This is a genomic window from Streptomyces sp. NPDC003393 (genome assembly GCF_053589015.1).
Genome location: NZ_JBSFRB010000007.1, coordinates 169,204 through 225,925, shown reverse-complemented (window position 1 = coordinate 225,925; position 56,722 = coordinate 169,204). Strand labels below are relative to the sequence as shown.

At 72.2% G+C, this 56,722-nt stretch carries 48 protein-coding genes, 1 tRNA gene and 1 pseudogene (1 of these 50 cut by a window edge); 21 read left to right on the top strand and 29 right to left on the bottom strand.

The genetic code is table 11. The annotated features are described in order from the left end of the window. A protein-coding gene (locus ACWDUZ_RS10410) for a DUF5937 family protein (protein WP_451631388.1) crosses the window boundary here: on the top strand, window positions 1–802 show its 3' portion. It extends 305 nt beyond the left edge of the window; only the last 802 of its 1,107 coding nucleotides appear in the window; its start codon lies off the left edge, out of view; its stop codon occupies window positions 800–802. A gap of 66 nt (window positions 803–868) precedes the next feature. On the opposite strand, the gene ACWDUZ_RS10405 is transcribed toward ACWDUZ_RS10410, so the two are convergent. The 3 genes from ACWDUZ_RS10405 to ACWDUZ_RS10395 form a co-directional block, all read right to left on the bottom strand. Beyond that, on the bottom strand, window positions 869–1,501 hold the full coding sequence (locus ACWDUZ_RS10405) for an AAA family ATPase (RefSeq protein WP_451631440.1): 633 nt from the start codon (window positions 1,499–1,501) through the stop codon (window positions 869–871). A gap of 48 nt (window positions 1,502–1,549) precedes the next feature. Next, entirely contained in the window at window positions 1,550–2,221 is a 672-nt protein-coding gene (locus tag ACWDUZ_RS10400; protein ID WP_451631387.1) for a response regulator, read from the bottom strand. Window positions 2,222–2,309: 88 nt separating this feature from the next. Continuing rightward, window positions 2,310–3,515, bottom strand: a complete 1,206-nt coding sequence (locus tag ACWDUZ_RS10395) for a DUF7134 domain-containing protein (protein WP_451631386.1) — start codon at window positions 3,513–3,515, stop codon at window positions 2,310–2,312. A gap of 259 nt (window positions 3,516–3,774) precedes the next feature. Here ACWDUZ_RS10395 and ACWDUZ_RS10390 point away from each other — a divergent pair, with 259 nt between their 5' ends. Further along, window positions 3,775–4,737: an SAM-dependent methyltransferase gene (locus tag ACWDUZ_RS10390; protein ID WP_451631439.1), complete on the top strand. Its 963-nt coding sequence runs from the start codon at window positions 3,775–3,777 to the stop codon at window positions 4,735–4,737. A 25-nt stretch (window positions 4,738–4,762) separates the two neighbouring features. Here ACWDUZ_RS10390 and ACWDUZ_RS10385 read toward each other — a convergent pair whose 3' ends face one another. Then, window positions 4,763–5,914 carry an NADH-quinone oxidoreductase subunit D gene (locus ACWDUZ_RS10385; protein WP_451631385.1) on the bottom strand — a complete coding sequence of 384 codons (1,152 nt, stop codon included), beginning with the start codon at window positions 5,912–5,914 and terminating at the stop codon, window positions 4,763–4,765. Window positions 5,915–5,945: 31 nt separating this feature from the next. Here ACWDUZ_RS10385 and ACWDUZ_RS10380 point away from each other — a divergent pair, with 31 nt between their 5' ends. Next, the gene (locus ACWDUZ_RS10380; protein WP_451631384.1) at window positions 5,946–6,449 is read left to right on the top strand and encodes a PH domain-containing protein; all 504 of its coding nucleotides are present in this window, start codon (window positions 5,946–5,948) and stop codon (window positions 6,447–6,449) included. A gap of 62 nt (window positions 6,450–6,511) precedes the next feature. Then, the gene (locus ACWDUZ_RS10375; RefSeq protein ID WP_451631438.1) at window positions 6,512–7,846 is read left to right on the top strand and encodes a PH domain-containing protein; all 1,335 of its coding nucleotides are present in this window, start codon (window positions 6,512–6,514) and stop codon (window positions 7,844–7,846) included. Window positions 7,847–7,967: 121 nt separating this feature from the next. Here ACWDUZ_RS10375 and ACWDUZ_RS10370 read toward each other — a convergent pair whose 3' ends face one another. Together ACWDUZ_RS10370 and ACWDUZ_RS10365 are read right to left on the bottom strand one after the other, a co-directional pair. Next, on the bottom strand, window positions 7,968–9,296 hold the full coding sequence (locus tag ACWDUZ_RS10370) for a hypothetical protein (protein ID WP_451631383.1): 1,329 nt from the start codon (window positions 9,294–9,296) through the stop codon (window positions 7,968–7,970). A gap of 170 nt (window positions 9,297–9,466) precedes the next feature. Further along, window positions 9,467–10,594, bottom strand: coding sequence for an alpha/beta hydrolase (locus ACWDUZ_RS10365; RefSeq protein ID WP_451631382.1), 1,128 nt, complete (start codon window positions 10,592–10,594; stop codon window positions 9,467–9,469). Window positions 10,595–10,821: 227 nt separating this feature from the next. Here ACWDUZ_RS10365 and ACWDUZ_RS10360 point away from each other — a divergent pair, with 227 nt between their 5' ends. The 6 genes from ACWDUZ_RS10360 (at window position 10,822) to ACWDUZ_RS10335 (ending at window position 16,081) form a co-directional block, all read left to right on the top strand. Beyond that, window positions 10,822–12,633, top strand: coding sequence for a phosphatidylglycerol lysyltransferase domain-containing protein (locus ACWDUZ_RS10360; RefSeq protein ID WP_451631381.1), 1,812 nt, complete (start codon window positions 10,822–10,824; stop codon window positions 12,631–12,633). Window positions 12,634–12,805: 172 nt separating this feature from the next. Next, complete coding sequence (folP, locus tag ACWDUZ_RS10355; RefSeq protein WP_451631380.1) at window positions 12,806–13,738, top strand: dihydropteroate synthase; 933 nt, start codon at window positions 12,806–12,808, stop codon at window positions 13,736–13,738. After that, window positions 13,735–14,247: a nuclear transport factor 2 family protein gene (locus ACWDUZ_RS10350; protein WP_451631379.1), complete on the top strand. Its 513-nt coding sequence runs from the start codon at window positions 13,735–13,737 to the stop codon at window positions 14,245–14,247. The genes folP and ACWDUZ_RS10350 overlap by 4 nt, the downstream gene beginning before the upstream one ends. Before the next feature lie 261 nt (window positions 14,248–14,508). Continuing rightward, window positions 14,509–14,868, top strand: a complete 360-nt coding sequence (gene folB, locus ACWDUZ_RS10345; protein ID WP_451631378.1) for a dihydroneopterin aldolase — start codon at window positions 14,509–14,511, stop codon at window positions 14,866–14,868. Beyond that, the gene (gene folK / locus ACWDUZ_RS10340) at window positions 14,865–15,476 is read left to right on the top strand and encodes a 2-amino-4-hydroxy-6-hydroxymethyldihydropteridine diphosphokinase (RefSeq protein ID WP_451631377.1); all 612 of its coding nucleotides are present in this window, start codon (window positions 14,865–14,867) and stop codon (window positions 15,474–15,476) included. The genes folB and folK overlap by 4 nt, the downstream gene beginning before the upstream one ends. Window positions 15,477–15,586: 110 nt before the next feature. Continuing rightward, window positions 15,587–16,081, top strand: a complete 495-nt coding sequence (locus ACWDUZ_RS10335; protein ID WP_451631376.1) for a DUF3180 domain-containing protein — start codon at window positions 15,587–15,589, stop codon at window positions 16,079–16,081. Window positions 16,082–16,117: 36 nt separating this feature from the next. Here the strand turns inward: ACWDUZ_RS10335 and folE are convergent, their stop codons facing one another. From folE to dacB, 6 genes are all read right to left on the bottom strand, one after another. Continuing rightward, a complete protein-coding gene (folE, locus tag ACWDUZ_RS10330) occupies window positions 16,118–16,723 on the bottom strand; it encodes a GTP cyclohydrolase I FolE (RefSeq protein WP_030177353.1) in 606 nt (201 codons plus the stop codon). Between the two features lie 164 nt (window positions 16,724–16,887). Next, on the bottom strand, window positions 16,888–18,927 hold the full coding sequence (gene ftsH, locus ACWDUZ_RS10325) for an ATP-dependent zinc metalloprotease FtsH (protein WP_451631375.1): 2,040 nt from the start codon (window positions 18,925–18,927) through the stop codon (window positions 16,888–16,890). Between the two features lie 184 nt (window positions 18,928–19,111). After that, window positions 19,112–19,672 carry a hypoxanthine phosphoribosyltransferase gene (hpt, locus tag ACWDUZ_RS10320; protein ID WP_451631374.1) on the bottom strand — a complete coding sequence of 187 codons (561 nt, stop codon included), beginning with the start codon at window positions 19,670–19,672 and terminating at the stop codon, window positions 19,112–19,114. Between the two features lie 80 nt (window positions 19,673–19,752). Beyond that, complete coding sequence (gene tilS, locus ACWDUZ_RS10315; RefSeq protein WP_451631373.1) at window positions 19,753–21,003, bottom strand: tRNA lysidine(34) synthetase TilS; 1,251 nt, start codon at window positions 21,001–21,003, stop codon at window positions 19,753–19,755. A gap of 193 nt (window positions 21,004–21,196) precedes the next feature. After that, window positions 21,197–22,297, bottom strand: coding sequence for a zinc-dependent metalloprotease (locus ACWDUZ_RS10310; RefSeq protein WP_451631437.1), 1,101 nt, complete (start codon window positions 22,295–22,297; stop codon window positions 21,197–21,199). 155 nt (window positions 22,298–22,452) lie between these two features. Then, window positions 22,453–24,084 carry a D-alanyl-D-alanine carboxypeptidase/D-alanyl-D-alanine endopeptidase gene (dacB, locus tag ACWDUZ_RS10305; RefSeq protein ID WP_451631372.1) on the bottom strand — a complete coding sequence of 544 codons (1,632 nt, stop codon included), beginning with the start codon at window positions 24,082–24,084 and terminating at the stop codon, window positions 22,453–22,455. 79 nt (window positions 24,085–24,163) lie between these two features. Here dacB and ACWDUZ_RS10300 point away from each other — a divergent pair, with 79 nt between their 5' ends. Then, complete coding sequence (locus tag ACWDUZ_RS10300) at window positions 24,164–24,655, top strand: inorganic diphosphatase (RefSeq protein WP_451631371.1); 492 nt, start codon at window positions 24,164–24,166, stop codon at window positions 24,653–24,655. A gap of 129 nt (window positions 24,656–24,784) precedes the next feature. Next, window positions 24,785–26,560, top strand: a complete 1,776-nt coding sequence (locus tag ACWDUZ_RS10295; protein WP_451631370.1) for a threonine/serine exporter family protein — start codon at window positions 24,785–24,787, stop codon at window positions 26,558–26,560. A gap of 51 nt (window positions 26,561–26,611) precedes the next feature. On the opposite strand, the gene ACWDUZ_RS10290 is transcribed toward ACWDUZ_RS10295, so the two are convergent. The 5 genes from ACWDUZ_RS10290 to ACWDUZ_RS10270 all read right to left on the bottom strand — a co-directional run bounded on the left by ACWDUZ_RS10290 (window position 26,612) and on the right by ACWDUZ_RS10270 (window position 30,491). Continuing rightward, on the bottom strand, window positions 26,612–27,622 hold the full coding sequence (locus ACWDUZ_RS10290; RefSeq protein WP_451631369.1) for a VTT domain-containing protein: 1,011 nt from the start codon (window positions 27,620–27,622) through the stop codon (window positions 26,612–26,614). A 151-nt stretch (window positions 27,623–27,773) separates the two neighbouring features. Next, window positions 27,774–28,550 carry a MerR family transcriptional regulator gene (locus ACWDUZ_RS10285; protein ID WP_451631368.1) on the bottom strand — a complete coding sequence of 259 codons (777 nt, stop codon included), beginning with the start codon at window positions 28,548–28,550 and terminating at the stop codon, window positions 27,774–27,776. A 179-nt stretch (window positions 28,551–28,729) separates the two neighbouring features. Further along, window positions 28,730–29,371 carry a PadR family transcriptional regulator gene (locus ACWDUZ_RS10280; RefSeq protein WP_451631367.1) on the bottom strand — a complete coding sequence of 214 codons (642 nt, stop codon included), beginning with the start codon at window positions 29,369–29,371 and terminating at the stop codon, window positions 28,730–28,732. A gap of 111 nt (window positions 29,372–29,482) precedes the next feature. Next, on the bottom strand, window positions 29,483–29,704 hold the full coding sequence (locus ACWDUZ_RS10275) for a DUF397 domain-containing protein (protein WP_451631366.1): 222 nt from the start codon (window positions 29,702–29,704) through the stop codon (window positions 29,483–29,485). Next, window positions 29,682–30,491, bottom strand: coding sequence for a helix-turn-helix domain-containing protein (locus ACWDUZ_RS10270; RefSeq protein ID WP_451631365.1), 810 nt, complete (start codon window positions 30,489–30,491; stop codon window positions 29,682–29,684). Before ACWDUZ_RS10270 ends, ACWDUZ_RS10275 begins: the two co-directional genes overlap by 23 nt. Before the next feature lie 165 nt (window positions 30,492–30,656). Between ACWDUZ_RS10270 and ACWDUZ_RS10265 the strand changes: the two genes are divergently transcribed. Beyond that, window positions 30,657–30,986, top strand: a complete 330-nt coding sequence (locus ACWDUZ_RS10265; protein WP_451631364.1) for a hypothetical protein — start codon at window positions 30,657–30,659, stop codon at window positions 30,984–30,986. Further along, on the top strand, window positions 30,983–31,315 hold the full coding sequence (locus ACWDUZ_RS10260) for a hypothetical protein (protein ID WP_451631363.1): 333 nt from the start codon (window positions 30,983–30,985) through the stop codon (window positions 31,313–31,315). The genes ACWDUZ_RS10265 and ACWDUZ_RS10260 overlap by 4 nt, the downstream gene beginning before the upstream one ends. A gap of 10 nt (window positions 31,316–31,325) precedes the next feature. Here the strand turns inward: ACWDUZ_RS10260 and ACWDUZ_RS10255 are convergent, their stop codons facing one another. Together ACWDUZ_RS10255 and ACWDUZ_RS10250 are read right to left on the bottom strand one after the other, a co-directional pair. Then, the gene (locus ACWDUZ_RS10255; RefSeq protein ID WP_451631362.1) at window positions 31,326–32,786 is read right to left on the bottom strand and encodes an aldehyde dehydrogenase family protein; all 1,461 of its coding nucleotides are present in this window, start codon (window positions 32,784–32,786) and stop codon (window positions 31,326–31,328) included. Window positions 32,787–32,862: 76 nt separating this feature from the next. Then, entirely contained in the window at window positions 32,863–33,687 is an 825-nt protein-coding gene (locus ACWDUZ_RS10250) for a helix-turn-helix domain-containing protein (RefSeq protein ID WP_451631436.1), read from the bottom strand. A gap of 372 nt (window positions 33,688–34,059) precedes the next feature. Between ACWDUZ_RS10250 and ACWDUZ_RS10245 the strand changes: the two genes are divergently transcribed. Then, the gene (locus ACWDUZ_RS10245) at window positions 34,060–34,554 is read left to right on the top strand and encodes an ATP-binding protein (protein ID WP_451631361.1); all 495 of its coding nucleotides are present in this window, start codon (window positions 34,060–34,062) and stop codon (window positions 34,552–34,554) included. A gap of 106 nt (window positions 34,555–34,660) precedes the next feature. Here ACWDUZ_RS10245 and ACWDUZ_RS10240 read toward each other — a convergent pair whose 3' ends face one another. After that, a complete protein-coding gene (locus ACWDUZ_RS10240) occupies window positions 34,661–34,930 on the bottom strand; it encodes a DUF397 domain-containing protein (RefSeq protein ID WP_451631360.1) in 270 nt (89 codons plus the stop codon). Between the two features lie 456 nt (window positions 34,931–35,386). Between ACWDUZ_RS10240 and ACWDUZ_RS10235 the strand changes: the two genes are divergently transcribed. Continuing rightward, a complete protein-coding gene (locus ACWDUZ_RS10235; protein WP_451631359.1) occupies window positions 35,387–35,881 on the top strand; it encodes a hypothetical protein in 495 nt (164 codons plus the stop codon). A gap of 93 nt (window positions 35,882–35,974) precedes the next feature. Then, on the top strand, window positions 35,975–36,517 hold the full coding sequence (locus tag ACWDUZ_RS10230; RefSeq protein ID WP_451631358.1) for a DUF4232 domain-containing protein: 543 nt from the start codon (window positions 35,975–35,977) through the stop codon (window positions 36,515–36,517). Between the two features lie 44 nt (window positions 36,518–36,561). On the opposite strand, the gene ACWDUZ_RS10225 is transcribed toward ACWDUZ_RS10230, so the two are convergent. Continuing rightward, window positions 36,562–37,695, bottom strand: coding sequence for a DUF2786 domain-containing protein (locus tag ACWDUZ_RS10225; protein ID WP_451631357.1), 1,134 nt, complete (start codon window positions 37,693–37,695; stop codon window positions 36,562–36,564). A gap of 169 nt (window positions 37,696–37,864) precedes the next feature. Between ACWDUZ_RS10225 and ACWDUZ_RS10220 the strand changes: the two genes are divergently transcribed. The 3 genes from ACWDUZ_RS10220 (at window position 37,865) to ACWDUZ_RS10210 (ending at window position 41,061) form a co-directional block, all read left to right on the top strand. Next, on the top strand, window positions 37,865–38,491 hold the full coding sequence (locus ACWDUZ_RS10220; RefSeq protein ID WP_451631356.1) for a LysE family translocator: 627 nt from the start codon (window positions 37,865–37,867) through the stop codon (window positions 38,489–38,491). A 63-nt stretch (window positions 38,492–38,554) separates the two neighbouring features. Then, window positions 38,555–39,295 (top strand): Clp protease N-terminal domain-containing protein, encoded by a 741-nt coding sequence (locus ACWDUZ_RS10215; RefSeq protein ID WP_451631355.1) that lies wholly within the window; start codon window positions 38,555–38,557, stop codon window positions 39,293–39,295. 50 nt (window positions 39,296–39,345) lie between these two features. Then, entirely contained in the window at window positions 39,346–41,061 is a 1,716-nt protein-coding gene (locus ACWDUZ_RS10210) for a bifunctional 3'-5' exonuclease/DNA polymerase (protein ID WP_451631354.1), read from the top strand. A 201-nt stretch (window positions 41,062–41,262) separates the two neighbouring features. Here ACWDUZ_RS10210 and ACWDUZ_RS10205 read toward each other — a convergent pair whose 3' ends face one another. Together ACWDUZ_RS10205 and ACWDUZ_RS10200 are read right to left on the bottom strand one after the other, a co-directional pair. Beyond that, the gene (locus ACWDUZ_RS10205) at window positions 41,263–44,484 is read right to left on the bottom strand and encodes a BTAD domain-containing putative transcriptional regulator (RefSeq protein ID WP_451631353.1); all 3,222 of its coding nucleotides are present in this window, start codon (window positions 44,482–44,484) and stop codon (window positions 41,263–41,265) included. 365 nt (window positions 44,485–44,849) lie between these two features. Continuing rightward, window positions 44,850–44,969 (bottom strand): annotated as a pseudogene (locus tag ACWDUZ_RS10200) (glycosyltransferase family 2 protein); the annotation flags it as partial. A 39-nt stretch (window positions 44,970–45,008) separates the two neighbouring features. Here ACWDUZ_RS10200 and ACWDUZ_RS10195 point away from each other — a divergent pair. Next, window positions 45,009–45,974, top strand: coding sequence for a D-2-hydroxyacid dehydrogenase family protein (locus ACWDUZ_RS10195; protein WP_451631352.1), 966 nt, complete (start codon window positions 45,009–45,011; stop codon window positions 45,972–45,974). Between the two features lie 217 nt (window positions 45,975–46,191). Here the strand turns inward: ACWDUZ_RS10195 and ACWDUZ_RS10190 are convergent. The 6 genes from ACWDUZ_RS10190 to ACWDUZ_RS10165 form a co-directional block, all read right to left on the bottom strand. Further along, a tRNA-Thr gene (locus ACWDUZ_RS10190) sits at window positions 46,192–46,268 on the bottom strand. 129 nt (window positions 46,269–46,397) lie between these two features. Next, entirely contained in the window at window positions 46,398–47,978 is a 1,581-nt protein-coding gene (locus ACWDUZ_RS10185) for an alpha/beta hydrolase (RefSeq protein WP_451631435.1), read from the bottom strand. A gap of 410 nt (window positions 47,979–48,388) precedes the next feature. Continuing rightward, window positions 48,389–49,594, bottom strand: coding sequence for a DNA polymerase III subunit delta' (locus ACWDUZ_RS10180; RefSeq protein WP_451631351.1), 1,206 nt, complete (start codon window positions 49,592–49,594; stop codon window positions 48,389–48,391). A 181-nt stretch (window positions 49,595–49,775) separates the two neighbouring features. Beyond that, the gene (gene tmk, locus ACWDUZ_RS10175; RefSeq protein WP_451631350.1) at window positions 49,776–53,192 is read right to left on the bottom strand and encodes a dTMP kinase; all 3,417 of its coding nucleotides are present in this window, start codon (window positions 53,190–53,192) and stop codon (window positions 49,776–49,778) included. 143 nt (window positions 53,193–53,335) lie between these two features. Continuing rightward, window positions 53,336–56,179, bottom strand: coding sequence for a type I DNA topoisomerase (topA, locus tag ACWDUZ_RS10170; protein ID WP_451631349.1), 2,844 nt, complete (start codon window positions 56,177–56,179; stop codon window positions 53,336–53,338). Between the two features lie 256 nt (window positions 56,180–56,435). Beyond that, entirely contained in the window at window positions 56,436–56,633 is a 198-nt protein-coding gene (locus ACWDUZ_RS10165) for a hypothetical protein (RefSeq protein WP_451631348.1), read from the bottom strand. Window positions 56,634–56,722 lie beyond the last annotated feature (89 nt).

The window sequence follows — 56,722 nt, the reverse complement described above, 5'->3', positions numbered from 1 at the left end:
GTCCGACGAGCAGTTCGTGGACGCGGCCCTGGAGTTCACCTGCGCCCTGCCCTACGACGCTCCGGGTCCCGGCCCGCTCACCGACGACGCACTGCGCCGCCGCGCCCTGGAACTGGCCGCCGCGCGCGGGCCCGCACAGGTCCGCTTCGGCGAGCGGCTGCTCACCGACCCGCCCCGGATCCGGGACTGGCTGCGGCAGTTCCTGCAGGACTGCGACGAGGCCTTCTTCGCGGAGACCTGGTCCCGGCTGCGCCACCAGCTCGCGGCAGACGCCCGCCACAAGACGGAGCTGCTGCGCCGCAAGGGGCTGCCCGAGGCGCTCGCCGCGGTCTCCCCCGCCGTGTCCCTGGACGAGGCGGCCGGCCGGATCACGGTCGACAAGCTCGGCGAGGGCCGTACGGCCACGGCGGACGGCGGCCTGCTGCTCGTCCCGACGAGCCTCGGCTGGCCCCATCTGATGGTCCTGCACCGATACGACTGGCAGCCGGTGCTGCACTACCCGGTCGGCTCCCCGGAGCTCGCCGCCCCGCCCTCGGTGGAGCAGCTGACCCTGCGGATGGCCGCGCTGTCCCACCCCGTGCGGATGCGGCTGTGCCGCAGCCTGGCCCGCAGCGCCTTCACCACCGGCGAGCTGACCCAGGTGCACGGCATGACGGCGCCCGAGATATCGCGGCACCTGAGCGTTCTGAAGAAGGCGGGCCTGGTCACCACCCGGCGTCGCGGCCGGTACGTCTACCACCAACTGGACGTGGCGATGGTGGCCCGCCTGGGCAGCGACTTCCTGGAGGGGATACTCCGCTGACACCGGACCGCGCGACGAGGCGGCTTCGCGCGGGCTCGTTCGCGCGGGCCGCCCCCGGCCGCGCCGTCAGTCGAACCGGATGTGCCGCACTCCCACTCCGGCCTGCCGCAGCCGGGTCCGCACCCGGCCCTCGTTGTTGGGCCGCAGGGTCAGCCCGGCGAGCACCGCGATCCGGTCCGCGATCTTCGGCACGCTCGAGTGGTCCGTCCACAGGTGCTCGGCGAACTCCGGCTCGCGCAGCCGCTCGAGGCAGTGGTCGAGCTTCCGGACGGCCCAGCTCTCCCTGCGCAGCCCGGCGTTCTTCCCCGCCATGAACTGCAGGAGATGCCCCACACCGCGTTCGTTCAGCCGCCTCAGCACGGTCTCGCGCTCCGCGAGCAGGGCGAAGTGCCGTACGTCGTGTCCCAGTTCGCGCAGCCTCCCGACGGTCTCGGCGAAGTGGCCGGGGTCGGTGACGGTCATGGGGGCGATCACCACGCCGTCGCGCTCGGTCAGGGCCAGGTCGAGGACCTCGACGACGCCCTGCCGCCAGGACGCCAGGTCCTGGAAGTCGCCGCGCAGTTCGGGCGGCATCATGCGGCGCAAGCCGAAGCCGGGGTGTTCGGGGTCGCAGATGACGCTGCCCGGCAGACGGCGCTGGATCTCGTGTGCGGTCTGTGTCTTGCCGCCGCCGAAGGGGCCGTTGATCCACAGGAGGATGCGCAGACCCTACCGACGTCCGGCGCCTGCGGCAGGCGGTCCGTCCCTTCAGCCGTGCCCGCCGGCCCGGACCAGGCCCGTCTCGTAGGCGAGGACCACCACCTGCACCCGGTCCCGCAGGTTCAGCTTGGTCAGGATGCGACCCACGTGGGTCTTCACGGTGGCCTCGGACAGCACCAGCCGGGCGGCGATCTCACCGTTCGACAGGCCCTGCGCGACCAGCACCATGACCTCGCGTTCACGCTCGGTGAGCCGCTGGAGTTCCTTGTGCTGGGGCTCCTTGCCGGCGGTGGGCAGCATCGGCGCGAACCGGTCGAGCAGACGGCGCGTGGTGGAGGGGGCGACGACGGCGTCGCCGCTGTGCACGGCGCGGATCGCGGCGAGCAGGTCGCCGGGCGGCACGTCCTTGAGCATGAACCCGGAGGCGCCCGCCTTCAGCCCGGAGAAGGCGTACTCGTCGAGGTCGAAGGTGGTCAGGATCAGCACCTTCGGCGGGCTCGGCTCCGCGCAGATGCGGCGGGTGGCCTCCACACCGTCCAGCTTCGGCATGCGCACATCCATCAGCACCACGTCGACGGCGGTGGACCGCAGCACCTGAAGGGCCTCGACCCCGTCGCCCGCCTCGGCGACGACCTCCATGTCCGGCTGGGCGGCGAGCACCATCCGGAATCCGGTGCGCAGCAGCACCTGGTCGTCCACGAGCATCACGCGGATCGTCATCGGGTCCTCTTCCCTCTTCTTCGGCTACTCGGGGGGTGTTCAGCTGCTCAGGCGGCGTGAGACGTGGCGGCAGGGGCTCCACCGGGCGTCAGTGCACCGGTTTGAGCGGCAGCAGGGCGCTGATGCGGAAGCCCCCGCCGGGGCGCGGGCCCGCGTCCAGGGTGCCGCCGACCATGCCGACGCGTTCGCGCATGCCGATCAGGCCGTGGCCCCGCCCGTCGGCGCCGCCGTCCTCGTACAGCTCGTGCGGAGCGCCCTTGCCGTCGTCCTCGACGAGCAGGCCCAGGCCGTCGTCGAAGTAGACCAGGCGCACGCTCGCGCCCGCGTTCGGTCCGCCGTGCTTGCGGGTGTTGGTCAGGGCCTCCTGCACGATGCGGTACGCGGTCAGTTCGACGCCGCTGGGCAGGGAGCGCGGGGTGCCCTCGATCCGGAAGTCGACGGGCAGCCCCGAGCTCCGGCATTGCTCGACCAGCTCCTTGATCTGCTCCACGTCGGGCTGCGGCACGTACTCGCCGCTCTCCTGGTGCTCGCCGGTGCGCAGCACGCCCAGCAGGCGACGCATCTCGGCGAGCGCCTGGCGGCCGGTGGAGGAGATGGTCTCCAGGGCCTTCTTCGCCTGGTCGGGGGCGGCGTCGAGGACGTATGCGGCGCCGTCGGCCTGCACCACCATCACCGACACGTTGTGCGCCACCACGTCGTGCAGTTCGCGCGCGATCCGGGCGCGCTCGGCGGCCACCGCGACCTTGGCCTGCGCCTCGCGCTCCTTCTCCAGGCGGGCCGCGCGCTCCTCCAGCTGGGCGAAGTAGGCGCGGCGGGTGCGCATGGAGTCGCCGAGCACCCAGGCGAGGGCGAAGGGGACCGTCTGGAAGACGGCTATAGCGGCCTGGCCCGCGAAGGTGTCGTGCACGGCCGGCCAGCGAATCTGCGCCAGGGTCGCCGCGAACAGGCTGACGCCGAGCGCGAGTCGGGAGGCCCAGCGCGCGCCGACCGCGGCCACGGTGTAAGTGGCCACCAGCATGGCGAAGTCGGCGACTGTCGTCTCGATGTCCAGGACCAGTTGGGCCAGCCCCGTCGCGAAGGCCAGCAGCAGCATCGGCTCCGGGAAACGGCGGCGCAGCGCGACGACGAGACACAGGACGGCGGACACCGCGAGCCCCGGACCGATGGGCATGTGATGGCCGGGCGCCCCGTTGATGCTGAACACGCTCACGCCGGAGATACCGAACAGGACGACGGCCCAGAAGGCGTCGACCGATGTCGGATGCCTGCGGAGGAAGTCATAGAGGCGCTGCACGTAACCCAGAGTAGGGAAGCGGGATAGGTGCAGAGGTCAACCGGAGGGCCGATCCGGACGCGGCCCTCGTACTCCCCAAGGTGGAGGCACTGATCACCTGTGCGCCTAGTCTGGCGGTGTGAGCAACGGGACAGCGGACGGCTCCACGACGCGTGCGACGGGCGACACGGCGGACCGTACGCCTGACCGCGGGGCGGACCGTGCCCCCGACCGCGCGGCCGGTGAGTGGCGCGGCTGGCGGGCGGCGGCCGAGGAGGCCCTGTACGGGCCGGACGGCTTCTACCGGCGTCCCGAGGGGCCGGCCGGGCATTTCCGTACGTCCGTGCACGCCTCGACGCTGTTCGCGACGGCCGTGGCGCGGCTGCTGTGCCGGGTCGACGAGCTGCTGGGCCGCCCGGCGGAGCTCGGTTTCGTGGACATGGCGGCCGGACGGGGCGAACTGGCCGCCGGGGTGCTCGCCGCGCTGCCCGCCGAGGCGGCCTCCCGCGCGCGTGTGTACGCGGTCGAGATCGCCGGGCGGCCGACGGGCCTCGATCACCGGATCGAGTGGCTGAGCGAGCCCCCGGAGCGGCTCACCGGGCTGCTGTTCGCCAACGAGTGGCTGGACAACGTACCGGTGGAGGTGGCCGAGGTGGACGCGTCGGGGGTGCCCCGGCACGTCCTCGTCCGGCGGGACGGCACCGAGCGGCTCGGGGAGCCGGTGTCGGGAGCGGAGGCCGCGTGGCTGGGGCGCTGGTGGCCGCTGCCGCCCGAGCCGGGGCTGCGCGCCGAGATCGGACTGCCGCGGGACGACGCCTGGGCCGCCGCGGTCTCCCGGGTCGAGCGGGGCCTCGCGGTCGCCGTCGACTACGCGCACCTGGCCGGGGCCCGCCCACCCTTCGGAACGCTCGCCGGCTTCCGCGAGGGACGCGAGACGGCCCCCGTGCCGGACGGCTCGTGCGACATCACGGCGCACGTCGCCCTGGACGCGTGCGCCGTCGCGCTCCCCGGCGCACGCCTGTGCTCCCAGCGCGAGGCGCTGCGCGCCCTAGGGGTCAGCGGCGCACGCCCTCCCCTTTCGCTCGCCTCCACGCGCCCCTCGGAGTACGTGCGCGCCCTCGCGAGCGCCGGTGAGGCCGCCGAGCTCACCGCGGCGGGCGGCCTCGGCGACTTCGGCTGGCTGCGCCAGCCCGTCGGGATCGCGGACCCGCTCCCCGGCATCGCCGGCCCGCCCTCCGCATGAGCGGTGGCGCCGCGCGGACGGCGCCCTACTTGTCGATGTCCCCGACCACGAAGAACATCGAGCCCAGGATCGCCACCATGTCCGCCACCAGCGTCCCCGGCAGCAGCTCGGTCAGCGCCTGGATGTTGTTGTACGAGGCCGAGCGCAGCTTCAGCCGGTACGGGGTCTTGTCGCCCTTGCTGACCAGGTAGTAGCCGTTGATGCCGAGCGGGTTCTCGGTCCAGGCGTAGGTGTGCCCCTCGGGGGCCTTCAGCACCTTGGGCAGCCGCTGGTTGATCGGGCCGGGCGGCAGCTCGGCCAGCCGGTCCAGACAGGCGTCGGCCAGGTCCAGCGCGTTGTGGGTCTGCTCCAGCAGGCACTCGAACCGGGCGAGGCAGTCGCCCTCCCGCCGGGTCACCACCTCGAGCGTGTCCGCCAGCTCCCCGTACGCCAGGTACGGCTCGTCGCGGCGCAGGTCGAAGTCGACGCCCGAGGCGCGCGCGATGGGCCCGCTCACGCCGTAGGCGTGCACGGTCTCCGGTGCCAGCTCTCCCACGCCCCGCGTACGCCCCCGGAAGATCTCGTTGCCGAGCACCAGGTCGTCGAAGACGTCCATGCGGGACCGCACGGCGGCGACGGCGGCACGCGCGCGCGTGGCCCACCCGGCGGGCAGGTCCTCCTTGAGCCCGCCGACCCGGTTGAACATGTAGTGCATCCGGCCGCCGGAGACCTCCTCCATGACGTTCTGGAGGACCTCCCGCTCGCGGAAGGCGTAGAAGACCGGCGTGATGCCGCCCAGCTCCAGCGGATAGGAGCCGAGGAACATCAGGTGGTTGAGCACCCGGTTCAGCTCCGCGAGCAGGGTGCGCGTCCACACCGCGCGCTCGGGGACCTCCATGCCGAGCATCCGCTCCACGGCGAGGACCACGCCCAGCTCGTTCGAGAACGCCGACAGCCAGTCGTGCCGGTTGGCGAGCATGATGATCTGGCGGTAGTCCCGCGCCTCGAACAGCTTCTCCGCGCCGCGGTGCATGTAGCCGATCACCGGCTCCGCCCGCATGATGCGCTCACCGTCCAGCACCAGCTTCAGCCGCAGCACGCCGTGCGTGGACGGATGCTGCGGTCCGATGTTGAGCACCATGTCGGTGCTTTCCGCGGCGCCGCCGATCCCGATCATGGTCTCCGTCATGGGAGTCATGGACACAGTCTTGCGTACGTACGCTTGCGGTATGGAGACGGGGAGCCTGGACGAGGAGCGGGCGGCCGCGGCCGAGCCCGCGTGGACCGCGCTGCCGCCGGGACTGCTGCGGATACGCCGGCTGCTGCTGGTGCTGTGGCTGAGCCCGCTCACCCTGGCCGTGGGGGTGCTGCTCGGTGCGCTGGCCGGTCCCGCCTGGGCGGCGTTCGCGCTGCTGCCGCTGGCACTGCTGGCCTGGGGCTGGGTGCTGCTGGGACGCAACTGGCGCTCCTGGCGCTACGCCGAGCGCGCGGACGACCTCCTGATCAGCCGGGGGGTGCTGTGGCGCGAGGAGACCGTCGTGCCGTACGGCCGGATGCAGCTGGTCGAGGTGACCTCCGGGCCCCTCGAACGGCGCTTCGGGCTGGCCACCGTGCAGCTGCACACGGCGGCCGCCGCGACCGACGCGACCATCCCCGGCCTCGACCCGGCCGAGGCGGAACGCCTGCGCGACCGGCTCACCCGGCTCGGCGAGGCACGATCGGCGGGGCTGTGACGGCGGACGACGGCGTCGGCACCACGCACGGCGACGACAAGGGCGAGGGGGTCGTCGAGGCCGTGGACCGGGGCGACGAGGCCGTGGACCGGAACGAGCCCGGCGTGATCGAGCGGCGGCTGCATCCCGTGACGCCGCTCCGGCGCGCGTGGGCGCCGGTCGCCGTGCTCGCCGGGTGGGCGGTGCACGACCCGAGCCAGGCGCAGCAGCAGCTGACGCGGCTGACGACGACGATGCTGCTGGCCGGGCTCGCGGTGCTCCTCCCGGCGGCCGCCCTGTACGGCTTCCTGTCCTGGTGGTGCACGCACTTCGCGGTGACCGACACCGAACTGCGCATCCGCACCGGCCTGTTGTTCCGCCGCACCGCGCACATCCGGCTGGAGCGGATCCAGGCCGTCGACGTCACCCGGCCGCTGCTCGCGCGCGTCGCGGGCGTGGCCAAGCTGAAGCTGGACGTCATAGGGACGGACAAGAAGGACGAACTCGCCTTCCTCGGCGAGGACGACGCCCGCGCCCTGCGCGCCGAACTGCTGGCGCGAGCCGCCGGTTTCGCTCCCGAGACCGCGCGAGAGGTCGGCGAGGCGCCCGCGCGGGAACTCGTCCGTGTCCCGGGGCGGGTGATCGCGCTCTCGCTGTTGCTGATCGGCGCGACCTGGGGCTCGCTGGCCACCGCGGTGGTCGTGCCGCCGCTGGTGTGGCTGGGCACCCACAGCCTGTGGACGGTGCTGGCCGTCGGGCTGCCGCTGTTCGGCGGGGCCGTCACGAGCAGCGTCGGGCGATTCGTCAGCGCCTATGGCTGGACGGTGAGCGAGTCGCCCGACGGACTGCGCATCGACCGGGGGCTGCTCGACCGTACGCACGAGACGGTGCCGCCGGGGCGGGTGCAGACCGTACGGATCGTGGAGCCGCTGCTGTGGCGGCGGCTCGGCTGGGTGCGGGTGGAGCTCGACGTGGCCGGGTCGTCGAACTCCGTGCTGCTGCCGGTCGCTCCGCACCGGATCGCCGAGTCGGTGATCGCGCGCGTGCTGCCCGGAGTGGCGGTGCCGGAGGCCACCTCCTTGGTACGTCCCCCGCGGCGCGCCCGGTGGTGCACGCCGGTGTGGTGGCGCGGGCACGGGATAGCCGTCACCGACACGGTGTTCGCCGCCCGGCACGGGCTGCTGAGGCGGCGGCTCGCGCTGGTCCCGCATGCCAAGGTGCAGAGCGTACGGCTCACGCAGGGGCCCTGGCAGCGGGCTTGGCGGCTCGCCGACGTGCACGTGGACACGGGCGCGAACAAGACCGTCGCGGCACGCCTGCGGGACGCCCGAGAAGCGTCCCGGCTGCTGCTGGCACAGGCGGAACGGTCGCGGACCGGGCGGCGCGAGGCCCGGCCGGACCGGTGGATGCAGGGGTGACACGGCGGTGATGCAGGTGGCGCGGGGTGAGGTGACGGCGCAGCGGTAAGGGCCGTGGTCCAGGTGCCACGCCCCTTGCCTTCGGCTGCTGTGTCCGCTTCTTCGGTGGAGGCCGTCCGTCTCAGGAGGCCGCGGTGCGCAGACGCTGGACGTCGATCTGCTCCGTCTCGTCGTGGGCGGTCAGGTCGATGACCTGACCCACGCCACGGGCGTCGGCGTCGGCCCGCTTGTACCGCGACTCGGACTCGGCCTTGTGCAGGGCCAGGGCCTCCTGGCCCACGACATCGGCCAGGTCCTCGTTCTGGACGGTCTCCAGGGCGGTGGACGGCGACCCGTTCTTCGTGCCGAAGAAGTCGAACCCGCCTTCGACCGCCGGGCGCCGTGCGGGCGCGGACGGCACCACGGCCACGGCGGTCGGCACGGTGAAGTGGCCGGTGGGCTGCTGTCCGGCGGGCCTGCCCGGCGCGGGCGGCTCGGGCGTGGCCGTCGTCGTCGCGGCACCGGGAGTCGACTCCGCGGTCGTTCCGGCAGCGGCCGCGGCCCCCTCGGCCGCCGTGGTCGTCCCGGTCTCGGCCGGCCCGGCGGAACCGCCCGGCCCGCGCCCGCCCGCCTCGGTCGTCGGGGTGGCGGCCGCGTGCCCGTGCGCGTCGGCCGCCTCGGGCTGCCCCTGTGGTTCGTCCTCCGCCGCCGCGTCCGCGTCGCCGCCGACGGCCCTGCCGGTCTCCGCACCGTCGACCGCTTCCCTCGCGGGCTCGTCATCCCCGGCGAACCGCGACAGCGCCGTCCTGGCGCGCAGGAACAACGCGGAACCCTCCGGGGAGAACACGCCCGGAGCCGCGTCGAGGGGCTTGTGGGCCGCAACCTCCGCAGCCTCCGTGTCCTCCATGACTTCCGAGGCCTCAGCGGCCTCAGCGGCCTCCGTGTCAGCGGCCTGGCCGGCGGTCGTGGCTCCCGTCCGGTCGGCGGGGGCGGCCTCCAGCGCGCGGGCGTCCGGCGCGGCCTCCAGCTCCAGCAGACGGCGGCCCTCCAGGGCACTGGCCCGCTCGGTCTCCGCGGTGGCGTAGCGGCGCAGCAGGGCCGCGTGCTCGTTGCGCAGCCCCGCCAGTTCCTTGCGCTTGGCCCGCAGCTTGTGCTCGAGGCGGAGGCGGAGTTCGCGCGACTCCTCCAGATCGGACTCGAGTTCGGCGACCCGTTCCTCGAAGCGCCACTCGTCGCTCGCCCGCGCGCGCGTGAGGTCGGCGACCTTGCGGCCGGCCTGAGCGTCCCAGCGGCGCATGACGACCGCACCGGTGAGCGTGGTCAGTGCCGCGGCCGCGGCGAGGGACCGCAGCACCACCGGTGCCGTGAACACCCAGGGACCCAGGGCGCAGACAAGGGAGACGCCGGCGATCGCCGAAGGAGGCAGCAGCCTGTGCAAGGGCGGGGAATGGCGGTGACGTCCACGTGGCATGGCCAGAAACTTACCGCGAGTAGGCGAATCGTGGTGGCCCGCCCCGCAAAAAGACGGCCATCGGAACCGGGCCCTTTTCCCGTTCTTCCCCGCGGGCCCGCTCCCGGCCTTCTCGGAAGAGCGCGCACCGCCCTCTTCCGAGAGCCCGTGACCCTTCGACAAGATCGTTTTCAGCGGTCGCTCAGCCGCCCGCTGAGCCACTGCAGCATCGCCGGGATCTCGCGCTTCCAGGTGTTGAAGTTGTGGCCGCCGCTGTCCAGGATGATCGAGGCGATACGCGTCTTGTTCGTCGCCCTGACGGCGTCTATGAACCTGAGCGTGGCCCTGTAGTCGGACTCGCCGTGCCTGCTGCTCGTGACGAGCAGTGAAGTGTTCGGAGCCGGACGGTGCTTGATGCTCCACATCAGGTCGGCTCGATTCCTCAGATTCCTCTTCCCGTGGAAGAGATCGCCGGTCGTCGGATCGAGCGCCGCCTTGTAGTACGGCGACAGCCCCGCGCCGGCCGCGTACACGTCGGGATGATGCATGGCCAGTTTCAGCGCGCAGTAACCGCCCGTGGAATCACCGGCGATGCCCCAGCTGCCCGGCTTTTTCCCGACCCGGTAGTGGGCGAGGACGGCATCGGGAAGATCCCTGGCGAAGAACGACTCGGTCTTCGGGCCGCCGGGGATGTCCACGCACTCGGTGTCGCGCGGCGGCGCCACGGTGGGCCGCAGCATCACCAGGATCATCGGCTGCATGCGCCCGTCCTTGGCCAGATCCAGGGCCGTACTCGGGTAGTCGAGCTTGCTGACGAGCGACTGGGCGATGCCCGGATATCCGGTGAGGACCACGGTCGCCGGGAAGGTGCGCGTGCGGTACTGCGGCTGGAAGTACTCCGGCGGCAGGTAGATGAAGGCGGAGGTGGCGATGTGGGTCGTACGACCGACGATGTCGACCTTCTGGATCTGCCCGGTCAGTTGCGGCCGCGATCCGCCGGTCGCCTTCATCGCCTGGGTGTCGACCACCTGGAGCGGGCCGCCGGGGGCGCCGTTGGCCGAGTGGTCGACGACGACACCCTGATCGGTCTCCTGTCCGAACAGGTCCGCCCAGCTGGCGTAGAAGCCGAAAGCCTGGTTGGCGCCGAGGCCGACGCAGGCGAAGATCATCGTCTGCGTGGCCAGCAGGATGCCGACGCGTCCGCTGACGGCCCGCCAGTTGCGGCGCGCCAGGCGGGGCCACAGCCACACCGTGGCGACGAACAGCAGCACGGCGAGCGCCACCGCCAGTACCAGCACTTTTTTGCTCGTGAGACCCATGGACTCTTTCCTGCCTGCACTTCCCCCGGGCACCGCCGACGCATCCTTGGCGAGGCCTTGCCCCGGGCTTTCCCTGGCCTTTGGCCCGGTTTTCCGGAGGGGAGTGAACCTTGCTCCCCAAGACACCGTCCTAGAGGGCGCAATGTCGCCGGATGCCCCGATCGGCACCGGATTCAAGGTCTCTCGCAGAACTACGGGATGCGATGTCTGTCAGGATAGATGGGGAAATGTCGGGCGAGGTTCCGGGTCGATCCCGTCGGATGCACCGCATATTCCGCGGTCCGCGCCCCGAGACCGTCCCCGTTCTCGTCGGCAGGGCCGCCGCCGTGGTGGGTCTCCTGGACATCGCGGCGGGTGTCTTTCCGCGCTTCCGGCACAGCCGGATGCACGCCCTCGCCGAGGTGCTGCCCGGATCGTTCGGCCCGTTCGCCGCGGCGCTGTCGCTCAGCGCGGGCGTGCTGTTGCTGCTGCTCGCGCACGGGCTGAAACGGCGCAAGCGGCGGGCCTGGCGCGCCGCCGTGGCGCTGCTCCCGGCGGGCGCCGTGGCCGAGTTCGTCTACCGGCACTCCGTGGTGGGGGCGGCCATCTCACTGGCGCTGCTGGCGCCGCTGCTGGTCCACCGCAGGGAGTTCTCGGCCCTGCCGGACCCGCGCAGCCGGTGGCGGGCGCTGGCCAACTTCGTACTCATGAGCGCGGGTTCACTGGCGCTGGGCATGCTCATCGTGAGCGTCCACACGCACCGCATGGTGGGCGACCCGAGCGTGGCGGACCGTCTCACCCACGTCGTGTACGGCCTGTTCGGCTTCGAGGGCCCGGTCGACTACCAGGGCAACACCTCGTGGACGGTCGCCTTCTCGCTCGGCGCGCTCGGCTGGCTCACCGCGGTCACCACGATCTACCTGGCGTTCCGCCCCGAGCACCCGGCCGCGCGGCTGACCGAGGAGGACGAGAGCAGGCTGCGCGCCCTGCTGGCCGAGCACGGCGGCCGGGACTCCCTCGGCCACTTCGCGCTGCGCCGCGACAAGGCGGTGGTGTTCTCGCCCAGCGGCAAGGCGGCGGTGACGTACCGCGTCGTCTCCGGTGTGATGCTCGCCAGCGGTGACCCGATCGGCGACGTCGAGGCCTGGCCGGGTGCCATCGAGCGGTTCATGGACGAGGCCAGGGCGCACTCCTGGACACCCGCCGTCATGGGCTGCTCCGAGACCGGCGGCCAGGTGTGGACCCGGGAGACCGGCCTGGACGCCCTGGAACTGGGCGACGAGGCGGTGGTCGACGTCGCGGATTTCTCGCTCGCCGGACGGGCGATGCGCAACGTCCGCCAGATGGTCAAGCGCATCGAACGGGCCGGCTACGAAACGCGGGTGCGGCGCGTCGGTGACCTCGGCGACGGCGAACTGGAGCGGATCCGGCGGGCCGCCGAGGACTGGCGGGGCACCGACACCGAGCGGGGCTTCTCCATGGCGCTCGGCCGCATCGGCGACCCGTCCGACGGGGACTGCCTCATAGCGACCGCGCACAAGCAGGACGACGAGCCGGGCGCGTACGGCGACCTGAAGGCGATCCTGCACTTCGTGCCCTGGGGCGCGGACGGCGTCTCCCTGGACCTGATGCGCCGCGACCGCTCGGCCGACCCCGGTATGAACGAACTGCTCATCGTGGCGGCGCTGCAGGCCGCGCCGAAGCTCGGCATCACCCGGATCTCGCTGAACTTCGCGATGTTCCGCTCGGCGCTGGCCCGCGGCGAGAAGATCGGTGCGGGTCCGGTGCTGCGGGCCTGGCGCGGGCTGCTGGTGTTCCTCTCGCGCTGGTTCCAGATCGAGTCGCTGTACAAGTTCAACGCCAAGTTCCGGCCGCGCTGGGAGCCGCGGTTCGTCGTCTACCGTGCCTCCGCCGACCTGCCCCGCATCGGCTTCGCCGCCATGCAGGCGGAGGGCTTCGTCGACCTCGCCCTGCCGCTCCCGCGCTTCCTGCGCCGCCACCGCACCGCACAGCGCCCGTGCCCCCACGCGGTCGCCGAACGCGGCGTCCGCGCCGCCTGACCCCGCACCGGTCCGAGAGAGCGCCCCGCCCACGGCTCAGGCGCCCTCTCGGGCACCGGGCCGATCGGTCTCCGCAACCCCGGCCTGTGGACGGCGTGCCTGGTCGAGGGCGCGTGGGGACGGCGTCCGGGTCCCGGGCGTGGTGGGCGCAGCCTGGGCCTACGCTGAACATATGAGCAACCTGAGCGGGCGCGGGACAGTGACGGGGCTTCCGGCGTGGGACCGGTGTGCGGTCATGGGGGTCGTGAACGTGACTCCCGACTCCTTCTCCGACGGCGGCCGCTGGTTCGACACGACCATCGCCGTCAAGCACGGCCTCGACCTGGTCGCGCAGGGCGCCGACCTGGTCGACGTCGGTGGCGAGTCCACCCGTCCGGGCGCCACCCGCGTCGACGAGGACGAGGAGCTCCGGAGGGTCATCCCGGTCGTCCGCGGCCTCGCCGCCGAGGGCGTCACGATCTCCGTCGACACCATGCGCGCCCGCGTCGCCGAGCAGGCCCTCGCGGCCGGGGCCGTGCTCGTCAACGACGTCAGCGGCGGTCTCGCGGACCCGGCCATGGTCCCCGTGGTGGCCGCCGCGGGCGTCCCGTTCGTCGTCATGCACTGGCGCGGCTTCCTCCAGGGCAGCGGCGTCAAGGGCGTGTACGCGGACGTCGTCACCGAGGTCGTCGACGAGCTGCACGCGCGCGTGGAGGCCGTTCTGGGCGGCGGCATCGCCCCCGACCGGATCGTGATCGACCCCGGCCTCGGTTTCTCCAAGGACGCCGTGCACGACCTGGAGCTCCTGGCCCACCTCGACCGGCTGCTCGGCCTCGGCCACCCCGTGCTGGTCGCCGCCTCCCGCAAGCGGTTCCTCGGCCGGGTGCTGGCCGGCCCGGAGGGCGCGCCTCCGCCCGCGCGCGAGCGCGACGCCGCCACCGCCGCCGTCTCCGCGCTCGCGGCGCACGCCGGCGCATGGGCGGTGCGCGTCCACGAGGTACGCGCGACGGCGGACGCGGTACGGGTCGCACGCGCCGTGGAGCAGGCACGCGGCCGCCGGAACGCCCCCACCGACGGCACGCACACCCCCGAGAGCACCCCCCACTCCCCCGAAGGACACCGGTGAGCGCCCCCCACACCGACGTCGAGGAGGTCCAGGCCGCCAACACGGCCTTCTACGAGGCACTGGAGCAGGGTGACTTCGAGGAGCTGTCCTCGCTCTGGCTCACCCCGTCCGACCTGGGCGTGGACGAGGAGTACCACGATCCGGCCGACACCGGGGTGGTCTCCTGCGTGCACCCCGGCTGGCCGGTGCTCACCGGCCGCGGCGAGGTGCTGCGCTCCTACGCGCTGATCATGGCGAACACCGACTACATCCAGTTCTTCCTCACCGACGTGCACGTCTCCGTCACGGCCAACACCGCCCTGGTGACCTGCACCGAGAACATCCTCAGCGGCGGCCCCGCCCCCGACGAGGGCGGCGAGCTCGGGCCGCTGGTCGGCCAGTTGGTCGTCGCCACCAATGTGTTCCGGCGCACACCGCTCGGCTGGAAGCTCTGGTCCCACCACGCCTCCCCTGTCCTGGCCGAGAGCGACGAGAACGAGGAGGCCGGGGACGACGAGACACCCGCCTGAGCGGGTAGGCGCACCACGGAGGAACGCCGGCGAGCGCCGGACGTGGCCGGAATCACGGGCGCGGCGGCAGAGGCGGCAGTCGGCCGGTGCGCATGCGGGTTCTCCAGGGGAAACGCCGGACGGAACCTGCCCGGCCCGGCCCACGGGACCGCGCCCGCGACCCGGCGCTGTCAGTGTCCGCAGGTAGATTCGTTGGCGACCGGTGTGCCGCCCGCACGCGGCAGCAGCCGGCCGTCACCGACGATTGCAGGAGTGATTCGCGTGGATCGTGTCGCGCTGCGCGGCCTGAAGGCTCGCGGGCACCACGGTGTGTTCCCCAAGGAGCGCGAGGAGGGCCAGACCTTCCTGGTGGACCTCGTCCTGGGCGTGGACACCCGCCGCGCCGCGGCCGACGACGACCTGGCGAAGACCGTGCACTACGGCATCGTGGCCGAGGAGGTCGTCGCCGTGGTGGAGGGCGAGCCCGTGAACCTCATCGAGACGCTCGCCGAGCGCATCGCCCAGGTCTGCCTGAAGCACGCGGGCGTCCAGGAGGTCGAGGTCTGCGTCCACAAGCCGGACGCGCCGATCACCGTCCCCTTCGACGACGTGACCGTCACCATCACCCGGAGCCGAGTATGAGCGCATCTTTCGCCCAGGGCCCCACCGACCCGACCGTCCAGCCGGTGCCCGCCTCCGTCGTCGAGAAGGTCGACGCCGCCGACACCACTCTGCAGAACCCGAAACGGGCCGTGATCTCCCTCGGGTCCAACCTCGGCAACCGACTGGAGACCCTTCAGGGCGCCGTCGACGCGCTGGAGGACACCCCGGGCGTCCGCATCAAGGCGGTCTCCCCCGTCTACGAGACGGAACCGTGGGGCGTCGAGCCCGGCTCCCAGCCGTCGTACTTCAACGCGGTCGTGGTCCTGAAGACGACGCTGCCGCCGTCCTCCCTGCTGGAGCGCGCCCACGCCATCGAGGAGGCCTTCCACCGGGTCCGGGACGGACGCTGGGGTCCGCGCACCATCGACGTCGACATCGTCGCCTACGCCGATGTCGTCTCCGACGACCCGCGTCTCACGCTCCCTCATCCGCGCGCCCACGAACGCGCCTTCGTCCTCGCCCCGTGGCACGACGTGGACCCCGAGGCCCAGCTGCCCGGCCGCGGCCCGGTGGCGGCCCTGCTGACCGCTCTCACCCGTGCGGGCGTGGAACCGCGCGGGGATCTGGAACTCCGGCTGCCCGAGTAGTCGTTAAGGTCGAGAAAGATCGGACGACGTACGGCACGGACGGACCCGTCGGCGGGCCGGGCCGAGCCGCTCACACCCGACCCAGGGTCCGGGGGAGCTGAAGGGACACCGTGAAAGAGCTGCGCATCAGGGTGCTGATCGGCGTGTTCGTCGTCGCCGGAGTGCTGTCCTGGGCAGGCGCCCGCCTGTGGAACGGGGTGGGGACACTGCCCAGCGTCCCCTTGGCCGCCCCCATCGTCCTCGCCCTGATCGCCGCGGTCCTGCTGTCCACGGCCCTCTCCCTGCGCGCCCGGCTGAAGGCCCAGCGCGAGCGCCGGCCCGGCGCCAAGGGCGTCGACCCGCTGATGGCCGCCCGGGCGGTGGTCTTCGGTCAGGCCAGCGCCCTGGTCGCCGCCCTCGTCGCCGGCATGTACGGCGGCACCGGCGTCTTCCTCCTGGAGCTCCTGGACATCCCCGCCCGCCGCGATCAGGCGATCTACGCCGGCTTCTCGGTCGTCGCGGGCCTGGCGGTGATAGTGGCGGCCCTGTTCCTGGAACGCGTCTGCAAACTCCCCGAGGACGACGACCAGGACCACGACCACCCGGGAGCGGAACCGGTCGCCTGACGGCTCCGGCCCAGCGCGCTGCCGGTCGGTACGCCGTCAGTGCGCCATGATCAGGCTCATCGCCTCGTTGCGCGTCGCCGCGTCCCTCAGTTGACCGCGCACCGCCGAGGTGATGGTCTTGGCCCCGGGCTTGCGGATGCCCCGCATGGACATGCACATGTGCTCGCACTCCACGACGACGATCACGCCGCGCGGCTCCAGGATCTCCATCAGCGAGTCGGCGATCTGCGTGGTGAGCCGTTCCTGCACCTGCGGGCGGCGGGCGTAGACGTCCACGAGCCGGGCCAGCTTGGACAGGCCCGTGATCTTGCCGCTGGTGGACGGGATGTAGCCGACGTGCGCGACGCCCCGGAACGGAACGAGATGGTGCTCGCAGGTCGAGTACACCTCGATGTCCTTCACGAGCACCATCTCGTCGTGCCCCAGGTCGAACGTCGTCGTCAGGACGTCCTCGGGCGTCTGCCACAGCCCCGCGAATATCTCCTTGTACGCCCGCGCCACCCGCGCCGGGGTGTCCCGCAGACCCTCGCGGTCCGGGTCCTCGCCGACCGCGATGAGGAGCTCGCGCACGGCGTTCTCGGCGCGCTTCTCGTCGAACTCGCCGAAGGTGCTCTCGCCGTCCAGCGTCACGGGGTCGGTCATGTGAAGCCTCGTTCCTGTCTGTCTCAGCCGCGGCCACGCGAAATGCCGGGGCATCACGACATGCCGGGGCATACGGAATGCCGCGCCCCCCAGGCTAGAACCCGGGGGGCGCGGCGTGCATTCCGGGGCCGTGCGGGGCCGGTGGGCCCCCGCACGGCTCTTCGTCAGGTCTCCGGACGCTCCTCCGGTGCCTGCTCAGGCGCCGGGGTGGGGTCCGTGGCGGTGGACTTGACCGTGCTGATCGCCGCCGTCGCGCCGTTCGCCCCGTTGGTCAGGGCCAGCTCCTTGGGGGAGAGCACCGGCGGACGGGTGGACGGCGTACGGCGGGAGGAGCCGGTCCAGGCGGGTCGCGGCGGGCGCTTGACGACCGGGGCGAAGATCTCGGCGATCTCCTCCTTGCCCAGGGTCTCCTTCTCCAGCAGCGCCAGGACGAGGTTGTCGAGGACGTCGCGGTTCTCGACCAGGATCTCCCAGGCCTCGTTGTGCGCGTTCTCGATGAGCTTCTTGACTTCCTCGTCCACGAGCGCGGCGACCTCTTCCGAGTAGTCGCGCTGGTGGGCCATCTCACGTCCGAGGAACGGCTCGGTGTTGTCGCCGCCGAACTTGATGGCGCCGAGACGCTCGGTCATGCCGTACTGCGTGACCATGGCGCGGGCCGTCGTGGTGGCCTTCTCGATGTCGTTCGCGGCGCCCGTGGTCGGGTCGTGGAAGACCAGTTCCTCGGCCGCGCGGCCGCCCAGCATGTAGGCCAGCTGGTCGAGCATCTCGTTGCGCGTGGTCGAGTACTTGTCCTCCTCCGGGAGCACCATCGTGTAACCGAGGGCCCGGCCGCGGGACAGGATCGTGATCTTGTGGACCGGGTCGGAGTTCGGCGAGGCCGCCGCGACCAGGGCGTGACCGCCCTCGTGGTACGCGGTGATCTTCTTCTCCTTGTCCGACATGATCCGGGTCCGCTTCTGCGGGCCCGCGACCACGCGGTCGATCGCCTCGTCCAGCATCTTGTTGTCGATCAGCTTCTGGTCGCTGCGGGCCGTGAGCAGCGCGGCCTCGTTCAGGACGTTGGACAGATCGGCACCGGTGAAGCCGGGCGTGCGGCGGGCGACCGCGGCCAGGTCGACGTCGTGGGCGACCGGCTTGCCCTTCTGGTGGACCTTGAGGATCTCCAGCCGGCCCTGCATGTCGGGGCGGTCGACCGCGATCTGGCGGTCGAAGCGGCCCGGGCGCAGCAGGGCGGGGTCGAGGATGTCGGGCCGGTTGGTGGCGGCGATGAGGATCACACCGCCCTTGACATCGAAGCCGTCCATCTCGACGAGCAGCTGGTTCAGGGTCTGCTCGCGCTCGTCGTGACCACCGCCGAGGCCGGCGCCGCGGTGGCGGCCGACGGCGTCGATCTCGTCGACGAAGACGATCGCCGGGGCGTTCGCCTTGGCCTGTTCGAACAGGTCACGGACTCGGGAGGCACCGACACCGACGAACATCTCGACGAAGTCGGAACCGGAGATCGAGTAGAAGGGGACCCCGGCCTCGCCGGCCACCGCGCGTGCCAGCAGGGTCTTGCCGGTGCCGGGCGGGCCGTAGAGCAGAACGCCCTTGGGGATCTTGGCCCCGACGGCCTGGAACTTGGCCGGCTCCTGGAGGAACTCCTTGATCTCGTGGAGCTCCTCGACGGCCTCGTCGGCGCCGGCGACGTCCGAGAAGGTCGTCTTGGGGGTGTCCTTGGTGATGAGCTTGGCCTTGGACTTGCCGAAGTTCATGACCCGGGAGCCGCCGCCCTGCATCTGGTTCATCAGGAACAGGAAGACGACCACGATGAGGACGAAGGGCAGCAGCGAGAGCAGCACGCCGACGAACGGGTTCTGCTTGGACGGCGAGACCGTGTAGCCGTCCGGGATCTGCTTGTGCTGGTACTTGTCCTGCAGCGTGTTGGCGATGTTGACGCCCTGGTCGCCGATGTAGCTCGCCTGGATCTTCGAGCTGCCGTCGACCTTCTGGCCGTCCTTGAGCTCGACCTTGATGGTCTGCTCGTCGCCGGTGGTCAGCTTGGCCTGCTGGACCCGGTTGTCATTGATCGCGGCTACGACCTGGCCTGTGTCCACCGTCTTGTAGCCGCCGGACGAGCCGACGACCTGCATCAACACGACCACGGCAAGGACGGCCAGCACGATCCACATGACCGGCCCACGGAAGTATCGCTTCACGTCCATCCATACGGAGCGGTGCCGCCCCGTCCCTCCTGCCACAGTGAGTTTGATAAGACAGTTCTTCTGACGGTACCCCAGCATCGCGGCTCGTAGCCGCGCGGGAGAGCCGGCGTACCCGTCTGCATGCTCCAACGCCCACAGTGCCGCCGGGGTTCCCGATCACCGGACGGCTCCGCGGCGGAGGGCGTCAGCCGCCGTAGACGTGGGGGGCGAGCGTACCGACGAACGGCAGGTTGCGGTACTTCTCGGCGTAGTCCAGGCCGTAGCCGACGACGAACTCGTTGGGGATGTCGAAGCCGACCCACTCCACGTCGATGGCGACCTTGGCGGCGTCCGGCTTGCGCAGCAGGGTGCACACTTTCAGGGACGCGGGCTCGCGGGAGCCGAGGTTGTTGATCAGCCAGGACAGGGTCAGGCCGGAGTCGATGATGTCCTCGACGATCAGGACGTGCCTGCCCTTGATGTCGGTGTCGAGGTCCTTGAGGATCCGCACCACGCCGGAGGACTGGGTGCCCGCGCCGTAGGAGGACACGGCCATCCAGTCCATGGTGACGGGGGTGGACAGGGCCCGGGCCAGGTCGGCCATGACCATGACCGCGCCCTTGAGGACGCCGACGATCAGCAGGTCCTTGTCCGCGTACTCCGCGTCGATCTTCGAGGCCAGCTCGGCCAGCTTGGCGTCGATCTCTTCCTTGGTGATGAGTACCTGCTGAAGGTCGGCACCCATGTCTTTCGCGTCCACCCGCATCACTTTCGGTCGGTCGTCCCACCGGCTGCTCCGACCCTCCCCGAAGGGGGAGGCCGGCGCCTTCCCGGGGTGGGAAGGATTCAGCCTTGCCGAATCACCAGTCTGCCACCCTGCCGGCGAGCGACGACTTTGCCGGGGAGGTTGATGGCGCCCTGACCGCGCCAGCCGGTGATCAGCCGGTCCACTTCCTCGATGTGGCGGGCGAACAGGGAACCGGCCGGGGCGCCGGCGTCGATGGCGGCGCGGCGCAGCACGCGGCGGCGTACGGCGGGGGGCAGCGCGTGCAGTTTGGCGCACTCCAGACAGCCGGCGTCGTCGCGGGCGGCGGCCGCGGCCTGACCGGCCCAGGCGTCCAGGGCGTCGGCGTCGTCGCGGGAGAGCTGGGCGGTGCGGGCGAGAGCCTCGACGACGCCCTTGCCGAGCGCCTTCTCCAGGGCGGGCAGGCCCTCGTGGCGCAGCCGGGAACGGGTGTAGGCGGGGTCGGTGTTGTGCGGGTCGTCCCAGACGGGCAGGGACTGGGCCATGCAGGCCTTGCGGGCGGTCTGCCGGTCGATGTGCAGGAACGGGCGCCGGTAGCGGCCGCCGGCCCCCGAGACCGCGGCCATGCCCGACAGGGAGCGGATGCCGGAGCCGCGGGCGAGACCGAGCAGCACCGTCTCGGCCTGGTCGTCGCGGGTGTGGCCGAGCAGGATCGCGGCGGCGCCGTGGCGGTCGGCGGCGGCGTCGAGGGCGGCGTAGCGGGCGTCGCGGGCCGCGGCCTCCGGGCCGCCGTCGCGGCCCACGGCGACGGCGACGGCCTCGACCGGGTCCAGCCCGAGTTCGCGCAGCCGCTGGGCGACCTCGTCGGCGCGCAGGTCGGAGCCGGGCTGGAGACCGTGGTCGACGGTGATGCCGCCGGCCCGGACGCCGAGCTTGGGGGCCTCGAAGGCGAGGGCGGAGGCGAGCGCCATGGAGTCGGCCCCGCCGGAGCAGGCCACGAGGACCAGCGGCGTCGGGTGCTCGTGGGCCGCCTGCGAGCCGCGGGGAGTGCGGGCGATGCGCCGGCCGCGGCTCGGTGTCGGCACGCTGAGCGGGGGCTGCCCGGAGAACGGGGCGGCGCGCGGGCCCGGCGCGGGGGCGGTCTCCTGCGCGTGGTCGCCGTACGGCGAGTGCGGGGCGCGCGGCGCATGCGGGGCGTACGGCAACTGGGCGGCGTGCGGCGTCTGCGCGTGGGCGGTCTGCAGTTCGGGACGGGGCAGTTCGGCGTGCGGCGCGCTCTGCTCGTCGAGGATGTCGTTCAGGACGCGGCGTACCGCCAGGCGTATCGCCGCGACCGCAGGATGGGGACCCATGTCCGGTTCCCTTCACGGAAGTTTTCGGGGGGTGAGCCCGAGTCGGTCACTCAGAGTGTGTCGATGGTGACAGAAACGGGCCGTTCCCCGAGCATTGCACGCCTACCCATCGCCTACGGTCCCTCGGACGGGTGATTGGAGGGGCGTTCGCCTGCCGTCGGCCGGATTCGGTTCACCACACCCCCACACCGGTTCACGGCTCGGCCCTGCGGTGCACCCGTGCGACCCACTCCGCCGGTTTGGCGATCTCCGCCTTGGTGGGGAGGGTGTTCGGGGAGGTCCACACGCGGTTGAAGCCGTCCATGCCGACCTGTTCGACGACCGCGCGGACGAACCGCTCGCCCTCCCGGTACTGCCGCAGCTTGGCGTCCAGGCCCAGCAGTTTGCGCAGGGCCGTGTCCAACCGTGAGGCGCCCTTGGCGCGGCGCTGCTGGAACTTCTCGCGGATCTCCCCGACGCTCGGCACGACCTCCGGCCCGACCCCGTCCATCACGAAGTCGGCGTGGCCCTCCAGCAGGGACATCACGGCGGTGAGCCGCCCGAGGATCTCGCGCTGGGCGGGGGTCTGCACCAGCTCGACGAGGGAGCGGCCGCCGTCGTCCTCCTCGCCCTCCGGGCGCCCGCCGACCAGCGACTGGGCGGCCTCGCGGACGCGTTCCAGGAACGCCATCGGGTCGACGTCGGTCTCCGACAAGAACGACTGGATTTCACCCTCGAGGTGGTCGCGCAGCCAGGGCACCGCGGTGAACTGCGTGCGGTGGGTCTCCTCGTGCAGACACACCCAGAGGCGGAAGTCGTGGGGGTCCACGTCGAGTTCGCGCTCGACGTGGACGATGTTCGGGGCGACGAGCAGCAGCCGTCCGCCGCCGTTCGCGCCCGCGGGCAGCTCGCGGGTCGCCGGGGCGAACGTCTCGTACTGGCCGAGCACGCGGGAGGCGAGGAAGGACAGCAGCATGCCGAGTTCGACGCCGGTGACCTTGCCGCCCACCGCGCCGAGGACCACGTTCCCGGGGCCGCTGCCGCGGCGCGCCTGCATCTTGTCCAGCAGCGGTTTGAGCAGCTCGCGGAAGCCGGCGACGTTCGCCCGGACCCAGCCGGGGCGGTCGACCACGAGCACGGGCGTGTCGTGGGTGGCTTCCGTACCCAGACGAGTGAAGCCCCGGACGTGTTCCTCCGAGGCTCTGGCGTGCCGGCGCAGTTCCGCGACGACGGCGCGGGCCTCGTCGCGGCTCACCTCGGGGCCCGGCCTGACCAGGCGGGTCGCGGTCGCCACCGCGAGATTCCAGTCGACCATCCCGGGACTTGCGGCACCACCGATGCTCGTCATGCGTCAACGGTACGTGAGCGGTGCCGCTCGGGGCAGGCTGTGCGGGCGGGTGCGGTCCGAATTGCCCCGGCGGTGGCCCCGACCAGGCACGGCGGACGGGGGACGACGGCCCGCGGCACCGGCTAGCCGCAGCCGCAGGCCGAGAGTGCCGTCGCCGTCCTGTCGAGCGTCGACTGGGCGGCCGTGGGGTCCGTCGTGCCCTCCGCCATGAAGGCGAAGGCCAGCAGGTGGCCGTCCTGGTCGACGGCCGTGCCCGCCAGGGTGTTCACGCCGGTCAGGGTGCCCGTCTTGGCGCGTACGACCCCGCCCGCACCGCCGGACGTGTAGCGCTCGGCCAGGGTGCCCGTGAAGGCGGCCACGGGGAGGCCGGTGAGGACGGGGCGGAGCTCGGGGTGGGCGGGGTCGGCGGCCTCGCGCAGCAGCGCGGTCAGCAGGTCCGCGGTGAGTTTGTCGTCACGGTTCAGGCCGCTGCCGTCGTGGAACTCCGCCCCGGCCAGGGGCAGGCCGAGTGTCTTCAACCGGGTGGCGACGGCCCGGGCGCCGCCGGCGAAGTCCGGGCGCCCGCCGCCGGCGACGCCCGTCTGGCGGGCCAGCGCCTCGGCGATGTCGTTGTCGCTGTTGGTGAGCATGCGTTCGACCACGTCGGACAGCGGGGGCGAGGAGACGGACGCGAGGGTCTGCGCGCGGCCGGTCGCCCTGGCGGGACGCGGGTCGGTGGTGCGGATGCCGCGGTCCTTCAGGAAGCCGCCGAAGGCGCGGGCGGCCGCGGCCGCCGGGTCGGCCTCGCGCGGCGCCGGGCCGCTGGTGGAGTCGTCGGTGCGGGCCTCGTCGGCCATCAGGGCGGTGACCGGCGCCAGGTTCTCGTTCACACCGATGGGGTGCAGGGCTGAGCCGGCGAACAGGGAGGTGTCGTACGACAGCGTGACCTTGTCGAGCCCGCGCTTCTTCAGGGCGGCCGCCGTCGTGGCGGCGAGGGAGCGCAGGCTCGCCCAGCCGTGCGCGTCCTCACGGGCGGTGAGGGTGGGGTCGCCGCCGCCGATCAGGACCAGGTTCCCGGCGGTGGGCTCCAGGGCCACGCGGGTGGTGAGGCGGTGGTCGGGGCCGAGGGCGGACAGGGCGGCGACCGCGGTGGCGATCTTGGTGGTCGAGGCCGGGGTGAGCGCTTCACCGGCGTCCCGGCCGTAGAGCCGCCGGCCGGTGGCGACGTCGACGACCACGGCGGAGTGCCGGGCACCGAGAGCGGGGTCGCGCAGCAGGGGGTCGAGGACGGTGGCGAGGGCCGGTCCGCCGGCCGCCGACTTCACCAGGCTGCCGCCACTGCCGAGGCCGACCAGCACGGGTTCGGCGCTGGGCGCGGGTCTCGGTCCGTCGACCGCAGTGCCGGACGTAGCGGACGTATCGGAAGCACGACCGTGATCTGTGCCACCCGCGCGCTCCAGGGAGGCTGCCCGGTCCCGCTCCGCCGTACGCTGGCCGGTGGAGTCCCAGGGACCGGCGGCGGTCACCACGCCGGCGGCCAGTGCCAGCCCGGCGGTGGCGGCGCCCGCGGTGTACCGCCAGGTCGCCGGTCCGGCGGGCCGTGGCCGGGTGGTCGCCGTGAGCCGTGCGACCCGCGGTCCCACGGACCGCGCGGCCTGGACCAGACCTGGTCGTACGGCCCGCGCCAGCCGTGCCAGACGCGGCTTCGCGGCCCGCGCCAGGCCCGTCAGACGCGGTCTCGCGGCCCGCCAGCCCCTCAGCTCCGGCACGACCACCAGCCCCTTTCGCGATCACACACGTGCGTGAGGGACACTTAACCACCAGAACTATGTGTTGATCATGGAGGAGCCACCGGTGGAGTTCGACGTCACGATCGAGATCCCGAAGGGTTCGCGGAACAAGTACGAGGTGGACCACGAGACCGGTCGTATCCGCCTGGACCGTCGACTCTTCACTTCGACCAGCTACCCGGCCGACTACGGCTTCGTCGAGAACACCCTCGGCGAGGACGGCGACCCGCTGGACGCGCTGGTCATCCTGGACGAGCCGACGTTTCCCGGCTGCCTCATCAAGTGCCGCGCCATCGGCATGTTCCGGATGACGGACGAGGCCGGCGGCGACGACAAACTGCTGTGCGTCCCGGCCTCCGACCCGCGTGTGGAGCACCTGCGGGACATCCACCACGTGTCGGAGTTCGACCGCCTGGAGATCCAGCACTTCTTCGAGGTCTACAAGGACCTGGAGCCGGGCAAGTCGGTCGAGGGCGCCGACTGGGTCGGCCGCGCCGACGCCGAGACGGAGATCGAGCGGTCCATCAAGCGTTTCCAGGAGCACGGCGGTCACTGACCGTACGCGCTGCACCACGCCCGCGGGCCGCGTCCATCCCTCTGGGGTGACGCGGCCCTTTGGCGCGTGCGCGGGGGTGTCCCCGCATACTGAGGCTGACGGAAGGTGTCGTTCAGGGAGCGTTGCCCAGTGACGGATGCGGAGGACCGCAAGCCGCAGTCGGACGAGGCGCGGAGCGCGTTCGAGGCTCCTGCGGATTCGTCTGTGACACAGGCGACGCAGGTGATGCGGGTGCCCCAAGTGACTCCCGTAGCGCCGGTGTCCCCGGCGGCCCCGGGCACGGACAGCGAGTCGTCCACGACGTCGGAGTTCGCCGTTCCCGAGGGGCTGGCCCTGCCCAGGGCCGGCAACGAGTCGGAGACCACCTCGGAGTTCGCCCTCCCCGACGGCCTCACGGTGCCCGAGCACACGGTCACGGAGGCCGAGGGCTCCGCGTTCAGCCCGCCGAGCACCTACAGCGCCCGGCAGGCGCCCGCCGCCTTCACCCCGCCGGGCGGCGTCCCGGCGGTCAGCCTCACCAAGGACCTTCCCTGGCAGGACCGGATGCGCACGATGCTGCGCATGCCGGTGACCGAACGCCCGGCGCTGGAAGCGGTCCCGAAGACGGAGGAGGAGGGCCCCGCCGTCCCGCGCGTCCTCGACCTGACCCTGCGCATCGGCGAGTTGCTGCTCGCGGGCGGTGAGGGTGCCGAGGACGTGGAGACGGCGATGTTCGCGGTCTGCCGCTCCTACGGTCTGGACCGCTGCGAACCGACGGTCACCTTCACCCTGCTGTCCATCTCCTACCAGCCGTCCCTGGTGGACGACCCCGTCTCGGCGTCACGGACCGTACGGCGCCGGGGCACCGACTACACACGTCTCGCGGCCGTCTTCCAGCTCGTCGACGACCTGAGCGACCCGGAGACCCATGTCTCCCTGGAGGAGGCCTACCGGCGGCTGGCGGAGATCCGCCGCAACCGCCACCCCTACCCCGGCTGGGCGCTGACCTGCGCCGCCGGACTGCTCGCGGGCGCGGCCTCCGTGCTCGTCGGCGGCGATCTGATCGTGTTCGTCGCCGCCGCGTTCGGCGCGATGCTCGGCGACCGGCTGGCCTGGCTGTGCGCGGGGCGCGGACTGCCGGAGTTCTACCAGTTCACGGTGGCCGCGATGCCACCGGCCGCGCTGGGCGTCGCGCTCACGGTGGCGCATGTCGACGTGAAGGCGTCCGCGGTCATCACCGGTGGGCTGTTCGCGCTGCTGCCGGGGCGGGCGCTGGTCGCGGGCGTGCAGGACGGCCTGACCGGCTTCTACATCACCGCCTCGGCGCGCCTGCTGGAGGTCATGTACTTCTTCGTCGGCATCGTCACCGGCGTGCTGGTGGTGCTGTACTTCGGCGTGAAACTGGGCGCCCAGCTCAACCCCGACGCCGCGCTGGGCGTCAACGACCAGCCGGTGGCGCAGATCTTCGCGTCGATGCTGCTGTCGCTGACCTTCGCCGTGCTGCTCCAGCAGGAACGGTCCACTGTGCTGCTGGTGACGCTGAACGGGGGCGTCGCCTGGGTGGTCTACGGTGCGATGCACTACGTCGCGGACATCTCCCCCGTGGCGTCCACGGCGGCCGCGGCGGGCCTGGTGGGCCTCTTCGGGCAGCTGCTGTCCCGCTACCGGTTCGCCTCCGCGCTGCCGTACACGACCGCCGCGATCGGTCCGCTGCTGCCGGGGTCGGCGACGTACTTCGGCCTGCTGGCGATCGCGCAGAACAACGTCGACAAGGGACTCGTGTCGCTGGCCAAAGCGGTGTCGCTCGCCATGGCCATCGCGATCGGGGTGAACCTGGGGTCGGAGATCTCCCGCCTGTTCCTCAGGCTGCCGGGCGCCGGCAGCGCGGCCGGCCGCCGGGCGGCCAAGCGCACGAGGGGTTTCTGACAGGCTGGCGCCGCCGGCCCGCCGAGGGCCTGGCTGCCGACGGACACCTGGCTACGGGGCGTAGTAGCCGCCGTTGTCCGGGTACCGCGGCGTCCGGGCCTCGCCGTGGTCGCCGCGCGGCTGCTCGCCGTAGGGCTGCTGCGGGTACTGCCCCCCGTAGTACTGCTGGTCGTGACCGCCGCCGTACTGCTGCTCCTGCGGCCGGCCCTGGTCGCCGTACGGGTACGGCGACTCCTGGTAGGGCGCGTCCTGGTACGGCGTGTCCTGGTAGGGCGCGTCCGGATACGGGGCGTCCCCGTAGGGCGGCTCGATGCGGCGCAGCCGGGTCGTGGCGTCGTCCATGACCGGCTGGGCCTGGTACGGCTGCTGCTGGTACGCCTGCCGCTCGTGCGGCTGCCGGCCCTCGTACGGCAGCTGCCGTGCCGGATCCTCCGGCTCGCGCTTCGCCTTGGAGCGGGCCCGCAGGAACTCGATGGCGATCGGGACCACCGACAGCAGGACGATCAGGATGAGAATCGCCTCGATGTTGTCCTTGACGAAGTCGATGTTGCCCAGCCAGGAGCCGAGCAGGGTGACGCCCGCCCCCCACAGCACGCCGCCGATGACGTTGAAGACCAGGAACGAGCGGTACCGCATGCCGCAGACGCCCGCGATGATCGGCGTGAACGTGCGCACGACGGGCACGAAGCGGGCCAGGACCAGGGACTTCGGGCCGTACTTCTCGAAGAACTCGTGCGCCTTGGTGACGTTCTCCTGTTTGAACAGGCGGGAGTCCGGGCGGCTGAAGAGCGAGGGGCCGACCTTCCTGCCGAACATGAAGCCGGCCTGGTCGCCGAGGACCGCCGCGAGACAGATCAGCACGATCGCCGCCCACAGGGGGAAGTCCAGCTGGTGCGACGTGATCAGCAGGCCGCAGGTGAACAGCAGGGAGTCACCCGGCAGAAAGAAGCCGATGAGCAGGCCCGACTCGGCGAAGACGACGAGGAGCAGACCCCAGATGCCGTAGGTGTCGAGCAGGTAGTTCGGATCGAGCCAGCTCGGGCCGAGGGCAAGCGTCGTCACGGTTCCGGGCTCCTGAGGGGGTGAGGACGGACGGCGGCGGTTCGGCCTCCGTGGTTCTGCCGCACAAAGCTATCAACGGATGGTGAACGGCTCGGGTTCCACGGGGGCCGAAGGGGTACGCCGCCGGTCGCTCCCACCCGCCCGGGACCGGTCAGCCGGTGGCGGTCCGGCGGGCGGCGTTGGCGAGGATCGCCTCGCGCAGGTGCTCGGCGAGGCCGGGCCGCATGGAGTCGTAGTACGCCTTGAAGCGCTCGTCGGAGACGTACATCTCCGCGAAACACCGGTGCATCTCGTACGGCACCTCGAAGTACCACCTGCTGATGTGCTGCCGGTGCTCCTCGGCCAGGTCCATGGCCGCCTCGCCGGACGGCTCTCCGCCATCGGCCACCAGGGCGTCGTACCGCTCCTGCCATTCGTCGACCTCGGCCTTGATGCGCTTCCAGTCCTCCTTGGTGTAGGTGGCGGCGCGGCGCTGCGACTCCGCGTACGCCTCCGTGTTCCCCCAGCGCTGCTCGGCCTCCTCGGCGTACTGCTCGGGGTCCTTGTCGCCGAAGACCTCGAACCTCTCCTCGGGTGTGAGATCGATCCCCATCTTGCGTGCCTCCATGGCGTGCTCCACGGCCGCGGCCATCTTCTGCAGCTTCTCGATCCGGGCGGTCAGCAGTTCGTGCTGGCGGCGCAGGTGCGCGCGCACGTCCGTTCTTCCGCCGGCCTGGTCGTCGAGAAGCGCCGCGACCTCCTCCAGCGGGAAGCCGAGCTCCCGGTAGAACAGGATCTGCTGCAGCCGGTCGAGGTCGGCGTCGTTGTAGCGCCGGTGGCCCGCGTGGCTGCGCTCGCCCGGGACGAGCAGGCCGATGTCGTCGTAGTGGTGCAGGGTGCGCACCGTCACTCCGGCGAAACCGGCGACCTGTCCCACGGTGTAGCTCACTTCCGCTCCCTTCTCGGTACGCACTCCACGGTCGGCCCTCACGTGACGTGAGGTGCAAGTCCGTTTCTCCCCGGCCCCCTCCGGATGGTGCGCCGGCCGCCCGCAGATGCGGCTTCGCCCGGACGGGACGGCGGTGCGGTGACCGCATCCTCCGTGGCGGTGGACACGGCGTCGGTGGCTCAGCGGTCGTCTTCCGGATGCGGCGTCGCGGTCGCGTACGGGTTCTCCTGCCCCTCCGCGAGGACGCCGACGAACGGCTCGCCCTCGCCGGCGAAGGTGTAGGCGCCGCCACGGATGCGGTCGATGAGACCGCGGGTCCACTGGGCGCCGGAGTCGGCGGAGTCCACCCAGTAGTTCATGATCTCGCCGATGTGCCCGAGCTGGCCGGGACCGCCCTCGGGCGTGTAGTACTCGGTGACCGACCTGCGCCACTCCTCGATGCCGCGCACCCGCTCCTGGAGGAGTTCGAGGACCTCCTCCCGTTCCAGGTCGACCATGAAGCCGAGCGCGGCGGTGAGCACGTCGGGCTTCTGGTCGTAGGCGGTGAGGTACTCGCGCAGCAGTGCGAAGTACTCCTGGGCGCCCTTCTCCGTGATCTCGTACTCGACCCTCGGCGGGCCGCCCGCCGTGGACGGCGCGATCTCGTGCGCGTGCAGCAGTCCCTGCTTCGCCATCTGCTTCAGGGCGTGGTAGATCGAACCCGGCTTGGCGTTGGACCACTCGTGGGCGCCCCAGTACTCCAGGTCGTTGCGCACCTGGTAACCGTGGGCGCGCCCATGCTGGCGCACCGCGCCGAGCACGAGGAGACGGATCGCGGACATGCTGCTCAGGTTATTGCCCTGGGGCGGCCCCATGTACCTCAGGGCGACCGGCCGAGGACGGCCCTCTCATGCTGAAGCAGACCGAGGTGGAGGCGTAGGAGGCGGCCTGAGTCAGGAGCGAAAGGTTCCGCCCTTGAGCGCCGTGACGAACGAGGACCAGGCGGAGGCGGGGACGATCAGTGCGGGGCCGTGCGGGTTCTTGGAGTCGCGTACGGGGACGCCGGCGGGGTGGCCGTCGTGGACTTCGAGGCAACTGCCGCCCTCGCTGTTGCTGTAGGAGGACTTCCGCCAGCCATCCGATATCGCAGCGTCAGAGATCGTTCGGTCGGTCATCGTATCCGTAGTCCTTCGCGGTGGCCCTGAGCAGGGCCAGAGACTCCTTGAGCGGCAGGGCGTCGCTCAGCGCCAGAGCGTAGCGCCCTTGCAGTTCCTGAACCACGGCCGGGGAATCGTGCAGCTTTCCCATCCGGGAACCTTCGCTGTATGCCACTGGCGGCTGATCCTCGAACCACATCAGCGCGAGCATGCTCTCCATCAGCGGGTGGAACCCGAGGTCGAAGGGCAGGATGTGGACACGGATTCGTCCTGTCCCGGCCAGATGGGCAATATGCATGATCTGCTCGGCCATGACCGCGCGCCCGCCCACAACTCGCCGCAGCACCGCCTCGTCCAGCAGCGCCCAGACTACGGGTGTGACCGGATCCTCAAGGATCTTCGCGCGCTGAAGGCGTGTGACAACGAGCCTGTCACATTCCTCGTCACTCACAGGAGGGAACGACGTGTTCAGAACCGCACGCGCGTACCTTTCCGTCTGGAGGATGCCCGGCACGAAGGACAAGGCGAACTCGCGGATCATCACGGCCTGCTGTTCGAGCAACCGCGCCGCCTCGAAGTAGTCGGCGACCGCCACATCCTCCTGCGGCAGAAAGCTGCTCAGCACGTTCCCCGTGTTCAGGACCCTGTCCAGCCGCCGCGCGTCCTCCTTCGACGGCACCCGGCGCCCCGCCTCGATGTGCGCGATGTGCGAACGTGACATCACCGCCATGTCGGCCAACTGCTGCTGCGTCAGGCCCGCCGCGGCGCGCTGTTCCTTGAGCCAGTCGCCGTAGATGGTGCTCACTCGTTCGACTCCTTCGTGACACATGCTCTGTCACACGCTTCCCCCTGGCGAGCCTAGCCCGGCCGGTTCCACCCTGTGAGGAGATCGCCACAGAGAGCGAGACCCCCGCGACCGCACGACCGGTCCGGGGGCGTGGCCGCCAAGCGTGACAAGGAAGTTGACGACATGAGTCACCGTATCGCCCGCTGCCTCTTCGAGCCGCTGCTTCGGTTCTTCCTGCCCGGAACAGGACGCCGACGACGCACCGGCCCCGCTGTGCGGGCGCGAGAAGACCGACCGCCCGTCTCCGCGTTCCTGCGCAGTCCCATCGCACGCCGCAGCGACGAGCGCTCCCTGCGCGGCGAGGACCATTCCCTGGTCCGCCCCTACTTCGTGGCGCACGAGCGGCGTCGGGAAGCGCGGCACCGGTCGGCCCGGAGGCGTACCCTCCTGCTTGCCGTTCACGGGATCGACCTCGGGCCGCGTGCGACCCGCGGAGTGGAGGCGGCCGCGTGAACGACGGAATCAGTGAGGCGCGGCTGCTGCCGTGGTCGAACCCGGACGGCAAGCCCTGCTACCTCGTGACCGACGGAACCGGCTACCTCTCCCGGGTCGCCGACACCATCGAAAGCGTGCAGCTCGGCATGGCCGGCGATCTCCTCGACCACGCGGCCGACATGCTCGCGGACCGTCGCGCCACTCCGGCACAGCTGCGCTTCCTGCTCGCCCGGATGAGCGAGGCGCTGACGGACGCACGGCGCATCGCGCAGAGCCGCGGCGCCCGCCTCCGCCCACCCGGTCACGACGACACTTGTGGCACCTCCGAGGAGTGCGGCAGCGGCTGACGGGTGGGGCTCAGAACGGGAACCCGCTCCGTCCGTGCTGCACCGAGATCCACTTCACCGTGGTGAAGGCGTCCACCGTCGTCTCGCCGTTCAGGCGGCCGATGCCGGAGTGCTTCTCGCCGCCGAAGGGCACCGGCGGCTCGTCGTGGACGGTGCCGTCGTTCACGTGGAACATGCCGGTGTCGATCCGCCGGGCGAAGGCGACGCCCCGCTCGACGTCCGCCGTGTGCACGGCGCCGCTGAGCCCGTACGGGGTGTCGTTGACGATGCGGACCGCCTCCTCCTCGCCGTCGAAGGGGATGAGGAAGGCGACCGGCCCGAAGACCTCCTGGCGGAGCAGGGCGGAGTCGGCGGGCACGTCCGTGAGGACGGAGGGCGAGACCAGGTTCCCGGAGGTGGTGCCGCGCACCAGGGCCGTGGCGCCCTCGGCGAGCGCCTGCTCGACGACGGCCGACACGTCGTTCGCCTGGTTGGAGTTGATGAGCGGGCCGATGACGGTCCGCGGGTCGCGCGGGTCGCCGACCTTCAGCGACGTCACCTTGGCGACGAACTTCCGCGTGAACTCCTCGGCGACCGAGTGGTCCACCAGGACGCGGTTCGCCGCCATGCAGACCTGGCCCTGGTGGACGTACCTGCTGAAGACGGCCGCGTCGACCGCGTAGTCGAGGTCGGCGTCGTCCAGGACCACGAGGGCGCTGTTGCCGCCCAGTTCGAGGACCGAGCGCTTGAAGTGCGCGGCGCAGACGGTGGCGACGTGCCGGCCGATCGCGTCGGAGCCGGTGAAGGAGATCACCCTGGGCACCGGGTGCTCCAGGAAGGCGTCCCCTATCTCCGCTATGTCCGTGACGACGACGTTGAGCACGCCGCCCGGCAGTCCCGCGTCCTCGAAGATCTTCGCGACCAGGGTGCCGCCGGCGATCGGGGTGTCCTGGTGCGGCTTGAGCACCACGGCGTTGCCGAGCGCGATGGCAGGCGCGACCGACTTGACCGACAGCAGGAAGGGGAAGTTGAACGGGCTGATCACGCCCACGACCCCGACCGGGACCCGGTAGACCCGGTTCTCCTTGCCGTCGGCCGGCGACGGAAGGATCTGCCCCTCCGGGCGCAGCGCCAGCCGGATCGACTCGCGCAGGAACTCCTTGACCAGGTGGAGCTCGAAGCCGGCCTTGAGGTGGGTGCCGCCCAGCTCGGCGACGATCACCTCGGTGATCTCCCGCTCGCGCTCCTCGACCAGTCGCAGCGCCTTCTCCAGGACGGCGCGGCGGGCGTAGGGGTTGGTCGCGGCCCACTCCTTCTGGGCGCGAGCGGCGCTCCTGTAGGCCTGGTCCACCTCGTCGGTCGTGGCGATGGTGATCGAGGCCAGCTTCTCGTCGTCGTACGGGTTGAAGTCGATGATGTCCCAGGAGCCGGTGCCCCGGCGCCACTCGCCGTCGATGTACTGCTGGGCCAGGTCGGTGAAGTAGGACGACATGTGATCCCTCGAATCCCGGGCGCGGCTCACTGATGCGACGTCATCGTACGTGCGAACGAGGCGAGTTGCCCGGGTCCTAGGAGAGCTGAAGCAGACCGCGGAGCAGGTCGCGGCTTTCGTCCGGTCCCGGACTGTCCTGCTGGAGTTCCTTCAGCGCCTTCTCGTACTGGGCGACGTCCTCGGGTTTGTCCAGGTAGAGGGCGCTGGTCAGCTGCTCCATGTAGACGACGTCCGACAGGTCGGACTCGGGGAAACTGAGAATGGTGAAGGCGCCCGACTCGCCGGCGTGCCCGCCCAGGCTGAACCGCATGACCTGGAGCCGTACGTTGGGCCGCTCGGAGAGGTCGATGAGGTGCTGCAACTGGCCGCGCATCACCTCGCGGTCGCCGTACGGGCGGCGCAGTGCCGCCTCGTCCAGGACGATGTGCAGCTCCGGGGAGTTCTCGGAGACGAGGTGCTTCTGCCGCTCCAGGCGCAGCGCCACCCGCCGCTCCACATCGGCCTCGCTCGCGCCCTGCATGCCGCGCCGGACCACCGCGCGGGCGTACGCCTCGGTCTGCAGCAGGCCGTGCACGAACTGCACCTCGTAGACGCGGATGACCGACGCCGCGCCCTCCAGGCCCACATAGGTGGGGAACCAGCTGGGCAGGACGTCGGTGTAACTGTGCCACCAGCCCGCCACGTTGGCTTCCCTGGCGAGCGACAGGAGCGAGGTGCGCTCCGCCTCGTCCGTGATGCCGTACAGGGTCAACAGGTCTTCCACGTCACGCGTTTTGAAGCTCACCCGGCCCAACTCCATCCGGCTGATCTTCGACTCCGAGGCACGGATCGAGTACCCCGCCGCCTCACGCGTGATCCCCCGTGCCTCTCGCAGCCGCCTGAGTTGCGAGCCGAGCAGCATGCGCCGCACCACCGATCCGGGCTCTCCCGCGCTCACGTTCGCCAGCCTCCCCAACCGTCTTCAGGGGCCGCAGTCTGCCACTAAATCACTCCGAGCAGTACTCGTACGATTACGGAAACGGAAACGGATCAAAGAAAACGTGCGGCCGGAGGCAACAAGGAGGGGTGCGGCGGACGACAGGATGGCGGAAAAAATGGCCAGTAAGCGGTACGGGAGGGTCCAATTCGGCCCCGTGCACGTGCATCTGCCCTTGCATCTGCTGTACGCATCCGAAACCATGGTCCCCGCGCCACCGCTGCATCGCCACGACCACAGCATCGCAACGACCGCGATTTCCCGGGAGTGCCTCGCATGGGGACGAATGGATCGACCATGCTCGAGCCGTTACGGCAGGGCCTTCCGCCGCTGGACCCCGCGGCCGTGTCCGACGCCGCCTCCTGTGCCCTTCCGGCCCGCTACGAGGCCGTGCGCGAGGCCAGACGCTTCACCCGGACGACACTCGACCAGTGGGACCTGGGCGACCGCTTCGACGACGTCTGCCTGGTGGCCTCCGAACTGGTCACCAATGCCCTGCGGCACGCGCTGCCGGCCGCCTCGGCCGCGCTCGGGTGCCAGCAGGGGGCGTCCGGGCAGGGTTCGCCGGTGCGGCTGCATCTGATGCGTTGGACCGAGCGGCTGGTGTGCGCCGTACGCGACCCCAGTCAGGACAGTCCGGTGGCGCGCGACACGGACGACTTCTCCGCCGAATCGGGCCGCGGCCTGTTCCTCGTCGACTCCTTCAGCGACAGCTGGGGCTGGCACCCACTGGCCGGCGCGCTGGGCGGCAAGGTCGTCTGGGCGCTGTTCCTGCTCCGACCCGGCGGCTGACGAACCGCCGCGTTTTCCGACGCTGAAGTTCTACGCGCGTTACACGGTGCCGACCGACCGTCACCGATCAAATTGGTCGCGTCGGTGACCGGTCGTGACCGTGGAATCACCCTGCGGTCAGATGGTCGAACTCGCCGTCCTTGACGCCCAGGAGCATCGCCTCGATCTCCGCGCGCGTGTAGACGAGCGCCGGGCCGTCGGGAAACCGTGAGTTGCGCACGGCCACGTCTCCGCCCGGCAGCCGCGCGAACTCCACGCAGGAGCCCTGCGAATTGCTGTGCCGGCTCTTCTGCCAGGCCACATCGCGCAGCAGCGTGGCCGCCATGCCGTTGTACACGCCGTACTCCTCGTACACGCCCTCAACGTCGTGGTCCACAGGTCGCTCCCCGGTGGTGCACTGGCTGGTGTGGCCATTGATGCATCGGTCAACTGACCCGGATCATAACCTTGTTCATGTGCACTTGCATGAGCAGATGCACGTGCACGCGGAGTGTCTCAGCGGTTACAGCTTTGACGACCGCTTTACCGAACCTGTTTCAGCGCCTGCCCCGGAACGACCAGGACATGCGCCGGCAGGCCCCCGTGCGCGATCTCCGGCACCGCCGTCCGCGCGAGTTCGTCCGAATCGAATCGCTCGTGCACAGGAAAGGACGCAGACCGCGCCCTTCCTGTTCCACTGTTCCCGTGAGAGTTGGTGGACGGCGGAAGATCTCGCCGCCGGCCGCGGTGACTGCTGCTAACTTGCTGCCGTGGTACGGCCTGGCGCGGCCGGCCGGTTCCAGGTTGGGGGCTTGCGGTGACCACGGTGAACACAACGGCCAGGGCGGTGCGGATGGCAGCCGCCGGACTGCTCGGCACGCTGGCGCTGGCCGCTTGCGACAGCGGGTCGGGATCCGGCTCGGAGTCCGGAACCGGACACGGGGCCTCCGCGCCCCCCGGTGCGTCCGCGTCCGCGACCGACGACGACAGCGGCGGGACGAACGGCACGGGCGGCGCCAGCGGCGGTTCCACGGCCGAGGGCGAGGGACTGACCGGGAACTGGCTCGCCACCACCGACGGCAAGGCGGTGGTCCTGATGGTCACCGGTGACGAGGTGGCGCTGTTCTCCACCGACCGGACCACGTGTACCGGAACCGCGAGCGAGGAGTCCGGCGAGAACGTGATCCACCTGAGCGACTGCAGGGCGCGGACGACGGGCACGGTGGACTCCGTCAACAAGACCACGCTCCAGGTGACCTGGGAGGGTGGTCTCGGCAAGGAGACGTACACGCGGTCCGAGGGCGCGACGCTACCGTCGGGATTCCCCACGGCGAGCCTCGGCTCCTGACGTACGTGCAGGGCCGGTGTCGGGACGGGCAACCGTGCCGCCCGCTCGTACGTGATGATCCCTGAGCATCGTCACGACCCGAGGAACCCACTCATGCGCGCCATTCCCCTCACCGTCACGGCCCTCGCCGCGGCCCTCCTGCTCACCGCCTGCGACAGCGGCGGCGGCAGTGACGGCAGCGGCAGCGACACCGGGAGCAAGAACACCGACTCGTCCATCTGCCGCATCGGCCAGGTCGGCCTGCAGGTCGGCCCCGCCAACGCCGCGCCCGCCGCCGGGGACACCGGCAACGTACCGGTCACGCTCACCAACCAGGGCGCCCGCTGCACCCTGAACGGCTTCCCGGACGTCACCCTGTCCGCGGGGAGCACCTCCACGGCCGTGGCGCAGGACAGGACGGGCGCCCCGCGGAAACTGACCCTGGCCGAGGGCGACACGGCGGCCTTCACCCTGACCTACGTCCGGGGCAAGGAGGGCGACGGCAAGAGCCTGGCGGCGACCTCGCTGAAGATCGGCCTGCCCGGCGCGGCGGCCGAGCCCCGGAGCTTCGCTTGGTCGTACGGCCCCGTACAGGGCAAGCAGGCCGCGAGCGACCCGGACGCATCGGTGACGGCCTTCCAGCAGGCCGGGGACTGAGCCGTCCCCGGGTGGCCCGGAGGGCCGGCCACCCGGGAGAGCGCTCAGCTCAGCGGACGGCGCGGTTCCACCCGCGCCCGGTCCGCCGCCCGGGCGCCCTCCGTCCAGCCCACCGCGTCGCTCACCCCGCGCAGACGGGTGGTGGTCGTCTCCGGGAACATGCGCTCCAGGCGGTCGGTGACCGCGACGTCCCGGGTCGCCAGGACGGGGAGGAGGTCCTCGCTCACCTGGGTCCTGGCGGCGGCCTCGAGCCGGGTGCCGATGCGGTGGGCGTAGGCGGCGAGGAACGACTGCCGGAAGGTCTTGGTCCGCTTGCGTCCGCCCGCTCGCTGAGCCGCCTCCGCCCTGCTCATCGCGGTCGTGGCCTGGACCAGGAGCGAGGTGTAGAGCAGCTCGACCGCCTCCAGGTCGCCCTCGAAGCCGACGACGGTGGAGAAGCCGAGGGCCTCGTTCCACACGGCGCGGCAGTGGTTCGCGGTGGCGACGGCGTCCAGCAGCACGGCCTTGGTCTGCTCGTACGGCGGCTCCACACCGATCCGGCAGGCGCCGGGGACGGCGGGGAACGGGGCGCGGGCGGCGAGCAGCGCCTCGTCGACGCTGTGCCGGGCCATCAGCTCCTGCGCCTTCGCGCTCAGCGCCTCGGCCTCCTCCGGGTAGCCGGTCGCCTCCGCCTTGGCGAGCAGTGCGCGGATCCGGCCCAGCATGCGCGACTCGCCGTCGCCGCGTCCGGCGGCGGGTGCGGGGTTCGCGGAGGCGTCCAGGCTCTCCAGCGGGGGCAGCCGCAACAGCAGGCGGTACAGCTCCAGCACGGCGGTGGCGTACGAGAAGCGGTCGGCGCGGGGCGGTTCCGCGCGCGTCAGTTCGTCCAGCTGGGCGGCCCAGCGCCCGCCGCGCGGGCGGTCGCCGGCGGACTGCGCGCGGATCAGCGCCGCCACGAGCCGCACGTGGACCTCGTCGAGTTCCCGGCGCACGATCCGTACGACGTCGGCGGGCTGCCAGCCGCGCCGCCAGGCGGTCGCGACGAACTCCTCGCCGCGCCGGTCCAGTTCGGCATCCGCGGCGGGGTCCGCCGCGAGCAGGGAGGCGCCCGTGTCGAGGGCGTCGTCGCGGCCGTTGTTCGCGGTGACGGAGTAGAGGGCGGCCGTGAAGGCGCGCTCGACGGTGCTGGACGTGCTCACCCGACGATCGTGTCATGAGGGCGCGCGGGTCCGTCCACACCCTGTGGACAGTGGGCACGGCCGAGGCACGGTGACGGACCCGCGGGTGCGCCCGGTCGCGCCGTACGGACCCGCCCCGTCCCCCGGAATTCGCTCGCCCCCGGCGTCGGCGGCCCCGAGCATGGCAGGCATGGTCGACACATCTCTCTACGCGGCGTTCCTCGTCGCCGCCTTCGTCCTCTGCGTCACACCGGGCCCCGACATGATGTTCATCGTCGCGATGGGCGGCCGCGGCGGCCCCGTGACCGGGATGCTGGCCGCGCTGGGTGTGGCCTGCGCGATGTCCGTGCACACGGTGGCCGCCGCACTCGGCCTCTCGGCCCTGTTCACGGCCCTGCCCACGCTGTACCACGCCCTGCGCTGGGCGGGCGCCGCCTATCTGCTGTACCTCGCGGTCAAGGCGTTCCGGAGCCACGGCGATCCGGTCGAGGCGGGCGGGCCGAGTGGCTCGGGACGACGGCGGGCCTTCTGGCGGGGGGCCGTCACCAATCTGCTCAATCCGAAGGTGATCCTCTTCAACGCCTCCTTCCTGCCGCAGTTCGTGAGCCCCGAACTGGGCCATGTGCGCGAGCAGTTCCTGCTCCTGGGTGCCACGATCACGGTCATGGGCGTCCTGGTGGACGGCTCGGTCGGCCTGCTCTCCGGGAGGCTCTCCGCACTGCTGCGGGGCAGCCGGCGGGTGGCGCGAGGGCTGGACATCTTCAGCGGGACCGTGTTCGCGGGACTGGCTGCGCGGCTCGCGACGGCGCCCAAGTAGGAGGTCTCCCTTGATCGTCAACTCGCGGTTGACACCTCATGGGTGTCAACCTACGGTTGACATATGACGAACCCCACTCCGGCGACGATCCGTCTCGACGACCTCATCGCGGCCATCAAGAAGGCCCACACCGCACCGCTCGACCAGCTCCAGGACGCGGTCATCGCGGCTGACCACCTGGGCGACGTGGCCGACCACCTGATCGGCCACTTCGTGGACCAGGCGCGACGCTCCGGGGCGTCCTGGACCGACATCGGCAAGAGCATGGGCGTCACCCGGCAGGCGGCCCAGAAGCGCTTCGTGCCCAAGGAGTCGACCGACCTCGACCCGAGTGCGGGCTTCAGCCGCTACACCGTGCGCGCCCGGAACGTGGTGGTCTCCGCGCACAGCAGGGCCCAGGCCGCCCACAGCGCCGAAGGCCTGCCCGCGCACCTCGTCCTCGGCCTGCTCGCCGAGCCGGAGGCCCTGGCCGCGAAGGTGATCACCGCACAGGGAGTCTCGCTCGACGCCGTCGAGGCGGCCGCCACCGCCGCCCTCCCGCCCGCCGCCGACGACGCGCCCGAGCTCGTCCCCTACGGCTCCGACGCCAAGAAGGTCCTGGAACTCACCTTCCGCGAGGCCCTCCGTCTCGGACACAACTACATCGGCACCGAGCACATCCTGCTGGCCCTGCTGGAGCACGAGAACGGCCACGGCGTCCTCAACGGCCTCGGCATCGACAAGGCCACGGCCGAGCGGCACATCGCGAAGGCGCTCGAGGAGCTGATGAAGCAGAAGGAAGAACTGGACCGGCTTCAGGACTGAAACCGCAGGTCAAAGGGTCGTTGTCAGTGCCGCCTGCCACACTGGCGGACATGACCGACCGGTGGGCTCTGGCTCCGGCCGAGGACGGTGGCGTCGAGCTCGCCCCCCTCGGCCCGGACGGGCTGCCCGCCGGGCCGGTGCGCGGGGAGACGGACCTCGCCGAGGCCGTCCGGAGCAAGCCGGAGGTCACGCGGTGGGTGTGGCGGTCCACCGCCGAGGTCTATCCGCGTCTCCTCGCCGCCGGCGTGCGCGTGGAGCGGTGCTACGACATCGAGGACGCCGAGACGCTTCTCCTCGGCCACGAGGGGCGCCACGGCGAGCCCCGTTCGGCGGCCGCCGCCCTGGCCCGGCTGCGCGGCGGCCCGGTGCCGCCCGACCCCCCTCAGCGGTCCGCCACGCCCGGCGCGCAGTCCTCGCTCTTCGAGCCGCAGGTCGTACGTCTGCCGCTGACGGACCTGCTCGCGGTCTACGCCGAGCAGCAGCGGCGGCACCAGCGGACCGCGCACCCGGACCGCATGCGTCTGCTGACCGCCGCCGAGTCGGCGGGCATGCTGGTGGCGGCCGAGATGAACCGGGCGGGCCTGCCCTGGAGCGCCGACGTGCACCGCGGCGTGCTGCACGAGCTGCTCGGCGAGCGGTACGCGGGCGGCGGGGAGCCGCGTCGCCTGGCCGAGCTCGCCGACGAGGTGTCCGCTGCCTTCGGCCACCGGGTCCGCCCCGACCTGCCCGCCGACGTCGTCAAGGCGTTCGCCCGGGCCGGGATCAAGGTCGGCTCCACCCGCCGGTGGGAGATCGAGTCCGTCGACCACCCGGCCGTGAAGCCCCTGCTGGAGTACAAGAAGCTGTACCGGATCTGGGTCGCGCACGGCTGGTCCTGGCTTCAGGACTGGGTGCGGGACGGGCGGTTCCGGCCCGAGTTCCTCGCGGGCGGGACGGTCACCGGGCGCTGGGTGACCAACGGCGGCGGCGCGTTGCAGATACCCAAGGTGATCCGGCGGGCGGTGGTCGCCGATCCCGGCTGGCGACTGGTCGTCGCCGACGCCGACCAGATGGAGCCACGCGTGCTGGCAGCCATCTCCCGCGACCCCGGGCTGATGGAGGTGGCCGGCCGGGAGAGCGACCTGTACCAGTCGGTGTCCGACCGCGCCTTCTCCGGCGACCGCGCCCAGGCCAAGCTCGCCGTGCTCGGCGCGGTCTACGGCCAGACCTCCGGCGACGGCCTGAAGAACCTCGCCGCCCTCAGACGACGCTTCCCCCGCGCGGTGGCCTACGTCGACGAGGCCGCGCGGGCCGGTGAGGAGGGCCGGCTGGTGCGGACCTGGCTGGGGCGCACATGCCCGCCGGCGGCCGGGCCGGCCGAGGACGCGACGGGGGAGGCGGGCCTTCCTCAGGAGGACCCGACCGAGCGGCCCGCCGAAGGGCTCGCCGGACGGTCCGCCGACCAGGGCTGGCTGCCCGGGTACGCCTCGGGCAGCTCCCGTGCTCGCGGCCGCTTCGCGCGCAACTTCGTGGTGCAGGGCAGCGCCGCCGACTGGGCCCTGCTGCTGCTCGCCGCACTGCGCCGCACCTGCCGGGACATGGCTGCCGAGCTGGTCTTCTTCCAGCACGACGAGGTGATCGTGCACTGCCCGCGGGACGAGGCCGGCACAGTGGTCGAGGCCATCCGGGAGGCGGCGGAGCTGGCGGGACGCCTCACCTTCGGTGAGACCCCGGTGCGGTTCCCGTTCACGACCGCGGTGGTCGAGTGCTACGCGGACGCCAAGTGACGACCGCGGGGCGCCGGACCAGGTGATGTTCCACCGCTCCGGACGGGGTGATGTTCCGGCGCCGCCGGGCCGCCGTGCGCCCCTGGAGCGGGTCAGCGCGTGCCCTGCAGCCGGTCAACGCGTGCCCGGTGGCAGGTCAACGCGCGCCCGTGGCAGGTCAACGCGCGCCCGGTGGCAGGTCAGCGCGCGCCCGGTGGCAGGTCAGCGCGCGCCGGGTGGCAGGTCGGCGAGCAGCCGCCGCAGCTCGCCCGTCACCGCCTTCTCGTCCGTGCCGTCCAGGGCCGCGAGCGCGGTGCGCCACTGCTCGCACGCCTCCTCGGTACGGCCCTGCTCCCGCAGCAGGAGCCCGTGCTGATGGCGGGCGAGACCGCCCGTGTAGCGGTCGGCGCGGGCATCGGCGCGGCACAGCAACTCGGCGCACTCGCGGTGGGCGCGTTCGATGTGGCCCAGCCGACGGAGGGCGCGGACCAGTCCCAGCCGGGTCTGGGACTCGCCGTGCCAGTCGCCGTGCCCGCCGAGGATGCGCAGGCTCTCCTCGAAGTGCCGGGCGGCGGCGGCCGGTTCACCGAGGGTGAGGTGGGCGTAGCCCATGTTGCAGTGCGCGGTGTGCCGGACGATGACGGCGCCGATCTCGTCGCCGATGGCGAGCGAACGCCGGTGCTGCTCGATGGCGGCGCGCGGATCGGTGTGCTCGTAGAGGTTGCCGAGGTGGCTGTGGGTGACGGCCTCCCCGTAGGGGTCGTCGAGCTGCCGCGAGTACCCCAGGCTCTGCCGCAGCGCCTGCTCGGACTCGGCGTACCGGCCGAGCCCTTCGAGGAGCAGCCCGCGGTTGTTGAGGCCGCGCCGGACGCGTGAGGCGATGCCGAGCCGCCGCCAGATCGCGAGCGCGTCGTCGTTCAGGGCGAGGGAGTCGCTGTGCCGGCCGGTCAGGAAGTGCAGCCCGGCCAGATCGCTCAGCGCGTACGCCTCGGCCGCCGCGTCCCCCAGCCGGCGCGCCACGGTGAGCGCGGCCCGTCCGAGCACCTCCATCTCGGCGACGCGTCCGCTGCGCTGGACGTAGGGAAAGAGGAGGCGCAGCAGGCGGGAGAGGTACGCGTCCCGCCGCGCTCCGCCGGAGTCGGTGGCGCCGTAGCGCTCGGCCAGCGCGACGACGTTCGCCAGTTCCCCGCGCCCCCATTCGGTGGCCTCCTCGGCGGACCGGAAGCATGGGACGACGCGGATTCCCGCGGTGTGCTCGAACGGTTCGGACATGGTCCTCCGGCGGCGGTCCTCCCGTTCATGACCGGGCTCGACGACCGCGGCGAGCACCCGCTCGGCCACGGCCGCGTACCAGCGCAGGGCGACTTCCACGACATCCACCACCGCCCCCGCGCCGAACTCGCCGCCCGCGACGGCCCGCGTGCCGGAGCCCGCACGGGCAGCCGGCCCGGCGTGCTCGTCCCCTCCCGCGGGCGCACCCGCACGGGCAGCCCGATCCGCACCGGCTTCCTGGTCCGCGCCGGTGGCCCGGCCCGCGCCCGCGCCGGTCAGAGGGCTTCCGTCTCCCCCGGCGGACGGGTATACCGCGGCAGCCCCTTCGGGTGCCGCCAGTTCGCGGGCGAAGTCGCGGACCAGGTCGTGCGGGACGTAGCGGCCGAGTGCCGTCTCCTCCAGGAGAGCGACGTCGACGAGGCGGTCCAGGGCGGCCTCGGCGCGGTGCTCGTCGGTGCCCGTGAGCGCGGCGAGCAGGGGCGCGCCGTAGGCGGGCAGATCGACGGCGCCGATGCGGCGCAGGGCGAGGGACGCGTCGCGGTCGGCCTCGCGTTCGGAGGCGGCCAGCGCGTCGTGAGCGACGGCCAGGGAGCGGCGCACGCTCAGGTCGTCGTACTCCAGGTGGTGCAACCGTCCGTCGGTCGCGGCCAGTTGCCGGGCCAGGGCGTCCGGGGTGAGGGCGCGCCGGGCGGCCAGCCGGGCGGCGGCGACACGCAGGGCGAGCGGGAGGCGGCCGGTGAGCTCGACGAGCGGGTGCCCCGCGTCCAGGCCGTCCCGGTCGTCACGTCCGGAGACCGCCCGCAACAGTGCCGCGCTGTCGGGCGCGGAAAGCGGCGGGAGCGGGAAGCGGCGCGCGCCGTCGAGGGCGGTCAGCGGGGAGCGGCTGGTCACGATCACCGCACAGCCGGGGCCGGCCGGCAGCAGCGGCCGTATCTGAGCGGCGCTCGCCGCGTCGTCCAGCACCAGCAGTGTGCGGGTCGGCGCGAGCAGGGAGCGGAGCAACGCGGCGGCCGCATCGGGGTGTTCGGGCACGTGGCGCGGTTCGGCCCCCAGGTCGAGGAGGAGGGAGCGCAGGGCCTGCTTCGGGGCGAGCGGGGTCATGCCGGGCGTGGCGCCGTGCAGGTTGACGTAGAGCTGCCCATCGGGGAAACGTTTCACCAGGCCATGGGCCACATGCAGCGCGAGCGCGCTCTTGCCGACACCGGCCATGCCGCTGAGGACGACGAGCGGACTGCCGCCGCCCTCGCCGTGGTCCGCGGCCAGCGCTCCGCGCACGGCGGGCAGGACATCGTCCCGTCCGGTGAAGTGGGCGGGCGGGGGCGGGAGTTGCGCGGGCCGCGGCGGCTGCGGGGCGTCCCGGGGCGGCGATGCCGGCTCGTCGGTGCCTTCGGCGGGGTCGCGGTGCTCGACACCGGCGCCCCTGAGCACTTCGAGGTGGGCCTCCCGCACGGCGGGCCCCGGCTCGACGCCGAGTTCCTCGATCAGCCGGGCGCGCAGATCACGGTGGACGGCCAGCGCCTCCGCCTGTCGGCCGGTGCGGTGCAGGGCGAGCATGAGCTGGCGGTGGTACGCCTCGCGCAGCGGGTGCTCGGCGGCCAGCGCCGCCAGTTCCGGTACCAGTCCCGAGAGCCGGGTGCCGCCGAGGCCCAGCCCGGCGTCGTAGCGCCACTCCAGGAGCAGCAGTCGCGCCTGCTCCAGGCGCTGCGCCAGGGCGTACCCGCCCAGGCCGACGGGCAGGCCGCTGAGCGGCGCACCCCGCCACAGCACGAGGGCCTCCACGCAGACGCGCGCCGTCCGCGTCCACTGCCCGCCCGTGTGCGCCGCGCGTGCCTGCGCGACCAGCGCCTCGAAGAGATGGAGGTCCAGCTCTCCCCGCCCCACCCGCAGCAGATAGCCGGGCGGTACGGCGCGCAGCCGCTCGGGATCGTCGAGCAGCCGGCGCAGCCGGGCCACATGGTTGTGCAGCGAGGCCTGCGCGGAGGCCGGCGGCGCCGCACCCCACAGTGCCTCCTTCAGCGACTCGACGGAGACGACCCTCCCGGCCTCCAGCAGCAGCGCGGCGAGCAGGGCGCGGACCTTGGGGCTGCCGATGGGCCGAACGGTGTACTCGCCGGGCGCGGGCTCGTACAGGACCGGCGGCCCCAGCAACCCGAACCGCAGCTCGCCGCGCATCACACCGTCCGTCTGCCTCTCCGAGCGGCCTCGGCCGCTTCTCTCCGTCAGGAGAACAACCGGCCTCATGTTAGCGATCTGTTGGCCGGACCTGATGTGATCATTTCATCGGATCGGGGCCCGACCGGCGCGCGCAGGGGATGCGCAACTCGGGGGAGTGTCGCCGTCGACCTGGTCCGTGGACGCGAGGGGCCCCGGTCGGCGCAGGTGAACGACCGGGGCCCCGCCCGCGTCCGGTCAGACGCCCGGTGTCGGACGCCCCGGCCGCGAGATGACCAGCCGCCAATCGCTCGATGGCCGCCCGAGCCGGGTGAAACCGCCACACGGCACCCCGACGTAGGGGCCGCCGCTCCCCCGCCGGCCACGATCGCGTGCCGGGCCGGCGAGGTCTTCGAACGCCCCAGCAGCTCGGGAGCGCAGGGGATCCTCTGTCCAGCGTCGGCCGCACGCCAGGCCAGGGCCAGGTCGGTCTCCTCGGGCGCGAAGAGAGACAATCGCCGGGCGATCCGAAGGAGAGAACAGAGATGCGACTGCGCTGTGCCGTGCTCGACGACTTCCAGGACGCCGCGACCACCGCCGCCGACTGGTCGCCGCTGGTGGACCGGGTGGAAGTGGTCCGGTACGCCGAACACTTCGCCACCGAGGACGCGCTGGCCGCGGCGCTCGCGGACGCCGACATCGTGGTGACCCTGCGCGAACGGGTCCGTTTCCCCGCCTCGCTCCTGGACCGGCTCCCACGGCTGAAACTGCTGGTCGCCTCCGGCATGCGCAACTCGGTGATCGACTACGCCGCCGCGCACGCCAAGGGCGTGACCGTGTGCGGCACCGAAAGCTCCTCGATCCCGCCGGTGGAACTCACCTGGGCCCTGCTGCTGGGCCTCGCCCGCGGCATCGTGCAGGAGAACGACGCCCTGCGCTCCGGCGGCCCCTGGCAGTCCACCGTGGGCGCCGACCTGCACGGCCGCCGCCTCGGCCTGCTGGGACTGGGCAAGATCGGCAGCCGGGTCGCCCGGGTCGGCCTCGCCTTCGGCATGGAGGTCACGGCGTGGAGCCAGAACCTGACGAAGGAACGCGCGGACGAGGTGGGCGTGACCCTTGCCCCCACCAAGGAGGTCCTCCTGTCGACCTCGGACTTCGTCTCGGTGCACCTGGCTCTGAGTGACCGCACCCGCGGCCTGCTCGGCGCCCCCGAACTGGCCCTCATGAAGCCGACGGCATACCTGGTCAACACCTCCCGCGCCGCGATCGTCGACCAGGACGCCCTGCTCACCGCCCTCCACGAGGGCCGTATCGCCGGCGCGGGCGTCGACGTCTTCGACACCGAACCGCTGCCCGCCGGCCATCCCATGCGCACCGCCCCGCGCCTGCTGGCCACCCCGCACCTGGGCTACGTCTCCCGCGCGAACTACGAGCGCTACTACGGCCAGGCGGTCGAGGCCATCGAGGCATACCTGGCCGGCGCCCCGATACGCCTGCTGCCGAAAGCCTGAGCGCGGGCACCGCCGGACGCACAGGGCGTCCGGGATCACGCGCGCCCGGGCCGCCGCGACCTCTGAGCGGCAGCCGACCGGCACGCTGCCGAGCGGATCCGAACGTCCCCGAACAGCGGCGGGGCGGTGGGGAAGGCGCCCGGGCGAAGCCCGGCGCACGTCGCGTCCGCTGAACGAGAAAACCCCAGCTCGGAACCAATCCGACCTGGGGTTTCAGTGGAGCCGCTTTCGGGATTCGAACCCGAGACCTACGCATTACGAGTGCGTTGCTCTGGCCATCTGAGCTAAAGCGGCGTGCTGCCAGCACCATGGTGCGATCGGCAACGTCGGTAAGTCTACACAGTTTCCGGGAGTGCTTCGTACCCGCCCCGGTGAGGGTCTTCCGGGGCGGGGAGCGGGGTGGGTGTCGGGCGGACCTGGGGGTTATGAGCAGCGCTTTCCCTGCGCCGGCGGGGTGCCGTGGAGGAGGTAGGCGTCGATGGCGGAGTCGATGCATCGGCTGCCTCGACCGTAGGCGGTGTGGCCGTCGGCGACGAAGGTGAGCAGGCGGGCCGAGGAGAGCTGGGCGGCCAGGGACTGCGCCCAGCGGTAGGGGGTGGCCGGGTCGCGTGTGGTGCCGACGACCACGATGGGGGCCGCGCGCTTCGCCTCGATGCGGTGCGGCTCGCCCGTGGGCTTCACCGGCCAGTACGCGCAGTTCAGCGACGCCCAGGCCAGGCCCTCACCGAAGACCGGGGACGTCTTGCGGAAGTCGGGCAGGGCCTCCTCCACTTCGGCCGGGCCGGAGAAGGCCGGGGGCAGGTCCAGGCAGTTCACGGCGGCGTTGGCGAACATCAGGTTGCTGTACTGGCCGCGGGTGTCGCGCTCGTAGTAGATGTCGGAGAGGGCCAGCAGGCCCGCGCCGTCGTTCTTCTTCATCGCTGCCGTCAGTGCCGCGCGCAGCTGCGGCCAGGCACCCTGGTCGTACATCGCCGCGATGACCCCGGTCGTACCGAGCGCCTCGGCGAGGCGGCGGCCGTCCGGGTCGCCGGTGGGGATGGGGTGTGCGTCCAGCTTGTGGAAGAAGGCCGCGAGGTTCTCGCCGGCCTTGGCCGTGGAGGTGCCCGGCCCGCCGAGCGGGCAGTCGCTCCGCTGCACGCAGTCCTTCGCGAACGACTGGAAGGCCGTCTCGAAGCCCGCCGTCTGGTCCAGACTCAGCCGGCGCGAGGACAGGGACGGGTCCAGCGCGCCGTCCAGGACGAGTCGGCCCACACGTCCCGGGAACAGTCCGGCGTACGTCGCGCCGAGGAACGTCCCGTACGACGCCCCCACGAAGTTCAGCTTCCGGTCGCCGAGGACCTCCCGGAGCACGTCCATGTCGCGGGCCGCCTCCTCGGTGGAGACGTGCCGCAGCAGCTGGGAGGCGTGCGCGTCGCAACCCTTCGCGAACCTCCGGTACTCGTCGACGAGCGTGTCGGTCTCGACCCGGTCGTCGGGGGTGACGTCGGCCCTGGTGAAGGCGTCCATGCTCTGGTTGTCGAGGCACTTCACGGGCTCGCTGCGGGCGACCCCGCGCGGGTCCATGGCGACCAGGTCGTAGCGGGCACGGATCTCCGCCGGGTAGCCGACGCCGGCGAACTGCTGGAGGTAGTCGATGGCCGAACCGCCCGGGCCACCCGGGTTGAGCAGCAGCGAGCCCAGGCGACTGCCCGGTCCGGTGGCCTTCGTGCGGGCCACGGCCAGGCGGATGTCGCCCGCGGACGGGTTGGCGTAGTCGAGTGGCGCCTTCAGCGTGGCGCACTGGAAGCCGGGGACCCCGCAGTCGCGCCAGGTGAGCTTCTGCCCGTAGTACGGCGCGAGGGCGGAGGGTGTGGAGCGCGGCAGCGCGGCCAGGACCGTGTGCACCGACGTCGCGGACCGGCGCTCTGTGCTCGCGGAGGAGCAGGCGGAGACGAGCAGGGCGACGGCCGCGAGGAAGGCACCGCCCGCACGCACTGTGCGGGCCGAGCGGGCCAGGCGGGCCAGGCGCGCCGCGCGAACGGCGACGTGCGGCCGGGGGGCCTGGGGATCCTGGGAACCTCGGCGGCTCCGGGAACCACGCAAGCCGCGGAGGGCCCGGGGAACCTGGCCGGTCGGACGGAGGACGCGCCTGATGTGCATCATGCGAGGGTAACTCTCTGCGACTCCCTCACTGCGCTTCGTGACCGTCGCGTCTCGGTTCGAATGCCGCCGGCGGCCGCCTGCTCGGGTGGCCGACGCGACCGCCCACCGGCGGACCATCGGCTGTATCCGTCGGCCGGCCCTGTCAGCCGACCTGTCAGCCGGTCTGCTCGGCCGGACCCATCGGTGGGACCCCGTCGGCCGGCCCTGTCAGCCGACCTGTCAGCCGGTCTGCTCGGCCGGACCCATCGGTGGGACCCCGTCGGCCCGTCCCGTCAGCCGGCTCTCAGGGACATCGTCATCGCCTCCACGGCCAGCAACGGGGCTACGTTGCGGTCGAGGGCCTCGCGGCAGGCGGCGATCGCCTCTATGCGGCGCAAGGTCGACTCCGGGGAGCTGCCGCGCGTGAGGCGCTCGAGGACGTCCTCCACGTCCGCGTTGGCGATCGCGACGCGGGAGCCCACCTGGAGGGCGAGGACGTCCCGGTACAGCGCGGTGAGATCGGTCAGGGCGAGGTCGAGGCTGTCGCGCTGCGTACGCGTGCGACGGCGCTTCTGCTTCTCCTCCAGCTCCTTCACCACGCCCGCCGTGCCGCGCGGCATCCGGCCGCCCTGGGCCGCGCCCAGCGCCGCCTTCAGCTCCTCGGTCTCCTTGGTGTCCATGTCCTCGGCGAGCGCCTTCGCATCGTCCGCCGCGGCGTCGACCAGCTCCTGGGCGGCCTTGAGACAGCCGCCGACATCGTCGAGGCGGAGCGGGAGCCTCAGGACGGCGGCGCGGCGCTCGCGCGCGGCCGGGTCGGTGGCCAGGCGGCGGGCCCGGTCCACGTGGCCCTGCGTGGCGCGGGCGGCGGCGGCCGCGACGTCGGGTTCCACGCCCTCCCGGCGCACGAGCATGTCGGTGACGGCGGCCACCGACGGCGTGCGCAGGTTCAGGTGGCGGCAGCGGGAACGGATGGTGGGCAGGACGTCCTCGATCGAGGGTGCGCACAACAACCACACCGTGCGCGGGGCCGGCTCCTCGACGGCCTTGAGGACGGCGTTGGCGGACTTCTCGTTCAGCCGCTCCGCGTCCTCGACGAGGATCACCTGCCAGCGGCCGTTCGCCGGGGAGGTGAACGACTTGCGGACGGTGTCCCGCATGTCCCTGACCAGGATCTCGGCGCCGACGGCGGCCACCGTGCTGACGTCGGCGTGGGTGCCGACCAGCGCCGTGTGACAGCCGTCGCAGAAGCCACAGCCGGGGGCGCCGCCGAGCGCGCGATCGGGGCTCACGCACTGCAACGCGGCGGCGAAGGCCCGCGCCGTCTGGGCGATCCCGGCTCCGGGCGGCCCGGTGAACAGCCACGCGTGCGTCATCTTCGACGCCTCCGGCGGCGGAGCGTCACCGGAGGCCGCCGTGACCAGGGCGTCGGCGTCCCGGGCAGCGGCGGCCAGCTGCTCGCTGACCCGCTCCTGCCCGACGAGGTCGTCCCACACGCTCATGGGTCACGCCGCCCTTCCGTCCTGGTTCGTGCTCCGGGATCCATTGTGCGGGCAGCCACTGACAACGAGGCGGGCGGGCGGCCGACCGGGGAGAGGCGGCGACAGCGTGGAAGCCTGTGGAGGGCTCTCTCCGCGGGCCCCTCCACAGGCTCCGTGGGGAGGCACGACCGCGGGTTCCGGATCAGCCCCGTCGGCCGCGTCCGCGGCCCCGTCCGTTCCTACGACCGTCGTCGGGCTCCTCGTACTCCTGCCCGGCCTCGTCGCTCTCCTGGTACTCGTGCGGCCCCAGCAGCTCGTCCGCCAGCGTCGGCAGGTCGTCCAGCGGCGTCTCCTCGGCCCAGTCGGGCCGGGGCCGCCGTGGCACGCCGCCCTCGGCCTCGATCTGCGGCAGCTCGCGCGTACGGTCGTCGGAACCGTCCGGCCGGGCGGGCGCCGGCCGTTCGTCCCGGAAGAGTCCGGGCGGCACGCGGTCGGCGATGTCGCCGCCACGGACGTCCCTTCCCTCCCGACGGTCCCGGGCGTCCGGATCACCCTGGGCGCTCCGGGCATCGTGCGCGTCCGCGGGGTCGTCGAAACGCACCGGGGGCAGCACCGCGGTCTCGTCGGCCGCCCCGGCTCCGGCCTCTCCGGAACCGATCTGCGGCAGAACCGCCGTCTCGTCCGTCGCGCCCGGCGCTCCGGAGCCTCGCTCGGCTCCCGGGCCGGCCGGCGGCACGGTCGGCTGCGGCAGCTCGGCCGTCACCTCGGAGTCGGGTGCGCCCCCTACCTCCTGGCGGGCGTCCGAGCCCGCGGCCGAACCCCCACCCGGGGGGACGTCCCGCGCGTCGTCCCGGACCGGCGGCAGGACCGCCGTCTCGTCCGCCGGACCACCTGGCGTGCTCGCCGGATCGCCGGCGGCGTCCGCCGGTGTCACCACCGGCGTCGGCACGGTCAGTGCCTCCGGCGAGGCGGCAGCGGCGGCGGGAGGCGCCGACCGGCGCGGACCGGCCTGCGCGGCGGCAGCCGCCTGCTCGGCCGCCCGCCGGGCCTCCTCCGCCCGCAGCAGGGCCTCCTCGGCCTTCTGCTGCTTCTCCAGGCGGCGCGCCTCGGCCTCCGCCCGCAGCCGGGTCTCCTCCTCGGCCTGCCGGCGCAGACGTTCCTCCTCGGCCTTGCGACGGGCCTCGGCCTCCGCCCGGGCCTGCTCCTCCGCGAGCAGCCGGGCACGCTCCTCCTCGGCGCGTCGACGCGCCTCCTCGGCCCGCTGCCGGGCCTCCTCGGCCTGGCGTTCGGCCTCTCGGCGCTGTGCCTCCTCCAGCTCGCGTCGCTTGCGCTCCTCCTCCTCGGCACGCAGCCGGGCGAGCTGCTCCTGGCGCTCACGCTCCAGGCGTTCCTCCTCGGCCTTGCGCCGGGCCTCCTCCTCCGCTCTGCGGCGAGCCTCCTCCTCGGCCTGCCGCCGCGCCTCTTCCTGGGCCTTCACCTCGGCCTCGGACAGCGGCAGCATCTGGTCGAGGTGATGCCGTACGACGGTCGTGACGGCCTCGGGCTCCTGACCCGCGTCCACCACCAGGTAGCGGCCGGGGTCGGCGGCGGCCAGGGTGAGGAAACCGGAGCGCACGCGCGCGTGGAACTCCGCCGGCTCCGACTCCAGACGGTCCGGCGCCTCGGTGAACCGCTCCCGGGCCACGTCGGGCGACACGTCCAGCAGGACCGTCAGATGGGGCACGAGGCCGTTCGTCGCCCAGCGGTTGATGCGGGCGATCTCCGTGGGCGACAGGTCACGGCCCGCGCCCTGGTAGGCCACCGACGAGTCGATGTACCGGTCGGAGATCACGACGGCGCCGCGCTCCAGCGCCGGCCGTACCACCGTGTCGACGTGCTCCGCACGGTCGGCCGCGTACAGCAGGGCCTCCGCGCGGTGCGACAGACCGGCCGACGAGACGTCCAGCAGGATGGACCGCAGCCGCTTGCCGACCGGTGTCGCGCCCGGCTCGCGGGTCACCACGACCTCGTGCCCCTTGGACCTGATCCAGTCGGCCAGCGCCTCGGCCTGGGTGGACTTCCCGGCGCCGTCACCGCCCTCCAGAGCGATGAAGAAGCCGGACTCCGCGGGCGCGGTCAGCGGATCGTCCCCACGCAGCGCGTCGACCAGGTCCTGCCGCAGCGGTACGCCGGAACGGTCGTCGACCTTGGCCAGCACCAGCGCGGCCACCGGCAGCAGCAGCGCGCCGACCAGCATGAGCGTGAAGGCGGCGCCGCCGTGCGCGAACACGAACCGGCCGTTCTCCAGCCGGTGGGGGCCGATTCCGGCCGCGACCACCGGGGCGAGCACGGCACCGAGGGCGACGAGGACCCGTACCACCGCGTGCAGGTGCTCGGTCATGCGCGGCCGGCGGTAGTCCTCGGCCTCCTGGTCGAGCAGGGTGTGCCCGGTGTTGGCGGCGATGCCCGCGGCCACGCCGGCCACGGCGAGGATCAGCAGGACGGTGGTGACGTCAGGGACGAGTCCGGCGGCGAGCAGCGCGACGCCGGTGACGGCGATGGCCAGCGCCAGCAGCCGCCGCCGCGACAGCGCCACGAGCGCCTTGGGCGCCGTACGGACACCGACGACGACCCCGCCGGTCAGGGCGAGCACCGCCAGCCCGTACAGCACCGGGCCGCCGCCGAGGTCCGCGGCGTGCAGCACGCAGACGGAGACCGCGGCGCCGATCGCGCCGGCGACGGCGGCGGAGGCGAGCACGAGCAGCGGAACGGCCCCCGTACGGCCCTTGTCGACGCCGGTGCCCGTCCTCGGGCGGCGCAGTCCCTCCAGCGGGGACCGCGGGCGCGGCGTGCGGGTGCCGGGCAGTTCCAGGGAGGTCAGCACGGACAGGGACGCGGCGAACAGACCGGCCGCGACGTAGGCGCCGAGCGCCGCCTGGTGCTGGTCGAACCAGGCGATGCCGGTGCCGAGAAGATTGTTGAACAGGGACGCGACGACCAGCACGGCGGCGGCCAGCGGGATCACCAGGAAGTTCGTCCGCAGCGACAGGCGGCGCAGGGCGTCCATGTGGTCCGGCAGGGGCCGCACGGTGGCGCCCTCCGGGGGCGGTGCGGGCAGCAGGGTGGGGGCGGCGCTCTCGCGGCACACCGTCCAGAAGCGCTCGGCGATCCCGGTCACGAAGACGGTGGCCACGAGGACGGCCGGCGCGTTGCCCGGGGTCCAGTCGATCCAGAGCGGCGCGACGATCAGCAGCGCGGCCCGCAGCCCGTCCGCGCCCACCATGGTCCAGCGTCGGTCGAGCGGTCCCTCCTGGGCGGTCAGCGAGGTGAGCGGGCCGAGGAGGACGGCGCCGAAGAGTACGGTCGCGAGGATCCGCACCCCGAAGACGATCGCCACCGCGAACGCCGCGCCGCGGTAGCCGCCGCCGAAGGAGCCCTGGGCGAGCGTCGACTGCAGGACGAGGACGACCAGGACCAGGAGGGCGAGGGTGTCCCCGATGCCCCCTACCAGTTGTGCGCTCCACAGTCGCTTCAGCTGCGGTCGGCGCAGCAGGGCGCGGACGGCGCGCTCGCGGGAATCCGCCACCAGTGCGTCGTCGGGGGCGGGAGTGTGGGCCGTTGGCTGCTCGGCTCGCGTCATGCGTTCAGCCTATCGGGACGCACCGACAGCATGCCGTGACCGTCCGAACGCGTGCGCGCCCTTGCACCAAAAGTGTGCGCGCCCTGCACGAAAGCGTGCGCGCCCCGGCGCCGAATCGGTGCCGGGGCGCGCGTCCGCCGTGATCAGTCCTCCGCGGCGTTCGAAGCGGTGGCCTTCTTCGCGGCCGTCTTCTTCGCGGTGGTGGTCTTTTTGGCGGTGGTCGCCTTCTTGGCGGTCGTCGTCTTCTTGGCCGCGGTCTTCTTGGCCGCCGTGGACGTCGTCTTCTTCGCCGTCGTCTTCTTGGCGGCCGCCTTCTTCGCGGTCTTCTTGGCCGGCCCCTTCGCGCGCTTCTCCGCGAGCAGCTCGAAACCGCGCTCCGGGGTGATCGTCTCGACACTGTCGCCGGAGCGCAGGGTCGCGTTGGTCTCGCCGTCGGTGACGTACGGACCGAACCGCCCGTCCTTGACCACGACCGGCTTGCCGCTGACCGGGTCCTCGCCCAGCTCCTTCAGCGGCGGCTTGGCCGCGGCCCGACCGCGCTGCTTGGGCTGGGCGTAGATCGCCAGCGCCTCCTCCAGCGTGATCGTGAAGAGCTGGTCCTCGGACTGCAGCGAGCGCGAGTCCGTCCCCTTCTTCAGATACGGTCCGTAGCGGCCGTTCTGCGCGGTGATCTCGACGCCTTCCGCGTCGGTGCCGACGACCCGCGGCAGCGACATGAGCCTCAGCGCGTCGTCCAGCGTCACCGTGTCCAGCGACATCGACTTGAAGAGCGAGGCCGTGCGCGGCTTGACCGCGTTCTTGCCCGTCTTCGGGGTGCCCTCCGGGAGCACTTCGGTGACGTAGGGCCCGTAGCGGCCGGCCTTGGCGACGACGGGGCGCCCGGTCTCCGGGTCGGCGCCCAGCGGTCGCTCGCCGCTGGGCTTGGCCAGCAGTTCCTCGGCCAGCTCGACGGTCAGCTCGTCCGGGGCCAGGTCGGTGGGGATGTCGGCGCGCTGGTGACCCTCGGTCTCCCGCTCACCGCGCTCGATGTACGGCCCGTAGCGCCCCACGCGCAGCACGATGTCGTTGCCCACCGGGAACGTCGACACCTCGCGCGCGTCGATCGCGCCCAGGTCCGTCACCAGCTCCTTGAGCCCGCCGAGGTGGTCCCCGTCGCCGTTGCCGGCCTCGGCCGCACCGCCGATGCCGTTGGCCTCACCGAAGTAGAACCGCTTCAGCCACGGCACGGCCTTGGCCTCGCCGCGCGCGATGCGGTCGAGGTCGTCCTCCATCTTGGCGGTGAAGTCGTAGTCGACGAGCCGGCCGAAGTGCTTCTCCAGAAGGTTCACCACGGCGAAGGACAGGAAGGACGGCACCAGGGCCGTGCCCTTCTTGAAAACATAGCCGCGGTCGAGGATCGTGCCGATGATCGACGCGTACGTCGACGGGCGGCCGATCTCGCGCTCCTCGAGCTCCTTGACCAGGGAGGCCTCGGTGTAGCGGGCCGGGGGTTTGGTCGAGTGGCCGTCGGCCGTGATCTCCTCGGCGGACAGTGCGTCGCCCTCGGCGACCTGCGGCAGCCGGCGCTCGCGGTCGTCCAGCTCGGCGTTCGGGTCGTCGGCGCCCTCGACGTACGCCTTCAGGAAGCCGTGGAAGGTGATCGTCTTGCCGGACGCGCTGAACTCGACGTCCCGGCCGTCGGCGGCGGTGCCGCCGATCCGCACGGTCACGCTGTTGCCGGTCGCGTCCTTCATCTGGGAGGCGACGGTCCGCTTCCAGATCAGTTCGTACAGCTTGAACTGGTCGCCGGTCAGGCCGGTCTCGGCGGGGGTGCGGAAGCGGTCGCCGGAGGGGCGGATCGCCTCGTGCGCCTCCTGCGCGTTCTTGACCTTCCCGGCGTACGTACGCGGCTGCGGCGGCAGGTAGTCGGCGCCGTACAGCTGGGTGACCTGGGCGCGGGCAGCGGCGACGGCCGTGTCGCTCAGCGTCGTGGAGTCCGTACGCATGTACGTGATGTAGCCGTTCTCGTACAGCTTCTGCGCGACCTGCATCGTCGCCTTCGCGCCGAAGCCGAGCTTGCGGCTGGCCTCCTGCTGCATCGTCGTCGTGCGGAACGGCGCGTACGGCGAGCGGCGGTACGGCTTGGACTCGACGGAGCGGACGGAGAAGCGGGTGTTCTCCAGGGCCGCGGCGAGCGCTCGGGCGTTCGCCTCGTCGAGGTGGAGGGTGTTCGCGGACTTCAGCTGCCCCACGGAGTCGAAGTCACGGCCCTGGGCGACGCGCCGGCCGTCGACGGCCTGAAGGCGGGCGACCAGCGACGACGGGTCGGACGGGTCGCCCGCGCGGCCGGTCGCGAAGGTGCCCGTCAGGTCCCAGTACTCGGCGGAGCGGAAGGCGATGCGCTCGCGTTCCCGCTCGACGACGAGCCGGGTAGCCACCGACTGGACGCGGCCGGCCGACAGCCGCGGCATGACCTTCTTCCACAGCACCGGCGAGACCTCGTAGCCGTAGAGGCGGTCGAGGATGCGGCGGGTCTCCTGGGCGTCGACCAGCCTCTGGTTGAGCTGGCGCGGGTTGGCGACGGCCTCACGGATCGCGTCCTTGGTGATCTCGTGGAACACCATCCGCTTGACCGGGATCTTCGGCTTCAGTACCTCCTGGAGGTGCCAGGCGATGGCCTCGCCCTCCCGGTCCTCGTCAGTGGCGAGGAAGAGCTCGTCGGAGTCCTTCAGCAGATCCTTGAGCTTCTTGACCTGTGCCTTCTTGTCCGCGTTGACGACATAGATCGGCTGGAAGTCATGTTCTACGTCCACACCCAGGCGGCGCACCTCGCCGGTGTACTTCTCGGGAACCTCCGCGGCGCCGTTGGGAAGGTCGCGGATGTGCCCGACGCTCGCTTCGACGACGTAGCCGGGGCCGAGGTAGCCCTTGATCGTCTTCGCCTTGGCAGGCGACTCGACGATGACGAGTCGGCGGCCGCCCTGTGCGGTCTCGCTGGTCGGGGACAACTTCGCTCTTCTCTCCGGTCGACGCTGGGTCTCGCTGGGTCTCCCCAGGTGTTGGCTTCCCGGGGTCGGGTGGTGCTGACGCTGCGGAGTGTGACGGTACAGCCCGCCCCCGTGTCAAACGGGAAAAGCCCGCAACGGCCACTCGAACGGTAACCCGACTACAGCCCTTCCTGCCGCCCGGACCGCTCACCCGCCCGTCCGGCCGGACACGCATCGTGACGTGCCGGTTACGCGGACCGGAGTGCCACGGCGGTCCTCACAGACGTGAGAAACACCACGCCCCGAGGGCCGAGGACCCCAGCGCGATCACGCTCGTGACGGTCGCCGCCAGGATCGGACGGATGCCGAGCGCGACGGGTTCCCGCTGCCGCACCCGAACCGCCGTCCACCCCAGCAAAACCGCTCCGAACAGGGCGAACACCACCCCGGCGAAGATCACCGGCCCGCTCTCCATCCACATCCCCTCCCGGTTCCCGAGCCCCGGTCGGGGACGCTGGCAGGCGCGGACGACGGCCGGACCAACGCTCGGTGAACGGGTGGCGG

What these genes read in the sequence shown, in the direction of transcription:
- ACWDUZ_RS10310 (WP_451631437.1), bottom strand. Translation starts at nt 22,297, where the DNA reads ATGGTCGACTGGAATCTCGCGGTGGCGACCGCGACCCGCCTGGTCAGG.
- ACWDUZ_RS10265 (WP_451631364.1), top strand. Translation starts at nt 30,657, where the DNA reads ATGAGTCACCGTATCGCCCGCTGCCTCTTCGAGCCGCTGCTTCGGTTC.
- ACWDUZ_RS10365 (WP_451631382.1), bottom strand. Translation starts at nt 10,594, where the DNA reads ATGGGTCTCACGAGCAAAAAAGTGCTGGTACTGGCGGTGGCGCTCGCC.
- ACWDUZ_RS10380 (WP_451631384.1), top strand. Translation starts at nt 5,946, where the DNA reads ATGGAGACGGGGAGCCTGGACGAGGAGCGGGCGGCCGCGGCCGAGCCC.
- tilS (WP_451631373.1), bottom strand. Translation starts at nt 21,003, where the DNA reads ATGGGTCCCCATCCTGCGGTCGCGGCGATACGCCTGGCGGTACGCCGC.
- ACWDUZ_RS10275 (WP_451631366.1), bottom strand. Translation starts at nt 29,704, where the DNA reads ATGACCGACCGAACGATCTCTGACGCTGCGATATCGGATGGCTGGCGG.
- ACWDUZ_RS10235 (WP_451631359.1), top strand. Translation starts at nt 35,387, where the DNA reads ATGGCAGCCGCCGGACTGCTCGGCACGCTGGCGCTGGCCGCTTGCGAC.
- ACWDUZ_RS10205 (WP_451631353.1), bottom strand. Translation starts at nt 44,484, where the DNA reads ATGCGCGGCGAGCTGCGGTTCGGGTTGCTGGGGCCGCCGGTCCTGTAC.
- ACWDUZ_RS10165 (WP_451631348.1), bottom strand. Translation starts at nt 56,633, where the DNA reads ATGGAGAGCGGGCCGGTGATCTTCGCCGGGGTGGTGTTCGCCCTGTTC.
- tmk (WP_451631350.1), bottom strand. Translation starts at nt 53,192, where the DNA reads ATGACGCGAGCCGAGCAGCCAACGGCCCACACTCCCGCCCCCGACGAC.
- folE (WP_030177353.1), bottom strand. Translation starts at nt 16,723, where the DNA reads ATGACCGACCCCGTGACGCTGGACGGCGAGAGCACCTTCGGCGAGTTC.
- ACWDUZ_RS10230 (WP_451631358.1), top strand. Translation starts at nt 35,975, where the DNA reads ATGCGCGCCATTCCCCTCACCGTCACGGCCCTCGCCGCGGCCCTCCTG.
- ACWDUZ_RS10400 (WP_451631387.1), bottom strand. Translation starts at nt 2,221, where the DNA reads ATGACGATCCGCGTGATGCTCGTGGACGACCAGGTGCTGCTGCGCACC.
- folP (WP_451631380.1), top strand. Translation starts at nt 12,806, where the DNA reads ATGAGCAACCTGAGCGGGCGCGGGACAGTGACGGGGCTTCCGGCGTGG.
- ACWDUZ_RS10220 (WP_451631356.1), top strand. Translation starts at nt 37,865, where the DNA reads ATGGTCGACACATCTCTCTACGCGGCGTTCCTCGTCGCCGCCTTCGTC.
- ACWDUZ_RS10215 (WP_451631355.1), top strand. Translation starts at nt 38,555, where the DNA reads ATGACGAACCCCACTCCGGCGACGATCCGTCTCGACGACCTCATCGCG.
- folK (WP_451631377.1), top strand. Translation starts at nt 14,865, where the DNA reads ATGAGCGCATCTTTCGCCCAGGGCCCCACCGACCCGACCGTCCAGCCG.
- ACWDUZ_RS10195 (WP_451631352.1), top strand. Translation starts at nt 45,009, where the DNA reads ATGCGACTGCGCTGTGCCGTGCTCGACGACTTCCAGGACGCCGCGACC.
- hpt (WP_451631374.1), bottom strand. Translation starts at nt 19,672, where the DNA reads ATGCGGGTGGACGCGAAAGACATGGGTGCCGACCTTCAGCAGGTACTC.
- ACWDUZ_RS10280 (WP_451631367.1), bottom strand. Translation starts at nt 29,371, where the DNA reads ATGTCCGCGATCCGTCTCCTCGTGCTCGGCGCGGTGCGCCAGCATGGG.
- ACWDUZ_RS10245 (WP_451631361.1), top strand. Translation starts at nt 34,060, where the DNA reads ATGCTCGAGCCGTTACGGCAGGGCCTTCCGCCGCTGGACCCCGCGGCC.
- ACWDUZ_RS10385 (WP_451631385.1), bottom strand. Translation starts at nt 5,914, where the DNA reads ATGACTCCCATGACGGAGACCATGATCGGGATCGGCGGCGCCGCGGAA.
- ACWDUZ_RS10370 (WP_451631383.1), bottom strand. Translation starts at nt 9,296, where the DNA reads ATGCCACGTGGACGTCACCGCCATTCCCCGCCCTTGCACAGGCTGCTG.
- ACWDUZ_RS10210 (WP_451631354.1), top strand. Translation starts at nt 39,346, where the DNA reads ATGACCGACCGGTGGGCTCTGGCTCCGGCCGAGGACGGTGGCGTCGAG.
- ACWDUZ_RS10180 (WP_451631351.1), bottom strand. Translation starts at nt 49,594, where the DNA reads ATGAGCGTGTGGGACGACCTCGTCGGGCAGGAGCGGGTCAGCGAGCAG.
- ACWDUZ_RS10360 (WP_451631381.1), top strand. Translation starts at nt 10,822, where the DNA reads ATGTCGGGCGAGGTTCCGGGTCGATCCCGTCGGATGCACCGCATATTC.
- ACWDUZ_RS10250 (WP_451631436.1), bottom strand. Translation starts at nt 33,687, where the DNA reads ATGCTGCTCGGCTCGCAACTCAGGCGGCTGCGAGAGGCACGGGGGATC.
- ftsH (WP_451631375.1), bottom strand. Translation starts at nt 18,927, where the DNA reads ATGGACGTGAAGCGATACTTCCGTGGGCCGGTCATGTGGATCGTGCTG.
- ACWDUZ_RS10255 (WP_451631362.1), bottom strand. Translation starts at nt 32,786, where the DNA reads ATGTCGTCCTACTTCACCGACCTGGCCCAGCAGTACATCGACGGCGAG.